Genomic DNA, 57,528 nt, shown 5'->3' with positions numbered 1-57,528 from the left:
AAAGCGGACCTGGTATACCCAGCAAGCCTTCGGAAAACTAGACAAACTTGTAATCTTGGTGTCCGTCCTACTACTAGCCCTCAGCCTTCTTCTTTTCGTTGTCAATAAAGGACGCTTTTATAATCCTTGGGCCTAGGCTAAAGGTGGAAAACTAGCCAGGTTTGGATTGAGAGGATCAATCGGTGCAAGAAAAAATAAATTTTAAATTTTATAAGGAATTAGTTTTTCCTATTTTTTGTGGTCTAGGGGCTTTCGTTTTGCTCTTGGCTTTGTCACAGACAGATGAAGTCGGGGGGAGAATGACCCTGATTTTAATCATCTTGCTAATGGCGATGAGCGGTCTCTTTACTTGCCTTGCTATAGTCAATAGGGAAAAGAGTTTGCGACGCTGTCAAGAACTTTATTCTCACTTTCCAGAGCTGGAAAAGGATCTTCAACTGATTTATAGCGACTCTCGTTATGCGCGTGAAAGCTTATCTCTCTATCTCTACAAGGATGCCATCATACGGGTGGATGCTTATTTCCAATTTCTCATGCTTTCTGATTTAGTTGATGTGACCATTAAGATTGAGGAAGTGCAAGAAACAAAGTATGCAAAAGTTCATCACCTGTATCTGTATTACAATCCAATGAGTTCTAACAAAGATATTCGTCTGGCTTTTGGACCTTATACGGATCAAAAATATATTGACTTATTACAGTTTTTAGATGTGATAAATCAAGTTGCTCCTTGGATTCGAATCTATAATGAGGCTGTGGAAAAATAATATGGTTTAACAAACATAAAAAATCAGGCAAGTATGGCCTGATTTTTCTTTTTATAATGGTCTTTTATTTGGCATACCGGCCTTGCGGGGGTATTTGTTGGGAGTTTCTTTCTTCTTTTCCACCACCGTAATAAAGCGAGGGTCACCGTTTGGTAGGGCATAGCTGAGGTTGTCTTGGACCTTGCTAAAGAGGAGGTTCAAGGCATTTTTTGCTTCCTCTAGCTCCTCGGGGGCGTTGGAAGCCTTGAGCGCCAGAAGTTTGCCCCCTACTTTTAGGTAGGGAATGGTCAATTCAGACAGGACCTGCATGCGAGCGACTGCACGGGCAGTGACTAGGTCAAATTTGGCCCGAAAAGCCTTGTCCTGAGCAAAGTCTTCTGCGCGGCCATGGTAGAAGTGAACCTTGTCCAGCGCCAGCTCCTCTGCCAGCAGTTTGAGGAAGTTGATGCGTTTATTGAGCGAGTCAATGATAGTCACATCCAGCTGAGGGCAGATGATTTTCATAGGGAGGCTGGGAAAGCCTGCACCTGCTCCGATGTCCAGAAGCTTAAGCTCTTGATTGTCAATCAGGCCTTGCAAAACGGGGGCAATTGAATCATAGAAATGCTTGAGATAGACCTCATTTTTCTCAGTGATAGCCGTCAGATTGATTTTTTCATTCCATTCGACCAAGAGTTCAAAATAACGCTCAAACTGGTCTTTCTGGCGGTCGGTCAGCTCGATTCCCTGCTGGGCTAAGAGCTGGTAAAATTCTTGCGGTGTCATAGTTTCATCCTTGTTTGTCAGTATTCATCCTATTATATCATAAAACGGTGCAAGGTGCTGCTACCTATCAGCTTCTTTCGTCCCCAAGGGTTAGATACAGACTTGCCCTGATTTCTAGAAAAATGAAGAAGTTTTTTCTAGATTTCTGACATTTTAGCGTTTGGATATTACTCAAGCTAAAGCTCTTTTACTAGATGACATGTCAAGAAAGACAGGTTGAGCTTTTTTTGTTATAATAGGTGCAATCAAATCATAAGGAGTATCTTTATTATGTCCATGTTTTTTATTATTATTGCAGTTGTGGCAGTTGTAGCTATTTTCGTGATTTCTGTTTACAATGGTCTTGTTAAAAGCCGTATGCAAACTCAAGAGGCTTGGAGTCAGATTGATGTCCAGCTCAAGCGCCGAAATGACCTGATTCCTAACCTGTTAGAGACGGTTAAAGGTTATGGAAAATATGAGAAATCAACCTTGGAAAATGTTACTCGATTGCGTAACCAAGTAGCTGCTGCCTCATCACCTGCCCAAGCTATGGAGGCTAGTGATGCCTTGACTCGTTCGATTTCTGGTATCTTTGCGGTTGCTGAGAATTACCCAGACCTTAAGGCAAATACAAACTACTTGAAACTTCAGGAAGAGTTGACAAATACAGAAAATAAGATTGCTTATTCTCGTCAGCTTTACAATTCAGTAACCGGCAACTACAATGTCAAAATGGAAACTTTCCCAAGCAATGTCATTGCAGGTATGTTTGGCTTTAAAGCAGCAGACTTCTTGAAGACACCAGAGGAAGAAAAGGCTGTTCCTAAAGTGGATTTTAGCGATTTGGGGTAGGTGACGACTATGTTGTTTGACCAAATTGCCAGCAATAAAAGGCGTACTTGGGTTCTCCTCGTCGCCTTCTTTGCTCTTTTAGCTTTGATTGGGGCTGCTGTCGGCTATCTTTGGCTCGATTCTCCCTTTGGTGGGATGGTCATTGCTTTCATCATCGGTGGTATTTATGCTGTCAGTATGATTTTTCAGTCTACAGAGATTGTCATGTCGATGAACGGTGCGAGGGAAGTTTCCGAGCAGGAAGCGCCTGAACTCTACCATGTTGTGCAGGATATGGCCATGGTGGCGCAGATTCCTATGCCTCGGGTCTACATCGTAGAAGATGCTTCACCCAATGCCTTTGCGACTGGCTCAAAGCCTGAGAATGCGGCTGTGGCTGCGACAACTGGATTGCTTGCCCTCATGAATCGTGAAGAGCTTGAAGGTGTAATGGGGCATGAAGTCAGTCACATTCGTAATTATGATATTCGTATTTCGACGATTGCAGTGGCGCTTACAAGTGCTGTCACGATGCTATCTAGCATGGCTGGGCGCATGATGTGGTTTGGCGGTGGCAGCCGTCGACGAAACGATCGGGATGATGACAATGGTCTAGGGATTATTTTGATGATTGTCTCTCTGCTGGCTCTTCTCTTGGCGCCGCTTGCTGCAACATTGGTGCAGTTGGCCATCTCTCGTCAACGTGAGTATCTGGCAGACGCTTCAAGTGTTGAGCTGACCCGCAATCCTAAGGGCATGATCAATGCCCTGCTGAAGTTAGACAATAGCCAGCCCATGGAGCACCATGTAGATGATGCCAGTGCAGCTCTCTACATCAATGATCCGAAGAAGAAGGGTGGCTTGCAAAAGCTCTTTTACACTCACCCACCAATTTCTGATCGGGTAGAAAGATTGAAAAATATGTAATAAGGAAGCCTAGGCTTCCTTATTTTTTGTTAAATTGTGACGATTTTTACTCTAGTTGTTTTTGAGGCTGAGCAGAAGGCAGACACCACCAAGCAGAGAGAAGACCAACCAAGCGCTTCCCATATTCCACAGACCAAGGCTGGTAAAAATCATGCTTCCTAGCGGAATGGAAAAGCTAAAAAGCATAGTGAGAAAGTTGGAGGTTTGGGCTAATACTTCTGGAGGAAGTTTACTCAGTAGCATGCTGTTGATTTTAGGATTGATTTTTCCAGAAATGTACATGAGAAAGGTCAGAAAGAAAATTCCCAAGAGAGCAGGAGCTTGGAGTAAATTGCTGATGCCTAAGAGGAGGAGAGCTAGCGAGCACCAAACGACGAGTCGCATCAGGGAGAGCTTGGAAAAATAATCATTTGAGAAGGCACTGGCAGAGATAATCCCAATCACTGTGCAGGACTCGATAATGAGCAGAGACTGGCTCAGGTTTAGTCCCCAAAATGGGTGATCCAATAAATAGAGATTGTAGAGTCCCATGATAGAGCCGGCCAGTGCGTTTAAGAGGAGGACTTGAAGCAGCACTAGCAGGAAGTTTCCGATTTTTTCTTGTTCAAAAATCATTTGGACATTCTGGTAAAGGTCTTTCATTTGTTTTTTGAAAGGAAGTTTTTGCTCTGCAACAGCAGGAGCATCATGGGTGAGTTTTTGGCGAATCAGATAAAGAGTGCTTGAGGAGAGTAAGAAGCAGAGGGCGTTGATGAGGGCGACCATAGCGAAATTCTGCTGGCTGATACTCAGTAACCAGACGCCCAAGGCTTGCCCAGCAAAATTTCCTAAAAAAGTAAGAAGTTGAGTGAAAGAGTAAGCTTCCATCAAATCTTTCTCTTCTATATTTTTCTGTAAGATAGGCATCTGTAGGCCACTGCGATAGTCGCTGATAATGTCGGAAAAGATATTGAGAAAGCAGACGGTAGCAAAGGCTAGGTAGGAGGCAGACTTGGTCAGGAGGGCGACCAAAATGAAGAGGAAGGCCTGCAAATAACCTAGATGAATAAGCCAGCGGGCCTTTTGAAGGGTTTTGTCAGCTTTCATCCCGACAAAGACTGTGAAAAAGGTAGGAACAAGAACGATAAAATTGGCAATACCAACGGCAAACTTGGGCTGGGGCATGCTAGAAGCAAATACGATAAAGACGATATTATAGATAGAAGAGCCTAGGATATTAAAGATCCGTGACAGACTGATAAAGGCAAATAGTCTATTTCGTAAAGCAAGTTTCATAATAAATCTCCTTTGGGGACGAATCAATTTCGGAATGTGAAGGAATTCCAACTCGCAATGCATTGGTAGTTATAATTATAGCAGAATATGGCATGCCCGCAAGGCCTTTTCCCTGACTGGTAGAAGCTGGTAAGCTAAGTGGTAGATTTCTAAAAGTGACTTGCAAAGGCTATAAGGTAGCCTATCAAAAGCTGATATATTCTTTTAGATTTTTTTTTATACATGAATGTGATATAATAGATAGGATATGACAAAAGAATTTCATCACATTACTGTACTTCTTCACGAAACGATTGACCAGCTTGATGTTCGACCAGATGGCATCTATGTTGATGCGACCTTGGGCGGAGCTGGGCATAGCGAGTATCTTTTGAGTAAGCTGGGAGACAAGGGACATTTGTATGCTTTTGACCAGGATCAAACTGCGATTGACAATGCCAAAAAACGTCTGGCTCCCTATATTGAGCGGGGCATGGTGACCTTTATCAAGGATAATTTCCGCAATCTAAAGACTCGTTTGAATGAAGTAGGGGTCGAGAAGATTGATGGAATTTGTTACGACTTGGGCGTATCTAGTCCGCAGCTGGATGAGCGGGAGCGCGGTTTTTCTTATAAGCAGGACGCACCGTTGGATATGCGGATGAATCAAGAAGCTAGCTTGACAGCTTACCAAGTTGTGAATCACTATCCTTATAAGGACCTAGTCCGTATTTTTTTCAAATATGGCGAAGATAAGTTTTCCAAGCAGATTGCCCGTAAGATCGAGCAAGCGAGAGAAATCAAGCCCATCGAAACGACGACAGAGCTGGCGGAGATTATCAAATCGGCCAAACCTGCTAAGGAACTGAAGAAAAAAGGTCATCCAGCTAAACAGATTTTTCAGGCCATTCGGATTGAAGTCAATGACGAGTTGGGGGCGGCCGATGAATCCATTCAGCAGGCTATTGACTTGTTGGCTGTAGGTGGTCGTATTTCAGTGATTACTTTTCATTCGCTGGAGGATCGCCTGACCAAGCAACTGTTTAAAGAAGCTTCAACCGTAGATGTTCCTAAAGGTTTACCCTTCATTCCAGATGATTTGCAGCCTAAGCTAGAGTTAGTTTCTCGCAAACCCATTTTACCAAGCAAAGAAGAATTAGAAGCCAATAATCGCGCCCATTCTGCGAAATTGCGCGTGGCTAGGAAGGTGCATGAGTAAGTTTCATGGCAGAAAGAAAGCAACACCCTATTCAAAAACGGATTCGGAAATTTTCTCGAGTCGAAAAAGCCTTCTATGGCTCCATTATTTTAACAGCGATTATCCTTGCAGTCAGTATTGTGTTTATGCAGACCAAGCTGCTGCAGGTCAATCATGATTTGACTGAAGTTAATGCTCAGATTGAGTCAGAGCAGGCTGAATTGGATAATATTAAGCAAGAAGTGAATGAATTGACACGTTATGAAAGGCTGTCCCAGTTGGCCAGCTCTCAGGATATGAAACTCCAAAAGGGAAATCGTAAGACAGTGAGTACAACCAATGAGTAATAGATTTTTAAAAAATATTCAGCGATATGCTTTAAAAAATAGACAGACACCCGAATACAATCGAAAAAGAGTGGGAAAAAGCATGAGTGCCTTAGCTGTCTTTCTTTTTTTCATTTTCTTAATTAATTTTGCGACGATTATCGGGACGGATCAGAAATTCGGTGTTAATTTGTCAAAAGGTGCCAAGCAAGTGCACCAAAAGACAGTCGTGGTCGCTGCCAAGCGAGGAACGATCTATGACCGCAACGGTGTCCCGATCGCTGAAGATGCAACGACCTATAACATTTATGCTGTTATTGATAAAAATTACAAATCCGCCGCTGGCAAGGTCCTCTATGTAGAAGAATCTCAGTATGAAAAGGTTGCTGAGATTCTTAATCAACATCTAGGAATAGATAAGGACTATGTTAAGCAGCAGCTTGCGCAAAAGGATTTAAAGCAGGTTTCTTTTGGTTCTCAAGGAAATGGGATCACCTATAGTACTATGAGCTCTATCCGACAAGCGATGGAGAAGGAAAAGATAGAGGGGATTGATTTCACAACCAGCCCTAACCGTAGCTATAGTAACGGTATCTTTGCTTCGCAATTTATCGGTCAGGCTCAGATGCAAGAGGATAAAGAAGGTAATAAAACTCTTGTGGGAACCTCAGGGATGGAGCAGTCGCTAGACCGTATCTTGGGCGGTCAGAATGGTCTGGTTACCTATGAAAAAGACAGCAAAGGAAACATCATCCCAGGTTCAGAGGAAATTTCTGTTAAGACAGAAGACGGCAAAGATGTGTATACAACTCTTTCTGCCCAGCTGCAGACCTACTTGGAAACGCGGATGGATGCCTTCCAAGAAAAAGCGAAGGGTAAATTTGTCAGTGCGACTTTGGTCAGTGCTAAGACAGGTGAAATTTTAGCAACGACCCACCGTCCGACTTATAATGCGGATACCAAAGATGGATTGAATGCTGAGCATTTGAAAACTTGGAATAACTTCCTTTACCAGACGCAGTATGAGCCTGGATCAACGATGAAAGTTATGACTCTAGCCTCAGCGATTGATAATGGATCCTTTAATCCAACCGGAACATTCGATAACTCGGAATATAAGATTGCAGATGCTACCATCCGCGACTGGGATGTAAACATGGGGTTATCAACAGGACAAGTCCTGACCTATGCTCAAGGTTTTATATACTCTAGTAATGTTGGGATGACACGTATTGAGCAAGACATGGGAGATGCCAAGTGGATAGACTATCTATCAAAATTCAAATTTGGCTTACCGACTCGTTTTGGGATGGGATATGAAGAATATGGTGCCTTGCCTACAGACAATGCTGTAACCATTGCTATGAGTTCCTTTGGACAAGGAATTGGGGTAACCCAAGTGCAGATGTTACGTGCCTTTTCGGCTATTTCAAATGATGGTGTTATGTTAGAGCCGAAATTTATCTCTGCTATTTATGATTCACGAACGGGTAGTGCCCGCAAATCCCAGCCAGAAATCGTTGGTCATCCAGTTTCAGGAAAAGCAGCGAAAACGACTCGGGACTATATGATTCAGGTTGGAACGGTCCCTTATTATGGAACACTGAATATCGGCGGAGAACCGGTTATCAAGGTTTCTGGGCAAGATGTGGCCGTGAAATCCGGAACAGCCCAAATTGCGACAGCTAAGGGCTATTTGGAAGGGGAGAATAATAACATTTACTCCGTGGTAGCCATGACGCCGGCAGAAAGTCCAGATTTCATTATGTATGTCACTGTTCAGCAGCCTGAAGTTAAATTTTCACCACTTTTCTGGCAGGAAGTTGTCAATCCAGTCTTGGAAGAAGCTGTGGCACTTAAAGACAGCTTGAATCTGAGTGGTGATAGTCCTGCTTTGGAATTGGTTGAAAAAGAAACAACCTATAAAATGCCATCTATCGATGGTTTGACCAAACAACTGAAGTTAAAAAATCAAATTAGCCCAGGAGGCTTGGCTGATGAGCTTCGCCGCAATCTAGTACAGCCCGTTATTTTAGGAACAGGCAGTGAAATCAAGAAGATTTCTGTAAAAGAAGGGCAAGAACTAAAAGCCAATCAACAGATTTTGATTTTAAGTGATAACTTTGAAGATTTGCCAGATATGTATGGCTGGACCAAGGAAAATGTGGAGCAATTTGCTGAATGGCAAGGGCTGGAAGTCAATTTTAAAGGCAAAGGCTCAAAAGTTGTCAAACAGAAGGAAAAGGTCAATACAGACCTGAAAAAATTGAAAAAAATAACCGTTACATTGGGAGACTAGCATGTTAACAGCAATTATTGCAGGAATTCTGACCTTTATCCTAACGCTTGTTGGGATTCCTGCCTTTATCCGTTTTTATCACAAGGCTCATATATCAGGTCAGCAGATGCATGAGGATGTCAAGCAGCATCAGGCCAAGGCTGGAACGCCGACGATGGGGGGAACCGTCTTTTTGGTTGCTTCTGTTTTGGCTAGTTTCGTGATAGCTTTGTTTTCCCAACAACTGTCCAACGGCTTGATTATGATTCTCTTTATCTTGGTTCTTTACGGCATTGTTGGCTTTTTGGATGATTTCCTCAAGGTCTTCCGTAAGATCAACGAAGGACTGAATCCTAAACAGAAACTAGCTCTGCAGCTGGTAGGGGGAGTTATCTTTTACTTCTTCTACAATCAGCACGGGGCAGGAGACTCTCTCAATGTCTTTACGATTCCAGTGCAGCTAGGCTTCCTCTATATCTTCTTCGTCCTCTTTTGGCTGGTTGGTTTCTCCAACGCTGTCAATCTGACCGATGGAATTGATGGCTTGGCTAGTATCTCCGTTGCGATCAGCCTGGTGGCTTACGGAGTCATTGCCCTGGAGCAGAAACGCTTTGACCTTCTGATTGTCATTATCAGCATGATTGGTGGTTTGCTAGGCTTCTTTGTCTTTAACCATAAGCCGGCTAAAATCTTTATGGGGGACGTGGGAAGTCTTGCCTTGGGCGGTATGCTCGCAGCCCTCTCCATTGCCTTGCATCAAGAGTGGACCTTGCTCCTCATCGGAATCGTCTATGTCTTTGAAACGACTTCTGTTATGATGCAGGTAACTTACTTCAAACTGACGGGTGGCAAGCGGATTTTCCGTATGACGCCAGTCCATCACCACTTTGAGCTGGGTGGCCTTTCTGGGCATGGTCAGCCTTGGAGCGAATGGAAGGTTGACTTCTTCTTCTGGGGCGTAGGCCTCTTAGCTAGCTTGTTGACTTTGGCCATTCTATATTTGTGATATGAAGGTGGGTGTAAGCCCGCCTTTTCTTGTCCTGAGCCGAGCAGAAAAGATATTTTTCTGGTATAATAGATAAGATTAAGAGTAAACAGAGGAAAAAATGAAATTTACAGAATTTAACTTTAAAGATTATATTCAGGAAGCCCTCAAGGATCTGAACTTTGTGGAGGCGACAGAGGTTCAAGAAAAGCTGATTCCAGTGGTGTTATCTGGCCGAGACTTGGTTGGGGAGTCCAAAACAGGATCAGGCAAGACGCATACCTTCTTGCTGCCCATCTTCCAAGAGCTGGACGAAGAGGCTGACAGTGTCCAAGCAGTGATTACAGCACCCAGCCGAGAATTAGCAACTCAGATCTATCAGGCTGCCCGTCAGCTGGCTAGCTTTTCAGAGCAAGAGATTCGAGTGGCCAACTATGTCGGTGGGACTGACAAGGTTCGTCAGATTGGCAAGCTAGAGTCCAGCCAGCCCCATATCGTCATTGGAACGCCAGGGCGGATTTATGACTTGGTTGAGTCAGGTGATTTGGCTATCCACAAGGCTCATACCTTTGTTGTGGACGAGGCTGATATGACGCTTGATATGGGCTTTTTGGAGACGGTAGACCGGATTGCAGCTCGCTTGCCTAAAGACTTGCAGTTTTTAGTCTTCTCGGCTACCATTCCGCAAAAGCTCCAACCTTTCTTGAAAAAATACCTGTCTAATCCAGTCATGGAGCAGATTAAGACCAAGACAGTGATCGCCGATACCATTGATAACTGGCTCCTGTCAACTAAAGGGCGGGATAAGAATGCTCAGATTTATGAGATCAGTCAGATCCTCCAGCCTTATCTGGCGATGATTTTTGTCAATACCAAGACTCGGGCGGATGAATTGCAGGCCTATCTGACTGCGCAAGGGCTGAAAGTAGCTAAGATTCACGGTGACATCCCGCCGCGGGAGCGCAAGCGTATCATGAATCAGGTCAAGAATCTAGACTTTGAATACATTGTAGCGACGGACTTGGCGGCTCGGGGGATTGACATCGAGGGCGTTAGCCATGTCATCAATGATGCCATTCCGCAGGATTTGTCTTTCTTTGTCCACCGGGTTGGTCGGACGGGACGAAATGGCCTTCCCGGCACAGCCATTACCCTCTATCAACCGAGTGACGACTCAGATATTCGTGAGTTGGAAAAGTTGGGCATCAAGTTTACTCCTAAGATGATCAAAAACGGCGAATTTCAAGATACCTACGACCGAGATCGCCGTGCTAATCGGGAGAAGACCAAGGAGAAGCTGGACACAGAAATGATCGGTCTGGTCAAGAAGAAAAAGAAAAAAATCAAACCAGGCTATAAGAAGAAAATCCAATGGGCGGTTAATGAGAAGCGCCGCAAGACCAAGCGGGCTGAGAACCGCGCACGTGGTCGGGCAGAACGCAAGGCTAAGCGCCAGACTTTTTAGCCATAAATTCTTTCTATGGACGATATAGAAAAATTATATTTTAAAGACCAGTGAAACTATGATAGACTAGGATTACTGGTCTATTTTATTGTCATTTCCCATCTATCTATTAAAGGTTTAAAGATTACCTATTCTTGATGCCAAATAGTTTTCATCTGGGCCAAATTATGATAGAATAATGCATTATCGAGAAAGAGAAGTAATTAAAATGTTTACAACTTATATCCTAGCTGCAAACTGGTATGAAGAGCTTTTGAAGCTCCTGCCAGACGGCAAATTATTTAGTTTACGGGCTGTTTTTGATGCCATTCCAGCGATTCTAAAAACTTTACCTGTCACACTTTTGTTGACGCTGGGTGGGGCATTTTTCGGCATCATCTTGGCCATGATTTTCGCAGTGGTCAAGATTAACCGCACAAGAATTTTGTATCCTATTCAGGCTCTTTTTGTGAGCTTCCTTCGTGGGACACCCCTTTTGGTTCAGCTCATGTTGACTTATTTTGGGATTCCGCTCCTGTTGAAAGCCATCAATCAAAAGTATGGGACGGCTTTTAATATCAATGCTATTCCTGCCTCAGTCTTTGCAATTATTGCCTTTGCTTTCAATGAAGCAGCCTATGCCAGTGAGACGATTCGGGCAGCCATTCTTTCGGTAGATCCGGGTGAGATCGAAGCAGCTCGTAGTCTGGGAATGACCAATCGCCAAGTCTATCTGCGGGTCATCATTCCAAATGCAGCAGTTGTGGCAACACCGACTCTGATTAACTCCCTCATCGGCTTGACCAAGGGAACATCTCTGGCCTTTAGTGCGGGCGTCGTAGAAGTCTTTGCCAAGGCTCAGGCTATCGGTGGGTCGGATTATCGTTATTTTGAGCGCTTCATTTCCGTTTCCATTATTTACTGGATTGTCAATATCGTGATTGAGCAAATCGGTCGTGCGATTGAAAAAGCTATGGATATCAAGGCGCCAGCCAAGCTGGAAAAAATGGAGCAAGCGCAAGGAGGTAGGATTTGATGATTAAAATTTCCCAGTTAAGTAAGGAATTTTCTGGCCAAAAGGTCTTGGATAATCTAAGTTTGGAAATTCAAAAAGGCGAAGTCATTGCTCTAATAGGCTCCTCAGGTGCTGGTAAATCAACCTTCCTGCGCAGTCTTAATTATCTGGAACGGCCAGACAGCGGAAGGATTGAAATTGATAACTTCAAGGTGGATTTTTCAACTATTTCACCAGATGAAATCTTGACTCTGCGTCGAAAATTGGCCATGGTTTTCCAACAGTTCAATTTATTTTCCCGTCGAACGGCTCTGGAAAATGTCAAGGAAGGTCTGCTGGTAGTTAAAAACTTGTCTGACCAAGAGGCGACTAAAATTGCCAAGGAAGAGTTGGCAAAGGTGGGCTTGTCTGATCGTGAGAATCATTATCCCAAGCATTTATCAGGCGGTCAAAAACAGCGGGTGGCTTTAGCGCGGGCCTTAGCCATGAAGCCAGATGTTCTTTTGCTAGATGAGCCGACCTCAGCCCTTGACCCAGAGCTAGTCGGTGAGGTAGAGAAATCCATTGCTGACGCTGCCAAAGCAGGACAAACCATGATTCTGGTCAGCCATGATATATCTTTTGTTTCTCAGGTAGCAGATCGAGTACTTTTCTTGGATAAGGGCCATATTATCGAGTCAGGTAGTCCAGAGGAGATTATCAATCATCCCAAGGAAGCGAGAACCAAAGAATTCTTTGCTAGTTACAAACGGACTTATATTTGATATAATAGAAAAAGTGAAAGCTCAGTTGGCTAGACCAGCTGGGTTTGTTTTCGACTAGAACCTTTTTAAGGCAACTGATTATTTAGGAGCTGACATGTTAATTAAAATTTTTTCTCTCTATATCCAAAGTCTCATTTATACGACGATTCTGGTAGGACTTGCCGATGGTTTGTGGCTTTTATTGCAGCGGCTCGGTCGCAAGGATCGAACTCTTGCGGTAGGTCAAAGCCAAATTTACGATCTTCTTTTGATTACAATTATGACGATTCCAATCTTGTCTTTTGCGATTTTTGGCTTACTGGTTGTTCTCAAAGCTTAAATACTTGTAAAAGATGCGCTAGTCTGTTAGAATAACAGTAGTTACAACAAAGAGAAAGGAAAAAGATGATGTACGATACAATGATTATTGGAGCTGGTCCTGCGGGAATGACAGCAGCCCTCTATGCAGCTAGAAGCAATTTAAAAGTGGCCTTGCTTGAACGCGGAATTTACGGCGGCCAGATGAATAATACTGCGGAGATTGAAAATTATCCCGGTTATGCTCGTATCAGCGGACCAGAGCTGGCTGAAAAGATGTTTGAGCCCCTAGAAAATCTAGGCGTAGAGCATTTGTTTGGTCAAGTTGAAAAAATTGAAGACCATGGCGACTATAAGAAAATCATTACTGAGGATGAAGTATTTGAGACCAAGACAGTGATTTTGGCTTCTGGCGCCAACCATCGTCATCTAGGAGTTCCTGGTGAGGAAGAATACAATAGTCGCGGCGTTTCCTACTGTGCGGTCTGCGACGGTGCCTTTTTCCGTGATGAAGATCTCTTAGTGGTTGGAGGCGGCGATTCTGCCGTTGAGGAAGCGATTTTCCTCACGCGCTTTGCAAAGTCTGTGACCATTGTTCACCGTCGTGACCAATTGCGGGCGCAAAAGCTCTTGCAGGAGCGGGCCTTTGCCAATGAAAAAATCAGCTTTATCTGGGATTCCGTTGTAAAAGAAATCAAAGGAGACGACCGTAGGGTAACCAGTGTGGTTTTTGAAAATGTAAAAACGGGACAAATCAGCGAGTCAGACTTTGGCGGCGTCTTTGTTTATGTCGGCCTAGATCCTGTTAGCGACTTTGTCAAAGATCTGGGTATTTGCGATGAAGCTGGCTGGATTGTGACGGATCAACATATGAAAACGGCTATTGCTGGCATTTATGCCATTGGTGATGTCCGTCAGAAAGATCTTCGCCAAATCACCACAGCTGTTGGAGACGGAGCAGTAGCAGGCCAAGAAGTTTATAAATACATCACAGAAAATTAAAGAGGAAGAGGATGGGAATAAGATCAAGAATGATTGATTTTTTGGTCCAGTTCTTTCTACTATGGGGCTAATTTTAAATTGTAGTGGATTGAAGAGAAGTCATAATATGGAGAAGATCAACTTGGTCTTCTCTTTTTTATTGCTAAATTGTAAATATCATGCAAGAAAAAAACTCATAGAACCTCAATTAGTGTGAACGGTAAGTCATCAGACTAACAGTTCCACTGGGAGATTCTATGAGTTTTTATCGTCGCACACTTCCCCAATAATATTTCCATCTTGTTTTTTCAAGGTATTTTTTGAATGCGATCAATTCGTTAGACTTATTCTTGAGCACCTCGTCACATACAAAAGGATATAACTTAAATGCCAAATAACTGATTTGGTCCCCCTTCTGTAGACCTTTGGCACTAGTTAGGAGCTCTTCCCGTAACTTTGAGCTAATGATGATACTATCGTTATTATAGATCCTGTCAATCTGTTGGTAGTATTCATCTCTCTTCTTGCGATTTTTAGTAAATATCATAACCAAGATCTCCTTACAAGTTTAAATATATAATTAGCCAGATAAAAACAAGAAAACTAGAAAGTGGAGCTCACAATCCTTGGATCGTATCATCCCAAAATGGGTCACATAAAAATGGTATTGCCCTAGCAGATTTGTAGAGCTTTCTGCACTTCATAAGGCAGGGGTGAACATTTGATTTTATGTCATTATAGCAAATATTTCTTTACTTATCAATTTTAAATGTGTAATCGCCAACCAAATTTTGACAATAGGAGCAATAGACCTATAGTGTTTAAAGAGCATAATCTGCCAGCCATTCACTGCTATCAAAAGCTAGTATAAACGAAGGAAAAAACGTTTTTAAGCTCCACAAGAAGATTTTTAAGAATTGATCTGGATGGAGTGGATTGCGGATTAGGACAGTGCTTCGCTCAATGGCTTGAAGTTTGTTTACTAAGCGCTAGTTTCTGCTTCTGCAATTTGCATTTTAAAAAATTCTTTTTTAGTGGTATAATAAGGGTAATATCTTAAAGAAAAGAGTTCATTTATGACAAATTATGCCGTTATTTTGGCTGCGGGTAAGGGTACTCGCATGAAATCAGATTTACCAAAGGTCTTGCACAAGGTGGCAGGAATTTCTATGCTAGAGCACGTTTTCCGCAGTGTTAGCGCGATTGAGCCTGAGAAGACTGTTACTGTTATCGGGCACAAAGCGGAGCTGGTTGAGCAAGTCTTGGCAGATCAGACCGAGTTTGTCCGTCAGACCGAGCAGCTGGGAACTGGTCATGCGGTCATGATGGCTGAGCCTGTTTTGGAAAATTTAACTGGCCAAACCTTAGTTATTGCTGGCGATACTCCCCTGATTACGGGAGAAAGCCTGAAAAACCTGATTGATTTTCATATCAATCACAAGAATGTTGCGACAATCCTGACTGCTGAAGCGGACAATCCTTTTGGCTATGGCCGGATCGTGCGCAATCAGCACGGAGAAGTCATCAAAATTGTCGAGCAGAAGGATGCTTCTGACTTTGAGCAGCAAATCAAGGAAATCAATACAGGGACTTATGTCTTTGACAATGCTCGTCTCTTTGAGGCTCTCAAAAATATCAATACCAACAATGCGCAGGGAGAATACTATATCACAGATGTGATTGGAATTTTCCGTGAAAATGGGGAAAAAGTCGGTGCTTATACGCTGAAAGACTTTGATGAAAGCCTCGGTGTCAACGACCGTGTGGCCTTGGCGACAGCTGAAAGCATTATGCGCCGCCGGATTAACCAGCAGCACATGATTAACGGTGTCAGCTTTGTCAATCCTCATGCGACCTATATTGATGTAGATGTAGAAATCGCACCAGAAGTGCAAATCGAAGCCAACGTGACTCTGAAAGGTCAAACCAAGATTGGGGCAGAGACGATTCTGACCAATGGGACTTATATTGTAGACTCAGAAATTGGTCAGCGAGCGGTTATTACAAACTCGATGATTGAAGAGTCTAGATTGGCAGATGGAGTGACGGTTGGGCCTTACGCTCACATTCGTCCAGGTTCTAGTTTGGCCAAGAATGTCCATGTCGGAAACTTTGTAGAAGTTAAAGGATCGTCAATTGGCGAAAATACCAAGGCTGGTCATTTGACCTACATTGGAAACTCTGAAGTTGGTGCTAATGTCAACTTTGGTGCGGGTACGATTACAGTCAACTATGATGGTCAGAAGAAGTACAAGACTATCATTGGCGACAATGTCTTTGTTGGTTCCAACTCGACCATTATTGCTCCAGTTGAGCTGGGTGATAACTCACTGGTCGGTGCGGGTTCTACTATTACGAAGGACGTACCAGCAGATGCCATTGCTCTGGGACGTGGCCGTCAGATTAACAAGGAAGATTATGCTAAGCGGCTTCCTCATCATCCTCAAAATAAGTAGGTTCAGTCATGGAATTTGAAGAAAAGACCGTCCAACGGACGGAAATTTATCAGGGGCCAATTTTTAAAGTGGTTCAGGACCAAGTAGAGTTGCCAGAGGGTAAAGGTCAAGCCCAACGGGATTTGATTTTTCATAATGGTGCGGTGGCTGTGATTGCTATCACTCCGGAAAATAAGATGATTTTAGTCAAGCAGTACCGTAAGGCGATTGAAGCGACTTCTTACGAGATTCCAGCTGGCAAGATGGAGCTAGGAGAGAATGCTGATCCCCAAGCAGCGGCCCTCCGAGAATTAGAAGAAGAGACGGGCTACACTGGGCAGTTGGAGTTAGTCTATGATTTCTACTCTGCCATCGGTTTTTGCAATGAAAAAATCAAGCTCTACAGCGCCACCCATTTAACAAAGGTCGAAAACCCTCGTCCCCAAGACGAGGATGAAACATTGGAACTTTTTGAAGTTAGTCTGGAAGAGGCGGAGCAGTTGCTGCAAAACGGTGACATCTGCGATGCCAAGACCATCATGGCTCTTCAGTACTGGCAACAAAAAAATCTGAATAAATAGGAACGTAGATCAATGGGAAAAGCTTTATTAACAGATGAAATCATTGAGCGGGCCAATCGTGGAGAACATATTGATGGTCCCTTGCTGATGGACGATGAAGAAACTAAGGTCATTTCTATTGCTAGAAAAGGAACTTTTGGCTATGCTGCTCCACGGCGAGCTGTCAATCAGGATACTCTGCAGATTGAAGTTGAACCGACAGTTATCAAAAGTCGTCGAATCGAAAATCAAAAACGAAGTATTTTTCAGGCTAAGTTAAACAAAATCCTGTTCTGGATTGTGCTTCTTTTGATTGGTTTAATTGCGGCCATTATTTGGCTATGATAAAGAAGGGGAGTGACGGAAACGAGAAAATGAAACTCTGCTTCCTCTCCCTCTTTTTAATGTAAAAAGGAAAGAATGAATCATGAAAATCGGAATTATCGCGGCTATGCCTGAGGAGTTGAAGTTGCTGGTAGAGCATCTAGAGATGGCTGAGAAACACCAGCGCCTAGGGCATGTTTATTATATTGGTCGGATTGGCCATCATGAGGTTGTCCTGGTGGAAAGTGGAATCGGCAAAGTCATGTCAGCCATGAGTGTAGCTGTTTTAGCCAATGACTTTGAGGTGACGGCGGTCATCAATACGGGTTCCGCTGGAGCAGTAGCTTCGGGCTTAGAAATTGGAGATGTAGTGGTGGCAGATCGTTTGGTCTACCATGATGTGGATGTGACAGCTTTTGGCTATGACTACGGTCAAATGGCACGGCAACCCCTCTACTATGAAGCCAGTCGCTACTTGGTTGAGGAGATGAAAGCCGTGCTGGAAAAGACCCAGCAGACGAGCCGAGTTGGCTTGATTGCGACGGGAGATAGTTTTATCGCTGGACAGGATAAGATTGACCAAATTAAGGAGCATTTTCCTGATGTTTTGGCAGTTGAGATGGAGGGAGCAGCAGTTGCTCAAGCCGCTCATTCTCTTGGTTTGCCTTTTATGGTCATTCGTGCGATGAGCGATACAGCCAGCCATGATGCCAATATCACTTTTGATGAATTTATCCTGGAAGCAGGAAAGCGCTCAGCTGAAACTCTCATTCAATTATTGAATAACTTAGAATAAAAAAAGACTTCAGAATGATTGTTCATTCTGAAGTCTTTTCGTTTAGGATAAATTTATTTGACGATAGGCTGTTTGTTAGAGTCTAAGGTAAAACCTTCTCCTAAGATTTCATGGGCCTCTGTAATGGTTGTAAAGGCAAATGGATCGATGTCATTGATGAGTTTCTTCATTTGCTGCATTTCGTTACGAGAGACAACACAATAAACGATTTGCAAATCCCGCTTGCTATAGAAGCCCTGTCCTTGCAGATAGGTGACCCCTCTTCCAAGTTTTTCATTGATGGCTTCAGCTAGTTCTATTGGTTTGCTGGTGACAATCAGGAAGCCTTTGCCAGCGAAGCCACCTTCAGCAATCAAGTCAATAACACGAGAGGTGATAAAGACAAACATGAGTGTATAAGAAACCATGCGCAGATCTTTAAAGACTAAAAGAACCAGAGAAATCACGATAAAGTCCACTGTCAGCATGAGGCGGCCCATGGAGATGCTGGTATATTTATTGAAGATACGAGCTACGATATCAGTACCACCAGTCGTTCCTCCAGCATTGAAAATGATGCCTAGACCAACTCCAAGAATAATTCCCGTTCCAAGGCAGGCTAGTAAGACATCGCCATCCAAGGAAGAGAAGAAATAGTCTTGTAAATGTTTGGAAGCAGGTAGCAACTCGAATAGTTTCAGCCAAGCTGATACAGAGAAAGTCCCTAAAATACTAAGGTAAAGGGTGCGATTTCCCAGTAATTTCCAAGCGAGAATAAAGAGTGGAATATTGATGACCAAATTGGTGGTTGATACAGGAATCTTGAAGAGGTAGTAGACAATCAAGGTGATCCCCGTTGCTCCACCCTCATATAAGTGAAAAGGAATCACCAAATAATGAATCCCAAAAGAAAAAATTCCAGCCCCCAGAATGATGGCCAGTATATTTTTAAATTTAAACATCAGACACTCCTAAGAATTTTCTGACTCTATTTTATCAAAAGTTTTCATTTTTGAAAATAATATGAAATAGTTTTCGAGAAATTCTTCTATGGGCTTTTGGGATAATTTTTGGTACAATAAAGCATAGACTAAAATAGGAATTTCTGTATCCATTGGCAGAATGAATGTAAAAGGAAAACGATGAAAAAAGGTGTTTTTATATCGCTAGAAGGGCCAGAAGGTGCTGGGAAAACCAGTGTTTTAGAGGCTTTGCTTCCTCAGCTGAAAGAGATGGGCTGTGAGTTGCTAACGACGAGAGAGCCTGGCGGTGTGGCTATTTCTGAGAAAATCCGCGAGGTGATTTTGGATAAGGGGCACACAGCCATGGATGCTAAGACGGAGTTGCTGCTTTATATTGCCAGCCGACGTCAACATTTGGCGGAGAAAGTTCTGCCTGCCCTAGGGCAAGGGACATGGGTCTTGCAAGATCGGTTTATTGATAGCTCGGTGGCTTATCAAGGCTATGGACGGGGCTTGGCAGTTGACGATGTGGAATGGCTTAACCAGTTTGCGACTGATGGACTCAAGCCAGATTTGACCCTTTATTTCGATATTGATGTCAAGGAAGGTCTGGCTCGCATTGCTAGAGACCAGGAGCGTGAAGTCAATCGTTTGGATCTGGAAGGTCTCGACTTGCACGAGCGCGTGCGCCAAGGCTATCTGACTATTTTAGAAAAGGAACCAGAACGTGTCGTCAAGATAGATGCTAGTCAGCCGCTGGAGCAAGTCGTGGCCGACAGTTTGGCAGTTATCAAAGAGCGTTTTATCAAAGAAAAATGACAGTAGAAGAATTACGTCAGGCCCAGCCTCAGCTTACAGAAACTTTTCAGCAAATCTTAGAATCAGGGCGGCTCAATCATGCTTATTTATTTTCAGGGAATTTTTCCAGTTTTGTCATGGCATTGACCTTGTCCCAGAGTCTCTTTTGTGAAAATCGTCAGGGAGTTTGGCCCTGTGGTACTTGCCGGGCTTGTCGCTTGATTGAGAGTGAGGACTTTTCGGATGTGACGATTGTGCGACCGGTGAATGGCATTATCAAAACGGAGCGCATTCGCGAGCTGGTGAGAAGTTTTTCCCAGAGCGGTATGGAGGGCAACAGACAGGTCTTTATCATCTGTGATGCAGATAAGATGCACGTCAATGCCGCTAATTCCCTCCTCAAAGTCATCGAAGAGCCCCAAAGTGAGATTTACATCTTTCTTTTGACAGCCGATGAGCATCTGATTTTGCCTACCATCAAGAGTCGAACGCAGATTTTTCACTTTCGGAAGAATCAGGTAGCTCTCCAGCACCAGCTGGAAGAGGCTGGCTTAATCAAAAGTCAGGCTGAGTTGCTGGCTGCATATAGCCAGACCCAGGAAGAGGCCGATCAGTTGGTTTCCAACAAGTCTTTCTTTGAGCTGGTCAGTGAGAGTCAGAGATTTGTTAAGGCTGCCTTGACCAATGAGAATCAGGCTTATCTCCAAGTGGCCAAGCTAGCTAAACTGGCTGAGGACAAGGATAAACAGGAGCAGATCTTTAAAATTTTGGAGGTCTTGCTAGCCAAGGAACTTGGAAACGAGGCAGGTCGCAAGAAACTGGAAGATCTCTTAGAAGCAAAGAAGATGTGGCGAGCCAATGTGTCTTTTCAAAATGCTCTGGAATACATGATTTTAAAAGCCAGTGCCCAAGCAAGATAGGAGCAGATAATGAATAAAAAAGAACTATTTGATGCCTTGGATGATTTTTCTCAGACGCTTTTAGTGACCCTTGCTGAGGTAGAGGCCATCAAGAAAAATCTCAAGAGTGTCGTAGAGGAAAATATCGTCCTCCAGCTAGAAAATGACAAGCTGAGAGAGCGACTAGGTGAGGTAGAGCAAGCAGCACCGGTTAAAATCAATAAAAATCGGGACAATCTTCGCAAACTGTATTACGATGGTTTTCATGTGTGTACAGATTTCTATGGTCAACGCCGAGAAAACGATGCAGAGTGCATGTTCTGCGATGAGTTGTTATTCAGGGAGTAGAAATGCAGATTCAGAAGAGTTTTAAGGGACAGTCGCCTTACGGCAAACTGTATTTGGTGGCGACTCCCATTGGAAATATGGACGACATGAGCATGCGTATGGTCAATACCCTTAAGGAAGTGGATGTCATTGCGGCTGAAGATACTAGAAATACGGGCCTTTTGCTCAAACACTTTGGGATTGAGACGCGGCAGATCAGCTTTCATGAGCACAATGCTCAGGAAAAGATACCGGTCTTGCTGGACTTGCTCAAGTCAGGTCAAAATCTAGCCCAGGTTTCCGATGCAGGCTTGCCTAGTATTTCGGATCCGGGTCATGATTTGGTCAAGGCGGCTATTGCTGAGGACATTGCTGTAGTAACGGTTCCGGGCCCTAGCGCCGGGATTTCCGCTCTGATTGCCAGTGGTTTAGCGCCTCAGCCTCATATTTTTTATGGTTTCTTGCCTCGTAAGTCTGGGCAGCAGAAGGAATTTTTCGAGAGTAAAAAGACTTATCCAGAGACACAGATCTTTTACGAGTCTCCCCACAGGGTCAAGGCTACGCTGGAAAATATGCTGGAAGTCTACGGCGACCGCTCGGTTGTCTTGGTTCGGGAATTAACCAAAATCTATGAAGAATACCAACGAGGCAGGATTTCTGAGTTGGTAGGCTATTTGGCGGAGAATGCACTCAAGGGCGAGTGCCTCTTGATTGTGGCTGGTGCAAGTCTGGAGAAGGAAGACAAAGCGGATGCGGATCTCTTGGCTGAAATTGACAGCTTGGTCCAATCCGGTAGCAAGAAAAATCAGGCCATCAAGGAAGTGGCCAAAAAATACGGGCGTAATAAAAGTCAGCTCTATGCCCTTTATCATGAAGAAGACAGAAACTAGTCCTATTCGACTAGTTTTTTGTTCAAAATCCTCCTTTTGTTCGGGAATTTCCCCAAAAGAAAAATATCTTTGAAAGAATTATAGAAATTTTCTGAACATTGTGATATGATAGACAAAATACATTTTTGGAGGTAGGATATGACCATTTACAATTTTTCTGCTGGACCGGCAGTATTGCCCAAGGAAGTCTTGAAAAAAGCTCAGGCTGAGTTTTTAGACTATGCCCAAAGTGGCATGAGCGTGATGGAGCTGTCCCACCGATCCAAAGAATTTGACGATATTATCAAAGAAGCTGAGAGCTTGCTGCGTGAGCTCATGGCTATTCCGGACAATTACCGCGTGCTCTTCCTGCAGGGGGGAGCTTCTACCCAGTTTAGCATGATTCCCCTTAATCTAGCCCAAGGCGGCAAGGCCTATTACCTAGTGGCTGGTTCTTGGGGCAAGAAAGCCTACACAGAAGCTGTCAAGCTGGCTAAGACCGTGCCTTTTGAGCCTATTCTCTTGGCTTCGTCAGAGGATTTAAATTACACGGAAATTCCTTCTTTTGATGAAAAGGAGATTGATCCGCAGGCGGCTTATGTACATCTGACAACCAATAATACTATTGAAGGAACGGCTATCTACGACCTGCCTGCGACCAATGGCGTGCCGATTGTGGCGGATATGTCTTCTAATATCCTTGCTGCCCAGTATCGGGTAGAGGATTTTGGTTTGATTTATGCTGGGGCTCAGAAGAATATCGGACCTGCCGGCGTGACAGTTGTCATCATTCGTGAGGATTTGCTCAATGATGAGCCAGTTCTATCTAGCATGTTGGACTACCGTATTCAGGCGGACAATGGCTCTCTTTACAATACACCACCAACTTTCGCCATCTATATGGCCAAGCTGGTCTTTGAATGGGTCAAGGAGCTAGGTGGCGTAGCAGAAATGGAAAAGCTCAACCGTGAAAAATCTGGCCTTTTGTACGACTTCATTGAGCAGTCAGACTTTTACCGCAATCCAGTCCGTTATAAGGAGCAACGCTCAGTAGCCAATATTCCCTTTGTGTCTCCTAGCCCAGAGCTGGATGCTAAATTTAACAAAGAGGCTGCAGCAGCGGGATTCAAGAATATCAAGGGGCACCGCAGCGTAGGCGGCATGAGAGCTAGTCTCTACAATGCCTTTCCGCTCCAAGGTGTCAAGGACTTGATTGCCTTTATGCAGAAATTTGAAGAAGAAAATTCTTAAGAGAGGGAAACTATGGTCTTTAGTGTCAAAACCTTTAATAATATCAATCAAATCGGCCTTAAGGAGCTGGGCAATGCTTTTCAGATTGACGGAGATAAGTCGGACAATCCAGATGCTTATATCCTGCGCAGTCAAAACCTGCATGGACAGGAATTTCCAAGCAAGCTCAAAGCCATTGCGCGGGCTGGCGCAGGAACCAATAATATTCCTGTCGACCAAGCAACAGCGCAAGGAATTGTGGTCTTCAACACACCAGGAGCTAATGCCAATGCGGTGAAAGAAGCGGTCTTGGCTTCCATTCTCCTGTCTGCGCGTGACTATATCGCAGCTAACAGTTGGGCTAACGGCCTTTCTGGAGATGATGTTCCCAAGCAAGTGGAAGCTGGTAAGAAGCAGTTTGCTGGGACAGAGATTGCAGAGAAGACTTTGGGAGTTATTGGGTTAGGAGCTATCGGCGGCCGTATTGCTAACGATGCCTATCGTCTGGGGATGAACGTCCTGGGCTATGATCCTTATGTATCCATTGAAACGGCTTGGAATATCTCTAGCCATGTCAAACGGGTAGCAGACATTAAAGAAATCTTTGAGAAGAGTGATTATATCACTATCCACGTCCCTCTGACTGAGGATACACGCGCCACTTTTGATCAAGCGGCTTTTGGTCTCATGCAAAAGGGGACGACTCTCATCAACTTTGCCCGTGGCGAGTTGGTGGACAATGCTGCTCTTTTTGAAGCCATAGAAGCTGGTGTAGTCAAGCGCTATATCACAGACTTTGGTGTAGAAGAGCTGCTCCGTCATCCGCAGATTACTGTCTTTCCGCATCTGGGTGGCTCGACAGAGGAAGCTGAGCTCAACTGTGCCATTATGGCTGGGAAAACCATCCGACGCTTCATGGAAACGGGAGAGATTATCAACTCAGTGAATTTTCCTAATGTCCGTCAGGCACTCTCAGCGCCTTATCGGATTACCTTGATTAACAAAAATGTACCGAATATTGTAGCTCGGATTTCAACAGCGGTCAGTGATTTGAATATCAATATCGACAATATCATCAATCGTTCCAAGGGCGATTATGCTTATACCTTGCTGGATTTGGATGAGTCGGATGAAAGCAAGATTCAGGAGCTGGTTGATAAATTTGAAAATAGCGACAATATTGTGCGCGTGCGTTTAATTAAAAAATAATCAAAAAATAGAGGTGTTTCTTCATGGAATGCGTCTGTGCCTGCCGATGAGCCTTTCGCTTGTCGGCTTTTTCTGACGATCCTTGGCTTGACAAGAAGGAGCTAGCTGGGCTATCATAGGGACGGAGGAGAAACAATGTTACAATTTATTGAATACCCAAAATGCTCTACCTGCCGCAAGGCCAAGGCTGAGCTCAATCAATTAGGAGTGGACTTTGAAGCGGTGGATATTGTCAAGGAAACGCCTAGCCAAGATCAACTTTTGCAATGGATAACTCATTCAGATTTGGAGATTAAGTCTTTCTTTAATACCAGTGGTATCAAGTACCGAGAATTGGGGCTCAAGGATAAGGTCCCTCAGTTTTCTGCTGAGGAGGCAGCCGCACTCTTGGCGACCGATGGCATGCTGATGAAGCGACCACTGCTAGTCCAAGATGGTCGGATTGTGCAAGTTGGTTACCGAACAGAATACAAGGAATTAAACCTTTAATTAAAGATGGGAAATTTCCTGTCTTTTTATATTTTCCTGAAACTATTGAATTTGACTAATCCATAGAGGCGCAGTATTTGATATGATTTCTAAGAAAGTCCCAATCAAAATCCTATAAAAGTTCTTCTTTTTATGAGAAAATAGAGGAAAAGATTGGAGGGATGTTTATGGCAGAAATTTATCTAGCAGGCGGCTGTTTCTGGGGCTTGGAGGAATATTTTTCTAGGATTGAAGGCATTGAGGAAACGACAGTAGGCTATGCCAATGGGCAAGTGGAGTCCACTAACTACCAGCTCATTCACCAGACCGACCATGCGGAGACGGTGCACTTGATCTATGACGAAGAAAAAATCAGCCTGCGGGAAATTTTGCTCTACTATTTCCGAGTCATTGACCCCCTATCTATCAACAAACAGGGGAATGATATTGGCCGTCAGTATCGGACAGGTGTTTACTATGTCCGTGAGGAAGATCGCACCACTATCGAGCAGGTTTTCGCTGAGCAGGAGGAGCAATTAGGGCAAAACTTGGCTGTAGAGCTAGAGCCCTTGCGCCATTATATCTTGGCCGAGGAGTATCATCAGGACTATCTCAAGAAAAATCCGACGGGTTATTGCCATATCAATGTCAAGGATGCTGAGCAGCCCTTGGTAGATGCGGGCCATTATCCTAAACCTAGCCAGCAGCAACTCAAAGCAGTGCTAAGTGAGGAGCAGTATCAGGTGACTCAGCAGAGCGCAACGGAGCGCCCCTTCCATAATGCTTACAATAGCACTTTTGAGGCAGGGATTTATGTTGATGTGACAACTGGCGAGCCACTCTTTTTTGCGGCTGACAAGTTTGAATCTGGTTGTGGCTGGCCTAGTTTTGCTCGTCCTATCGCTCGCGAGGTTATCAAATATTATCAAGATTTGAGCCATGGCATGGAGCGAATCGAAGTACGGAGTCGCTCAGGAAATGCCCATTTGGGTCACGTCTTTACCGACGGTCCTCAAGAATTAGGTGGCTTGCGCTATTGCATCAACTCAGCATCTCTGCGATTTATTCCCAGAGAGCAAATGGAAGAGGAAGGCTACGGCTACCTGCTACCCTATATGGACTAATACTCATTTTTGTCGCTTGTCAACCTTTTCAAAATCTAGCTAAACTAGATAGCAAAAATCAGCTAATTTCCTCTTTTTAACGCTCCAAGCATTTATATATGTAAATACCATAGAAAAGTGTATAATGGTTAGGAAAAGATAAATGTTATGGAAGGAATGCAAAATGGAGAAATTGGATATTACTACAATGTCTGATTATAAAAAGGTAGAAGCTGTTATTCAATTACTAATCGATGGAGTTTTGACAAGCTATCGTGTGGCGACAGATGCCAACATCAGCAAAATGAGTATCTTGACACTGGTCAAAGGTAGCAGCAAGATTAAAAATATTACTTATCAAACAGCTATTGCTCTGATTAATTGGTACGAAGAAAATCATGAAAAATACGGTATTACTATTCAATAAGTAGCTGATTTTACTGGGAAATATATATAACTGGAATTCTATGAGTGCTTGCTTGTGGGATTCTTTTACTGAAGGAAAGAATGGTCTTTCCATTATTGCAGGAAAGGCAAAAATTTCATATAATGGAAATAAGAAAAATGAGCGTAGGAATGTCTGCTGGTTGTAGCAGCTCGCTAAATTTTTTATAAGGAGAACTCAATGTCACAATTATCTGTTAATGCCATTCGCTTTTTAGGAATTGACGCGATTGAAAAGTCTAAGTCAGGTCACCCTGGTGTCGTGATGGGCGCTGCGCCGATGGCTTACGACCTATTTACCAAACAGCTGCGTATCAATCCAGAAGAGCCAAATTGGATTAACCGCGATCGCTTCGTTCTATCTGCAGGACACGGCTCTATGTTGCTTTATGCCTTGCTTCATCTGTCTGGCTTTAAAGATGTCAGCATGGAGGAAATCAAAAACTTCCGCCAATGGGGCTCTAAGACACCAGGTCACCCAGAGTTTGGTCATACGGCTGGAGTTGATGCGACGACTGGACCATTGGGACAAGGGATTTCTACAGCGACTGGATTTGCTCAAGCAGAGCGTTTCTTGGCCGCTAAGTACAACCGTGAAGGCTATCCGATTTTCGACCATTACACTTACGTAATCTGTGGTGATGGCGATTTGATGGAGGGGGTTTCAGCTGAGGCGGCTTCTTACGCTGGTCTGCAAAAGCTGGACAAGCTGGTTGTCCTCTACGATTCAAATGATATCAACTTGGATGGGGAAACTAAGGATTCCTTTACAGAAGATGTTCGTGCCCGCTATGAAGCTTACGGCTGGCATACTGCCTTGGTAGAAGACGGAACAGACCTAGCTGCGATTGATGCAGCTATCAATGAAGCGAAAGCTTCTGGCAAGCCATCTTTGATTGAAGTTAAGACGGTTATCGGTTACGGTTCTCCAAACAAGCAAGGAACCAATGCAGTGCACGGTGCGCCTCTAGGAGCAGAAGAAGCAGAAGCTACTCGTAAAGCCTTGGGCTGGGACTATGCGTCATTTGAGATTCCTGAGGAAGTCTATGCTGACTACCGTACAAATGTAGCAGAGCGTGGTGCCGCAGCATACGATGCTTGGAAACAGCTAGTAGAGGACTACAAGCAAGCCTATCCAGAATTGGCGTCAGAAGTAGCGGCTATTATCGCTGGTCAGGATCCAGTAGAAATCAAACCAGAAGACTTCCCAGTGCTTGAAAACGGATTCTCTCAAGCGACCCGTAATTCCAGTCAGGATGCCCTCAATGCAGCAGCTAAGGTGCTTCCAACTTTCCTCGGTGGTTCTGCTGACTTGGCTCATTCCAATATGACCTACATCAAGGAGGATGGCCTGCAGGATGATGCCCACCGTCTCAACCGCAACATCCAGTTTGGTGTGCGCGAGTTTGCTATGGGAACTATTCTCAATGGTATGGCGCTTCATGGTGGTCTTCGCGTTTACGGCGGTACCTTCTTCGTCTTCTCAGACTATGTCAAGGCAGCTGTCCGTTTGTCTGCCCTTCAAGGCTTGCCAGTGACTTATGTCTTCACTCACGACTCAATTGCAGTTGGTGAAGATGGACCGACTCATGAGCCGATTGAGCATTTGGCTGGTCTGCGTGCTATTCCAAACCTGACTGTTCTTCGCCCAGCAGATGCGCGTGAAACTCAGGCAGCTTGGTACTTGGCTCTTAAGAGTCAATCCACTCCGACTGCTCTGGTCTTGACCCGTCAGAATCTGACAGTCGAAGAAGGAACAGACTTTGACAAGGTAGCTAAAGGAGCTTATGTGGTTTACGAAACAGGAGCAGATTTCGATACTATCTTGTTGGCTTCTGGTTCTGAGGTTAATTTGGCTGTTGCAGCTGCTAAAGCACTTGCAGCAGAAGGCGCTAAAATCCGCGTGGTCAGCGTGCCATCAACAGAGCTGTTTGACGCTCAAGATGCAGCCTACAAAGAAGAAATTCTACCAAATGCCGTTCGTCGCCGCGTAGCGATTGAGATGGCAGCTAGCCAGCCTTGGTACAAGTATGTCGGTCTGGACGGTGCAGTTATCGGAATCGACCAGTTTGGTGCCTCTGCTCCAGCAGGCAAGGTTCTGGAAGAATACGGCTTTACAGTTGATCATGTAGCAGAAGTTGTTAAAAATCTTAAATAAAAAGACTTAAGATCAGGATGCTAGTCATCCTGATTTTTTTGGAAATTATTTTCCTGCCTTGTCAAACGGGCCAAAATCTGCTATAGTAATTACGTAGATGAATTCCAAAGGAGAAGAGAAATGAATCCAACAATAATGATTATTTTTTTCGTTGTACTAGTGGGAATGATGTATTTCCAAGTACGGACACAGAAAAAGCAAGCTGAAAAACGGATGGAAAGCCTTAATAAACTGCAAAAAGGCTATGAAGTCATTACTATTGGTGGTCTTTACGGGACTGTTGATGAAGTTGATTCAGAGCGTAAGACAGTTGTCTTGGATGTAGACGGTGTTTTCTTGACATTTGAATTGGCAGCCATTAAGACTGTTTTGCCATTGACAGAAGGTATCCCAGCTGCTGCGGGAGTGGAAGGCGATATCGCTGTGTCTGATGAAGATACTGCTATTGAAGAATAGGATATAGGACAGTCGAGAGGCTGTCTTTTTTATTTTAAGGACATATTGTAAACTCATCTTTTACAATATTATAGTTGCACAACACTAGCGAAACCTGTCTGCATACACTACCAGCTATTCATCATCAGCTCTGATAGACGAAAAATCAGCTCTCCTGCCCACATTTAAAGGATTTATGATATAATGAAATGATAAAACTTTAAATAGGATAAAAAATATGTTTAGTTTTAAGAAAAAAGAAAAGCTCGATGAGGCCTTGCTTGTTCCCAAGCATATAGGCATTATCATGGATGGCAATGGTCGTTGGGCTAAAAAACGTATGCAGCCGCGCGTCTTTGGACATAAGGCAGGTATGGAAGCCTTGCAAGAAGTGACGATTGCAGCTAAGGAGATGGGTGTGCAGGTCTTGACAGTCTATGCCTTTTCAACGGAAAACTGGGCGCGACCAGAGAAAGAAGTGTCCTTCATTATGAATCTGCCGGTTGAGTTTTATGACCGCTATGTGCCAGAATTGCACAGAAATAATGTGAAGATTCAAATGATTGGTGACACGAAGCGACTTCCTAAAGCTACTTTTGAGGCCTTGGAGAAGGCTGAAGATCTGACTCGCTTGAATACAGGGCTGATTTTGAACTTCGCCCTGAACTACGGTGGACGAGCTGAAATCAATCAAGCAGTTCAGAAGCTTGCCCAAGATGTTTTAGATGCGAAAGTTCAGCCAGCAGATATTACAGAGGAAATGATTGGAGACTATCTCTACACTAGCAGTTTGCCTGCAAGTTTACGGGATCCTGACTTGGTTATTCGTACGAGTGGCGAGCTGCGCCTTAGCAATTTCTTGCCTTGGCAGACAGCATATAGCGAGTTGTATTTTACAGATATCCTTTGGCCGGATTTCGATGAGAAGGCTTTGAAGGATGCGGTTGTAGAGTATAATCGCCGCAATCGACGCTTCGGCGGTGTATAAAGGAGGGAGAAAAAGATGAGTTTAGATTTACAAAGACGTCTTCTTTTTGGAGGAATTGCTCTAGCTATTTTTATTCCTCTAGTGAAGATGGGAGGGATTCCCTTCCAGATCAGCGTTGGTCTTCTAGCTATGCTAGCAGTGCATGAATTGCTTAAGATGAAGGGGCTTCCGACAGCGACCTTAGAAGGCGGATTGGCTATGCTAGCAGCTTTTGTCTTGACCCTGCCACTTGAGAACTACCTTAAATTTTTACCTGTGGATGGCAATGTGATGGCTTATGGCTTGGTCGTTTTCGTCTTGCTAGGAGCGACTGTTTTAGGTTCCTCTTATAGCTTTGAGGATGCGGCTTATCCGATTGCTTCTAGTTTTTATGTTGGTTTAGGTTTTAATGCTTTGATCGATGCCCGTTTGGTGAATGTGGACAAGGTTTTGCTGGCCCTCTTTATCGTCTGGGCGACAGACAGTGGAGCCTACCTGGTTGGTACCCGCTACGGACGGAGAAAATTATTGCCAAAGATATCGCCAAATAAAACCATTGAAGGCAGTTTAGGAGGCATTATCTCAGCGGTGCTGGTTTCTGCGATTTTTATGTCTGTCCGTCCACAAGTTGCCACTCCGTATAGCTTTGTGACCATGCTGCTCTTGACTGTTGTCTTTAGTATTGCTGGCCAATTTGGAGACTTGGTAGAGAGCGCCATTAAGCGTCACTTTGGTGTGAAAGACTCAGGGAAATTTATTCCTGGACATGGCGGTGTTTTAGATCGCTTTGATAGCTTGCTTTTTGTCTTTCCACTGATGCACCTCTTTGGCCTGTTCTAAGGAGTTTGGTGGCCAAGCAGCTTAAAGCCTTCTTGGCTTAATGAACAATCTTAAGAGAAAGATTAGACTTATGCAGATTATTACATTTATTATTATTTTTGGGATCATTGTGGTGGTTCATGAATTTGGACATTTCTACTTTGCCAAAAAATCAGGCATTCTAGTTCGTGAGTTTGCCATTGGGATGGGCCCGAAAATCTTTGCTCATATTGGCAAGGATGGAACAGCTTATACGATTCGGATTCTACCGTTAGGTGGCTATGTCCGCATGGCTGGCTGGGGCGAGGATTCGACAGAAATCAAAACAGGTACGCCAGCTAGTCTGACCTTGAATGAAGATGGAAAAGTCGTCCGTATCAATCTGTCTGGCAAGAAAATTGATCAGACGGCTCTGCCTATGAATGTAACCAGTTTTGATTTTGAAGAAAAACTGGAGATTACAGGGCTGGTCTTGGATGAGACAAAGACTTATTCTGTTGATCACGATGCGACCATTGTTGAGGAGGACGGAACGGAAGTTCGGATTGCTCCGCTGGATGTCCAGTATCAAAATGCGACTATCTGGGGACGCCTCATCACCAATTTTGCTGGTCCTATGAACAACTTTATTCTGAGTATTATTGTGTACTCGCTCCTGGCCTTTATGCAGGGAGGAGCAGTGGACTACTACAGCAACCATGTTCGAGTTGTTCCTCAAGGAGTGGTGGCTAAGGCTGGTCTAAAAGACAATGACCAGATCGTTCAGATTAATGAATACAAGGTTTCCAACTGGGATGAATTGACAGATTCTGTCCAGAAGGCAACCCATAACCAAGGAAAAAATCCAGAAGTAACGATTACCTATGAACGAGACGGGAAGACTCAAAAAGTGACGGTCCAACCAGAAGAAGATGGTGGACGCTATTATATCGGTGTGACCAATGCTGTCAAGACGGGCTTTTTCGATAAGCTTCTGTCAGGTGTGACAGATACTTGGTACACAGCAACTCGTATCTTAACGGCCTTGAAGGATATCATCTTCCACTTTAGTTTGAACAAGTTGGGTGGTCCGGTAGCGATCTACAAAGCGAGTTCGCAAGCCGCGGAGCTTGGACTTCCAGCTATCCTGTCCCTGATGGCCATGTTGTCCATCAATATCGGAATCTTTAACTTGATCCCCATTCCGGCCTTGGATGGTGGAAAAATCTTGATCAATTTGATCGAGCTGGTTCGTCGGAAACCACTCAAGCAGGAGGTAGAGACCTACTTAACCCTTGCTGGAGTGGCGGTCATGGTTATCTTGATGATTGCCGTTACTTGGAACGATATTATGAAATTATTTTTGAAATAGAAAAGGAATGAATCTGAATGAAACAAAGTAAAATGCTTATTCCAACACTTCGCGAAATGCCAAGTGATGCGCAGGTCATCAGCCACGCTTTGATGCTTCGTGCTGGTTATGTTCGTCAAGTATCAGCAGGTGTTTATTCATATCTGCCATTGGCTAACCGTGTGATCGAAAAAGCTAAGAAGATCATGCGCCAAGAATTTGATAAGATTGGTGCGGTTGAGATGTTGGCTCCAGCCCTTCTCAGTGCTGACCTTTGGCGTGAATCTGGCCGTTATGAAACCTACGGTGAAGACTTGTATAAATTGAAAAATCGTGAGAAGTCAGACTTTATCCTAGGTCCAACTCACGAAGAAACGTTCACAGCAATTGTCCGTGATTCTGTCAAGTCTTACAAGCAATTGCCACTGAACTTGTACCAAATCCAGCCTAAGTACCGTGACGAAAAACGTCCACGGAACGGCCTTCTTCGTACGCGTGAATTCATCATGAAAGATGGTTATAGTTTCCACGCTAACTACGATAGTTTGGATGTAACTTATGATGAGTACAAATCAGCCTATGAGAAAATCTTCACTCGCAGCGAGCTAGATTTCAAAGCCATTATCGGTGACGGTGGTGCCATGGGTGGTAAGGACAGCCAAGAATTTATGGCAATCACACCTGCTCGTACAGATCTTGACCGTTGGGTCGTTTTGGATAAGTCAGTTGCCTCGTTTGATGAAATTCCTGCAGAAGTACAAGAAGAAATCAAGGCAGAATTGCTTAAATGGATGGTTTCTGGGGAAGATACCATTGCCTACTCTAGCGAGTCTAGCTATGCAGCCAACCTAGAAATGGCAACCAATGCTTACAAACCAAACAAAAAAGTAGTGACTGAAGCAGAGTTGGTGCGTGTAGAAACTCCTGACTGCAAGACCATTGATGAGGTAGCAGCTTTCCTACAAGTTGATACAGAAGAAACAATTAAGACCTTGGTTTACATGGCTGATGAAAAGCCTGTCGTAGCGCTCCTTGTCGGCAATGACCAACTCAACGAAGTTAAGCTGAAAAATCATCTGGGAGCTGATTTCTTTGAAGTCGCTAGTGAAGAGGATGTTCGTCAGATCTTGGGCGCAGGCTTTGGCTCACTAGGCCCAGTCAATCTGCCAGAAGATGTGACCATTATCGCAGACCGTAGAGTCCAAGACCTTTCTAATGCTGTGGCAGGAGCCAATGAAGATGGCTACCACTTGACTGGTGTTAATCCAGGCCGTGACTTTAGCCCTGAGTATGTGGATATCCGCGAAGTTCGCGAAGGTGAAGTGTCTCCAGATGGCCAAGGTATCCTTAAGTTTGCTCGTGGGATTGAGATTGGGCATATCTTTAAATTGGGAACACGCTACTCTGACAGCATGAATGCCAATGTCTTGGATGAAAATGGTCGAGCAGTGCCGATGATTATGGGCTGCTACGGTATCGGTGTCAGCCGTCTCCTCTCTGCTGTTATGGAGCAACACGCTCGTCTCTTTGTCAATAAAACTCCTAAGGGTGAATTCCGCTATGCTTGGGGCATCAACTTCCCGAAAGAGCTGGCACCATTTGACGTTCACCTGATTCCGGTCAATGTCAAGGACGAGGAAGCCTTGGCTCTAACTGACCAAATCGAGGCTAACTTGCTAAGTGCTGGTTATGAGGTCTTGGTGGATGATCGCAATGAGCGTGCGGGTGTCAAGTTCAGCGACAGCGATTTGATTGGTCTTCCAATCCGTGTGACAGTTGGCAAGAAAGCCGCAGAAGGCATCGTCGAAGTCAAGATTAAAGCTACGGGCGATACCATTGAAGTCCACGCCGATAATCTGCTAGAAACTCTGTCTATTTTGACAAAATAAAACAAGAGTTTAGGACAAAAGTCCTAGCCTCTCAATTGTCTTTGGATTGTCGAGCAAGACGCAGTGGTTGAGTGGGCTCTACTAAGCTGATTTCATCAGCTTTTACAGCCCTACTCAACTGTGCGGAGGTGGGACGACGAAATCGAATTCTAACGAATTTCAGATTTCTGTCCCACTCTCTTTCTTTTGCTTATTGGCCTTGAAAATGCTATAGTAGGGAAAATGGATTGGAGGATCGAAACATGGGATTATTCAGTGGTTTATTGGGCAATGCCTCTCAGAAGGATATTGAAAAAACAGAAAGAGAATTGGAGAATATTCTGACGCTAGCAGAAAATGTGGAGTTGGCTTTCAGCCTCATTCGTGACTTGATTGTCTTTACAGATAAGCGTTTGATCTTGGTGGACAAGCAGGGAGTGACAGGCAAGAAAACGGCTTATAAGTCTTATCCTTATCGATCCATTTCTCGCTTTTCAGTGGAAACGGCTGGCCACTTTGACCTAGACGCTGAGCTGAAAATCTGGGTTTCGAGTGCTGAGGAACCAGCCGAAACCTTAACTTTCCGAAGTGATAAAAGTGTCATTGCTATCCAAAAAGCGCTGGCAGAAGCAGTATTGAGATAAAAAGCGGTTTCAACCGCTTTTTTTGCAAACAAAAACTAACCATAGCTTTTTAGCTCGGTTAGTTCATAAATAGAGATTGACGGTCTGGAATACTTTCTATCTAGTTGTCTTCACTAGGGAAAGATTCACCAAAATGCAGCTCAGAGTATGGAGTTTCAAAATGACCTCCGTCATAAGTTACCTTGACTGAAGTTATTCCAAAGTCAACGATTATTGGTTTTGCAGCAGTTATAAAGACATAGTGATTAGCGTTTTGTTTTATATCATAGACTTTTACTGCTCCGTAAATGGAATCGGAAGAATAGATATCTCCATTTTTAGTCGATTTGCTTATTTCAATGGTCTTCTTAGTAGGAGAGTAGGATAAATTATAGGCTTCTTTTTTTCCGATGCCTTGTGTAATAAAAGTTTCGTTGTCATCACTTTTAGCTTGAAAGTGAATAAAATTTTTATCAAAACTTTGCTGAGCGTTGTTCATGACGAGAAATGCATTTACTCCCCATGCAGCTAAGCCCAAAATAAGAAGAGAAGCGATACCAATAAAAACAGTTTTTTTAGTTAAGCGCATAAAAACTCCTTGAAAATCATGCTATTGGAGAAATGAAAGCCAATAGCTTGCTCTAAAAAATATTCCCTAAGTTTTTTCTTGCTGGCGAACTAAGGACTTGGCTAGCAAGACAGGATAGTTTCTAAAGTGAAAGAAATCAGTCAGAAAAGATTTCATTCTTCTGTGAATCCTTGAGATAGCAGAAAAGCAAAGAAATCTTCGGGCTTTTCCTTAATCTTTTTGAATAGGTTATCTTTAGTTGTTTCCCCTAAAGCAGCCATGACTTGTTGTTCTTTTGCTTTGCTGAGATCAAAGTGGGCAACTTGTGCAACGGTTTTTTTGTCCTCTGAAACTTTGACTTCAAGTGTGACTCCATCTAACTTGCTGAATTTATCATAAATGTCACCAGTTTTTAATTCTTCTTGATAAATGTTGATGATTTCTTCAGGACTCTTACTTTGCTCGTCCTCTTGAGTCGGTTTCGTAGCCATAAAATCGAAGGCTCGAATCCTATCTTTTTGATAATAAGCGACAATTTTATTATTGTATCCGTTAGGCATGTTGTAAGCAAAAGTCTTGGTTTTTACTTTCTCTTCTTTTTTTGGCTTGCTTTGGCTCTGACTTTGGTTGGGTTTGTTTTCGTGCTTAGTTTGCTTAGGCATGCTGCAGGCAGTCAAAGCCAGCAGACAGGCGCTAGCTAGTAAAATTTTCTTCACAGTTAAGACTCCTTTTGATAAATGTTTTTTCTATTATATCATAACTTAGTTTTAATATAAGAAAATATATAAATATATAGGCACAACCAACTTTGCCCTACTCTTTTTCTATCGAAAAAAGTGCTGATTTATGGTAAAATAGGGTCACTACTGTACGAGGAAATGTCATGTCAAACAAGTTTGAAATTTTAATGCATCAGCTGGATATGCCACTGGAAATGAGAAATTCAGAGGCCTTTTTGAATGCAGAAATTGAGAAGGTTCTGGTCCATAAGGTCAGTCGGGTCTGGGAGTTTCATTTTTCTTTTGCGAATATCCTGCCCATTGAGATTTTTCGGGAATTACAGAAGCGCTTAGCACAAGAGTTTTCAAAGACAGGCAATAAAGCTATTTTTGAAATTCACTGTCAGGCTCCCCAAGTGTCGGATGAGCTCTTGCAGGCTTATTACCAGCTGGCCTTTGAGGAGGGGCCTTGTGCCAGCCATGGCTTTAAGAGTCTGTATCAGGATTTACAGGTTCATTTGGATGGGGACAAGCTGCTGATTGAGGGGGCTTCGACTATTGATACGGAGCATTTTCGTAAGAATCACCTGCCAAATCTCAGTCGCCAGTTGGTAAAATACGGCTTTCCTCAGTTGACCTGCCAGGTTCAGCACAGCGATGAGCTGACCCAGCAGCAAGCGGAGAATTTCCAAGCAGAGAATGACAAGATTGTCCAGGCGGCCAATGAAGAAGCACTAAAAGCCATGGAATCCCTGCAGCAGATGGCGCCACCGCCAGAGGAAAAGCCAGTCTATGACTTCCAAGCTCGCAAGGCTGCGGTTAAACCAAATCTGGACAAGGCAGAGATTACTCCTATGATCGAAGTTCAGACTGAGGAAAACCGTCTGGTCTTCGAGGGAATGGTCTTTGACTTAGAGCAGAAGGTCACGCGGACCGGCCGGGTCTTGCTCAATTTCAAGATGACAGACTATACTTCTAGCTTTTCCTTACAGAAATGGATGAAAAACGAAGAAGAAGCCAAGAAGTTTGACATGATTAAAAAAGGCGCCTGGCTGCGCGTGCGGGGAAATGTGGAGATGAACAATTTCACCCGCGATCTGACGATGAATGTGCAGGATGTGCAGGAAGTTACCCACTACGAGCGCAAGGACCTCATGCCTGAGGGGCAGAAGCGGGTTGAATTTCACGCCCATACCAATATGTCTACGATGGACGCCCTGCCTGAGGTAGAGGAAATCGTTGCAACGGCAGCCAAGTGGGGCCACAAGGCTGTCGCCATTACTGACCATGGCAATGTGCAAAGCTTTCCCCATGGTTACAAGGCTGCAAAGAAAGCTGGTATCCAGCTGATTTACGGCATGGAGGCCAATATTGTAGAAGACAGGGTGCCCATCGTCTACAATGAAGTGGACATGGAGCTGAGTGATGCGACCTATGTAGTCTTTGACGTGGAAACAACAGGGCTTTCAGCGGTCTACAATGACTTGATTCAAGTTGCGGCCAGCAAGATGCACAAGGGCAATATCATCGCTGAGTTTGATGAGTTTATCAATCCTGGGCATCCTCTGTCGGCCTTTACGACGGACTTGACCGGGATTACAGATGAGCATGTCCGCAATGCAAAGCCACTTGAGCAAGTGCTGAAAGAGTTTCAGGAATTTTGCCAGGACAGTGTCCTCGTTGCCCATAATGCTACCTTTGACGTGGGCTTTATGAATGTCAACTATGAGCGTCATGGCCTGCCGAAAATTACCCAGCCGGTCATTGACACGCTGGAATTTGCCCGCAATCTCTATCCAGAGTACAAGCGTCATGGTTTGGGGCCTTTGACCAAGCGTTTCCAGATTGCTCTGGAGCATCATCACATGGCCAACTATGACGCGGAAGCGACAGGCCGCCTTCTCTTTATCTTTATCAAGGATGTGGCTGAGAAGCATGGTGTGACTAATCTTAAGGATTTGAATACGGATCTGGTCGATGAGAATTCTTACAAGAAAGCTCGGGTCAAACATGCGACCATTTATGTGAAAAATCAGACGGGGCTCAAGAATATTTTCAAGTTAGTCAGTCTGTCCAATACCAAGTATTTTGAAGGCGTCCCACGGATTCCACGGACCGTGCTGGATGCCCATCGTGAAGGCCTGATTCTGGGATCAGCCTGTTCAGAAGGCGAAGTCTATGACGCCGTTGTCTCTCAGGGGGTGGATGCGGCTGTCGAAGTAGCCAAGTATTATGACTTTATCGAGGTTATGCCGCCGGCTATCTATGAGCCACTGATTGCCAAGGAGCAGATCAAGGACCAGGAAGAACTGCAGACCATAATTCGCAATCTGATTGAGGTCGGAGATCGCTTGGGCAAGCCTGTCCTTGCGACGGGGAACGTCCACTATATCGAGCCGGAAGAAGAGATCTACCGTGAGATTATCGTACGGAGTCTCGGTCAGGGAGCTATGATTAACCGGACCATTGGTCACGGTGAAAATGCCCAGCCGGCTCCGCTTCCTAAGGCTCACTTCCGAACCACCAATGAGATGCTGGACGAATTTGCATTCTTGGGTGAGGAGTTGGCTAAGAAGCTAGTCATCACCAATCCGAATCAGCTGGCGGAGACCTTTGAGCCGGTCGAGGTAGTCAAGGGCGACCTCTATACGCCTTTCATTGAAAAGGCCGAGGAGACAGTTGCCGAGCTGACCTATCAAAAGGCCTTTGAGATTTATGGCAATCCGCTGCCAGATATCGTGGACTTGCGGATCGAAAAAGAGCTGACTTCTATCTTGGGGAATGGTTTTGCCGTGATTTATCTGGCTTCGCAGATGTTGGTGCAACGCTCCAACGAGCGTGGCTATTTGGTAGGTTCACGGGGGTCTGTCGGATCCAGCTTTGTTGCGACCATGATTGGGATTACCGAAGTTAATCCTCTGTCACCCCACTATGTCTGTGGCAAATGCCAATACAGCGAGTTTATCACGGATGGATCTTATGGTTCTGGCTTTGATATGCCGGATAAGGACTGTCCAGAGTGTGGTCACAAGCTGAGCAAGAATGGTCAGGATATTCCTTTTGAGACCTTCCTTGGATTTGACGGGGACAAGGTGCCCGATATTGACTTGAACTTCTCCGGAGAGGATCAGCCGAGCGCCCACTTGGACGTGCGGGACATCTTTGGTGAGGAGTATGCCTTTCGGGCTGGAACCGTTGGAACCGTTGCGGCTAAGACGGCTTATGGCTTTGTCAAAGGCTACGAGCGCGACTACGGGAAGTTCTACCGGGACGCCGAAGTTGAGCGGCTGGCGCAGGGAGCTGCTGGAGTTAAGCGGACGACTGGACAACACCCGGGCGGAATCGTTGTAATCCCTAACTACATGGATGTTTATGACTTTACACCGGTCCAATATCCAGCTGACGATGTGACGGCCGAGTGGCAGACCACCCACTTCAACTTCCATGATATTGATGAAAATGTTCTCAAGCTAGACGTTCTGGGACACGATGATCCGACCATGATTCGGAAGCTTCAGGACTTGTCTGGCATTGATCCAAATGACATTCCTATGGATGATGCTGGCGTCATGGCTCTCTTTTCTGGGACAGATATTCTGGGTGTGACTGAGGAGCAAATCGGCACGCCGACTGGTATGCTGGGAATTCCGGAGTTTGGAACCAATTTTGTACGGGGCATGGTTGACGAGACCCATCCGACCACCTTTGCTGAGCTCTTACAGCTATCTGGTCTCTCTCATGGTACGGACGTTTGGCTGGGTAATGCTCAGGACTTGATCAAGCAAGGGATTGCTGACTTGTCCACCGTTATCGGCTGTCGGGACGACATCATGGTTTACCTCATGCACAAAGGCTTGGATCCTAAGATGGCCTTTACGATCATGGAGCGCGTGCGGAAGGGCCTTTGGCTGAAGATTTCTGAAGAAGAGCGCAATGGCTACATCGCAGCTATGAAGGAAAACAATGTGCCAGAATGGTACATCGAGTCCTGTGGAAAGATCAAGTACATGTTTCCCAAGGCCCATGCGGCAGCCTATGTTATGATGGCCCTGCGGGTGGCCTATTTCAAGGTGCATCATCCGATTTATTACTACTGTGCCTACTTCTCTATCCGGGCTAAAGCCTTTGATATCAAGACTATGAGTGGTGGCCTTGATGCCGTCAAACGCCGGATGAGCGAAATCGCTGAAAAGCGCAAGAACAACGAAGCTTCCAATGTAGAAATTGACCTTTATACGACTCTGGAAATCGTCAATGAAATGCTGGAGCGGGGCTTCAAATTCGGCAAGCTAGACCTCTACAAGAGCCATGCGACCGAATTTCTCATCGAAGGAGATACCCTTATCCCGCCTTTCTCTACCATGGACGGTCTGGGTGATAACGTTGCCCGCCAATTAGTTAGAGCGCGGGAAGAAGGTGAATTCCTTTCTAAGACGGAGCTCCGCAAGCGTGGCGGTCTCTCTAGCACCCTAGTCGAAAAAATGGACGACATGGGCATCCTGGGCAATATGCCCGAGGATAACCAGTTGAGTTTGTTTGATGAGTTTTTCTAAAATAATATAGAAAGAGGTTTTTATGAAACTTACCATTTCCGCTCAGGATAAGCCTGCGCAAAAGGTGTTTGATTACCAGCTGGATCTTGATCCAGATACAATTTTGAAAATGACCGCTTTGATTTGCGGTACGGTGGCAGCGGTTAGCCTGCTATCCCTGTTTAAAGAGAAGTAACAAAAGAAAAGGAGAAGCAGCATGGTTCTGCCAAATTTTAAAGAAAACTTAGAAAAATACGCTAAACTATTGGTTGCCAATGGTATTAATGTGCAGCTGGGTCACACGGTGGCGCTCAATATTGATGTGGAGCAGCGTGAGCTGGCACATTTGATTGTCAAGGAGGCCTATGCTCTAGGTGCGCATGAGGTTATCGTCCAGTGGACAGATGATGTCATCAACCGTGAGAAATTCCTCCACGCGCCGATGGAGCGTTTGGACAATGTGCCAGAATACAAGATTGCTGAGATGAACTATCTCTTGGAGAACAAGGCCAGCCGTCTTGGTGTCCGTTCTTCTGACCCAGGTGCCTTGAACGGAGTGGACGCTGACAAGCTTTCAGCTTCTGCTAAAGCGATGGGACTTGCTATGAAGCCAATGCGCATCGCAACTCAATCCAACAAGGTTAGCTGGACAGTAGCGGCCGCTGCTGGACTTGAGTGGGCTAAAAAAGTCTTTCCAAATGCTGCAAGCGATGAAGAAGCAGTCGATCTCCTTTGGGACCAAATCTTCAAAACTTGCCGTGTTTACGAAGAAGACCCCGTGAAGGCTTGGGAAGAACACGCTGCTATCCTTAAGAGCAAGGCAGAAATGCTCAATAGAGAGCAATTTTCAGCCCTTCACTACACAGCGCCAGGAACAGATTTGACACTTGGTTTGCCAAAGAACCACGTTTGGGAATCAGCTGGTGCTGTCAATGCACAGGGCGAAGGATTCTTGCCAAATATGCCGACAGAGGAAGTCTTTACTGCGCCTGACTTCCGTCGTGCAGATGGCTATGTCACTTCTACAAAACCGCTTAGCTATAACGGAAATATCATCGAAGGCATTAAAGTAACCTTTAAAGACGGACAAATCGTAGACATCACTGCCGAGAAGGGTGATCAGGTCATGAAAGACCTTGTCTTTGAAAATGCTGGTGCGCGTGCCTTGGGTGAATGTGCCTTGGTACCAGATCCAAGCCCGATTTCTCAGTCAGGTATTACCTTCTTTAACACCCTTTTCGATGAAAATGCTTCTAACCACTTGGCTATCGGTGCAGCTTATGCAACTAGCGTCGTTGGTGGAGCAGAGATGAGCGAAGAAGAGCTTGAAGCTGCGGGCCTCAACCGTTCAGATGTTCACGTGGACTTTATGATTGGCTCTAACCAGATGAATATTGAAGGTATTCGTGAAGATGGTAGCCGTGTGCCAATCTTCCGCAATGGAGACTGGGCAATCTAAGATTTTAAGTTGTTTTGATGGGCACTTTTAATCGGGCAGCTCCCACCTGCTTCTTGAAAAGTATTCTTAGAAACATAGAAAGAAGGATCCTATATGATTGGTAGTATGTTTGTCGGTTTTATTATTGGTCTCATGGCTGGGGCTATTACCAGCCGCGGGGAGCGTATGGGCTGTATCGGAAAAATCCTCTTGGGCTGGTTTGGTTCATGGCTTGGGCAATTGCTTTTTGGCCACTGGGGACCGATGCTAGCGGACACAGCCATTCTTCCCTCAGTCTTGGGTGCTGTGATCCTCTTGGCTCTTTTCTGGGAACGAGGAACCTAGAATAGTGTAAAAGAAATACCTAGACGTGAAAACGTCTAGGTATTTTTGATTGCAATATATGGTCGTTTATTCCAGTACCAGCATGCCATCTTTCACTGCAAATGGGTCTTTTTCATTGATACGGTCGTAAAACATGATGCCGTTGATATGGTCAATCTCGTGTTGAACCACGATAGAATTGTAGCCTTTGAGTTTGATGCGGTGTTTTTGACCGTCCTTGTCAAAGTAATCCACGGTCACTCGTGCATGACGCACAACATAGCCTGGTACCTCTCGGTCAACGGATAGGCAGCCTTCTCCATCAGCCAGAGCAGCATCTTGCACAGAGTGGGCAACAACTTTAGGATTGTACATGACCTGAGCTAGGGAGTAGGCTTCTTTAGGCGGATTTCCTTCTTCGTCCTCCAGATTTGGCACTAGCACAGCGATAATCCGCTTAGAAATATCCAGCTGAGGCGCTGCTAGACCAACTCCGCCACGGAGCCCCATTTTTTCAGCCATGACAGGATCTTGAGAATGTTTCAGAAACTGCATCATTTTCTCACCTAAAATGATTTCCTGATCAGATAGGGGAAAGCTGACTTCCTCAGCCACTGCGCGCAAGGTAGGATTTCCCTCGCGAATAATATCGCTCATATCGATCAAATGAGCTGCTTTGGTTAATTTGTCCATAACCGATTTTTTTTCACTAACAGACATGATTCTCTCCTTTTTCTTTCTTTCATCATAACACAAATCCTGCCAGAAATAAAGAAAGGGTTTGTCCTTTTGTCAGAGGAGAAATTTTTCGAAAGAATACTCTTTTTAATGGCTGAATTTTTAAGAAAAGATGATTGCGTCTTTTTCTAAAAAGCTGTATGATAGAATGAGTGTGATTTTTAAAGGAAAATAGAATGAAAAAGTTTATGGAAAAAGTGAGTATTCTCTCACTTTCTTTGGTGTTAACGACCTCCTTTTCGATTTCCAGTGCCCAATCGGCTATGTTTGCTTATTATAAAGACTTGCCAGAAAGCTGGATAGAATTGCTGGTTTCTTTGCCATCGGCTGGGATTATGCTCATGCTAGTTTTAAATGGCTTAGTGGAGAAATATTTATCGGAACGAAAGATGATTGTGACAGGGCTCTTGATTTTCGCTCTTTGCGGCTTTGTTCCTCTCGTGAATAAGGAATATTGGGTGATTTTTGCCTCGCGCCTGATCTTTGGTATGGGAGTTGGTTTGCTCAATGCTAAGGCCATTTCGATTATCAGCGAACGTTATGAGGGCAAGGAACGGATTCAGACCTTAGGTCTGCGTGGATCGGCTGAGGTTGTCGGGACAGCCCTCTTGACGCTTGGAGTAAGCCAGTTGCTTCGCTTTGGCTGGGAAATTTCTTTCTTGGTCTATGCGTCGGGGTTGATCGTTCTAGCCCTATATCTGCTCTTTGTGCCTTATGGCAAGGAGGAAAAGCATCATGAGGCTCATCAGGGAGGCAAGGGCTTGACAGTTGCACAGTGGTTTTTGACAATCGGCCTAGCCCTGGTAGCAGCAGTGATTGTCTTGACGAATGTGGTCATTAACGTGCGCGTGCCAGGACTGGTTGAAAAGTCTGGTATGGGCAGTGTTCAGACGGCAGGCTTGATTCTTTCAAGCATGCAGTTGATTGGTATTGCCGCAGGCTTGTCTTTTGCACCTCTTCTTCATTATTTCAAGGAAAATTTATTGACGGTTGCAGGAGTGGCCTTTGGCCTTACTGCGATCATGATTGGTTTAGTACCCAATCTCTTGCTCTTGAGTGTGGTTACCGTCGCTTCTGGCTTTGTTTATAGTGTCAGTCTGACAGCGATTTTCCATATTCTTTCAGAGAGAATCCCTAGCAAATCCTTGAATCAAGCAACTTCGATTGTGATTTTAGGCTGTAGTGCCGGAGCGACTGCTACAACCTTTTTCTTGTCTTTGATTAGTCAATTTTCAAGCCAAGCTTCCTTTATTTTTGGCGTTTTGGGAAGTCTGATGGTTTTAATGGCAGTGCTGGCGTTTGGGATTCTCAAGAAAAAGTCTGCTTAGGAGAAGATATGCGTCTGGATAAATTTTTAGTGGAAAGTGGACTTGGCTCGCGCAGTCAAGTCAAGCAACTATTGAAAAAAGGTCAAGTCTGGGTCAATGGGACAGCGGTCACGTCGGCCAAGACACAGATTGATGAGCGGTCGGATCAGATTGTGGTGAATGGTCAGACCTTGGTTTATGAAAAATTTGTCTACTATCTCTTAAATAAACCTAAGGGTGTCATTTCCGCGACTGAAGATGACCGCCATAAAACCGTTTTAGATTTATTAGACGATACTGCCCGCCAAAAAGAAGTCTTTCCTGTGGGGCGGTTAGATGTGGATACGCATGGCCTTCTGCTTTTGACCAATAATGGTCAGCTATCGCATGCTATGCTGTCTCCCAAGCGCCATGTAGCTAAGGTTTATCAGGCCCAGGTTGCCGGTCTGATGGATCAGGCAGATGTTGAGCGTTTTGCTCAAGGAATCGAACTCAAAGATTTCACTTGTCAGCCTGCCCAGCTCGAAATTATCGAAAGAAATGAAGGAGCACAGACCAGTCTGGTTCGTATCACGCTCTCAGAAGGTAAGTTTCATCAGGTGAAGCGAATGGTTCTAGCTTGTGGGAAGGAAGTCACCGACCTTCAGCGTTTGTCTATGGGACCTCTGCAGCTAGATCCAAGTCTGGAACTGGGGCAATGGCGACGCTTGACTAAAGAAGAAATGCAGAGCTTGGAAATTTTTCAAGTTGAACTATAGAAAGCTAGGAAAGTGGAGCAATGTATTGCTTCACTTTTTTGCTTTATTTGACAGTTAAGCCTTGATATGATAAGATTTAGGTAACTATATCTAGAAAAAGTTTCAGAGGAAATTATGGCAATTGAAAAGACAGTCAGCGAGCTGGCCGAGATTTTAGGAGTCAGCCGTCAGGCAATCAATAATCGTGTAAAGGCTCTGCCGCCAGAAGATACAGAAAAAAATGAAAAAGGGGTCACAGTCGTGACCCGCAGTGGCCTGATTAAGCTAGAAGAAATTTATAAAAAGACCATTTTTGAAGATGAGCCAGTCAGCGAAGAAGTCAAACAGCGCGAGTTGATGGAAATCTTAGTGGATGAAAAAAATGCTGAGATTTTGCGCCTTTATGAGCAACTCAAGGCTAAAGATAACCAGCTGGCTAAGAAAGACGAACAACTCCGTGTCAAGGACGTGCAGATTGCTGAAAAAGATAAGCAGCTAGACCAGCAGCAGCAGTTGACAGCCAAGGCTATGAGCGAGCGGGAAACCCTTCTTTTGGAGCTGGATGAAGCCAAGGAGAAGGTGCAAAAGCAGGAAAATAAAGGATTTTTCGCCCGTTTATTTGGTAAATAAGAAAGAAAATCTCAGTTGAAAAGCTGGGATTTATTTTTCAAAGAAAGAGTAGAGATAAGGCGGATAAACTGCCAAACGCAGATTTTCAGGAGCCATTCAGTCTTCGTTACAGTTTGCCTTTCCCTTTTTCGCACAAATTTCTGAAAGAAGAATAAGATGAAACCCGAAAAACTTAGCTTTAAGCGCTTTTATCATAATTTAGACAAGATCCTAGTTCTCTTTTTCATGATCTTTATGATGATGGAGTATGCTTGGATTCCCTTTAATTCCTACGCAGCAGAATACCTGCTCAAACAGACAGGATATCTTTTTTTGTCTTACAACAATGTCTGGGCAGTCCTCAGCTCTAATTGGCTGGTCGGTCTAGGTTTTCTAGTCCTCGTTGTGGTCAATCTCTTTGTAGCCTATTTCCAGAGCGGCATGATTTTCATGGGGATTCGCAACCTTTTGGATAAAGAAAATCGACCAGTATTCGCTTTTCTTGGAAAAACATTTACGGATAGTTTTGCTATTGTCAAGAAGGCTGGCCCAGGGAAAATGCTCTTTATCGTACTTTATATGGGCTTTCTTTTTCCTTTTTTGCGTCAAATTTTGAAAATTTACTATCTCAATAAAATTTTGGTTCCGGATTTTATTGTCACCTATTTGGCAAATAATATTGTGTTCGCTGTTTTCATGGGACTTCTTGTGGTTGGCATGCTTCTAGTGGCAGTGCGACTAATGTTTGCCCTACCACAGCTCTTTTTTGAGCACGCAACAGTTCCTCAGGCAATTCGCTTTAGTCTGGCTAAGACTAAGAACCGCCTTTTCTTTTACACTAGGCATCTTTTTTGGATTATTATCAAAAGCTTTCTGCTTTATACTTTTCTCTCAGCTCCAGCTATACTGGGACAGCGATACGCGAGCACTCAACCAAATGAGGTTGTCCTCTTTAGCGGTATTGTAGCTTTTGTCCTGATTAAGTTTGCCTACTATGCTATGTTGTCCTATTTCCTTCTCAAATTTGTCTCCTTCCTGACAGATCGTACCTTAAATGACTATCCAACGAAAAGAGGCCTGTCTCTAATGCGTTGGTTTGTTCTGACTATTGCCAGCTCAAGCTTCGCATTAGAAGGCTATGTCTATCTAAATTTCCCTTTGGAGAACGTTCCGATTACGATTTCCCATAGAGGGGTTTCAAGGGAAAATGGAATCCAAAATACCGTAGAAGCGCTAGAAAAAACAGCCTTGCTCAAGCCTGACCTAGTAGAAATGGATGTGCAGGAAACCAAGGATGGGCAATTTGTCATGATGCATGATGCAAACCTGAAGCAGTTGGCAGGTCTTGATGTCCAACCTCAAGACTTAACCTTGGCCGAATTAACTTCACTAGAGATTTCAGAAAATGGCTATCGGGCTAAGATTTCTAGCTTTGATGATTACTTTACTCGTGCCAATCAACTCGGCCAGCGCCTCTTGATAGAAATCAAGACCAGCAAGAAAGACTCCAAGAATATGATGGAGCGATTCTTGAGCAAGTATGGTGCCAAAATCAAGGTTTATCAACACCAGATTCAGTCTTTGGACTACCAAGTCATCGATCAGGTTGTCAAATATGACTCCTCTATCCCCAGTTTCTTTATCCTGCCTTATAATACAATCTTTCCACGAACTAAGGCTTCTGGCTACACCATGGAGTATTCAACCTTGGATGAAAATTTTGTCAATAAACTCTGGCAATCCGACAAACGTCTCTATGACTGGACCATTAATGATGAGGATAGTATCGTCAAATCTTTTCGCTTAGGAGTGGATGGGATGATTACAGATGATTTGGAGTTAGTTCAAAGTTCCATTAAAGAACTCAAGGATGATCCGGACTATACTACCCTTCTATTAAATAAGTCTATAGACTTGCTAAGTTTTTCTTAGAATAGCAGTGGAAAATGAACACGAGTAATAGAGTAGAGTTATTGCATGTCTACCATAATATTCAGAAAATTTAGTTTACTTTTTTACTTTCTTGTGCTATAATCCTAAGTAAATCTAAAAAACAAAATTGGAGAATTCGTATGAAAAAAAGCAAAGTATTAGCTTTAGCTGGGGTTAGCCTTCTTTCAGTAGGCGTTTTAGCTGCTTGTTCTGGTTCATCAAAAGGAAACAGCGCAGCAAAAGCTTATAACTATGTCTATGTTGCTGACCCAGAAACATTGGATTATGTGACATCTGGTAAAGCTTCAACAGTTGACCTCGTGACAAACGGTGTAGACGGTTTGTTGGAAAATGACCAATATGGTAATTTTGTACCGTCTATTGCAGAGTCTTGGACTGTTTCTAAAGATGGTTTGACTTATACCTATAAAATTCGTAAAGATGCTAAATGGTATACTTCAGAAGGTGAAGAATACGGCGATGTGACAGCTCAGGACTTCGTGACTGGTCTCAAGCATGCTGCCGACAAGAAATCTGAAGCTCTATACCTTGTTCAACAATCTGTAAAAGGCTTGGATGACTATGTGACTGGTAAGACAACTGACTTCTCTACTGTCGGTGTCAAAGCAGTTGATGACCACACTCTCCAATATACTCTGAACCAACCTGAACCACAGTGGAATTCAAAGACAACTTCACAAGTTCTTTGGCCAGTTAACGCAGATTTCCTTAAGAAACAAGGGGACAAATTCGGTCAATCTACTGACCCATCTTCTATCCTTTACAATGGACCATTCTTGATGAAGTCTATCACTGCTAAGTCTGCTGTTGAGTATCAAAAGAATGAAAACTACTGGGATAAAGAAAATGTCCATATTGACACAATTAAGTTGTCTTACTTTGATGGACAAGACCAAGATGCCCTTGCTCGTAACTTTAAAGACGGCGCTTACACAGTAGCTCGTCTCTACCCTACAAGCTCAAACTATGCTGGAGTAGAAAAAGACTTTAAAGACAACATCTACTTTACTGCACCAGCTGCTACTGTAAATGTGATGAGTATCAACCTTGACCGCCAAGGTTACAATCACACAAGTAAAACAACAGATGCCCAAAAGTCTGCTACTAAGAAAGCGATTCTGAACAAAGACTTCCGTCAAGCCTTGAACTTTGCTATCGACCGTAAGTCTTATTCAGCACAAGTTAATGGTGAAGAAGGTGCTCCTTACGCTGTTCGCAATACTTTTGTACCGCCAACCTTTGTTCAAGCCGGTGATAAGTCTTTTGGCGATCTAGTCGAAGAAAAAGTGGCTACATTGGGCGACGAATGGAAAGGTGTTAAACTTGAGGATGGTCAAGACGGACTCTATAATGCTGAGAAGGCAAAAGCAGAGTTTGCAAAAGCAAAAGCAGCCTTACAAGCAGAGGGAGTTGAATTCCCAATCCATCTAGATCTTCCAGTTTCTCAAACATCGAAACCATTGATCAACCGTGCTCAATCCCTTAAGCAATCTGTTGAAAAGGCTTTGGGATCTGAAAATGTGGTGGTAGATATCCAACAAATGTCAGAAGATGATCTCTTCAATATTACTTACTACGCACCAAATGCTGCCGCTGAAGATTGGGATATTTCAATCCTCGTTAGCTGGGGTCCTGACTATCAAGATCCATCAACATACACAGACATTCTGAAAACTTCAGCAGCTGAAACAACAAAAACCTACCTTGGCTTTGAAGGAGCAGATAATGCTGCAGCTAAGCAAGTTGGTTTAGATGAATATGACCGCTTGGTAGATGAAGCTGGTAAAGAAACTTCAGATGTTGCTACTCGTTACGAAAAATATGCAGCGGCTCAAGCTTGGTTAACAGATAACTCTATTATTGTTCCATTGATGGCAAACCAAGGAGCAGCACCATTTATCTCACGTATCGAGCCATTCTCAGGCGCTTATGCTCAAACTGGTAATAAGACAAGTTCTACTTACTTCAAACGTATTAAAGTGAAAGATGAAGTAGTAACGAAGAAAGACTACGAAGCAGCTCGTAAGAAATGGCTGAAAGAAAAAGAAGAGTCAAATGCGAAAGCACAAAAAGATCTCGAAAGTCATGTAGAATAAATCGTTCACTAGAACTTTCTCTAATAACGAGAGAAAGTTCTTTTGAAATTTAAAGGAAACGATAAATGAAGAAATACATTTTTATGCGTATTTTACGCTCAATTGTGTCGATTTTCTTGGTAACGACCTTGACCTATACCATTATTTATACAATGGTTCCGAGAAGATTGATTTTCAAACAAGACCCGAACTATAATAAGATAGCCACAACCGAAGATAAAAAGACAAACTATGAAAATACAGTCTATGAGCGGATGGGTTATATTGACTATTATGATACAAAAGAGTTGCAGGAAAAAGCCAAGAAGGAAAATAAATCTGTGACTACTGAGGCAACCGATGAGAATAAAAAGATCTACGAAGCCTATGTTGAAAAACTTGGCAAAGGTTGGAAATTGTATCAATTCAAAGAAAGCAAAGAATTCTATGCTGTTCGTGAAGTTCCAGTTTACGAGCGTGTACTTGAGTTCTATGCTAATCTGATTCAGATTGATCATCCAAATGTGATTCAAGATGAGGAAAATCCAGATCTTAAGCGCTATATCCGTATCGAAAATGACCCTGCCATTGGTTGGTCAGTCGTAGGTTCTGGTACTCGTCATAAATATCTTCTATATTTTAATGGCCAATTCCCATTTGTTCACCAAAACTTTGTTAGTTTGAACCTAGGAAATTCTTATCCTACTTATGCGAATACGCCTGTATTGCAAGTTATTTCGCAAGGACAAGGTCAAACAAAATCATCAGAAGTTCAATTCCCAACAGGTAAGAAAACTTCTGCTGTAGATATTTACTCTCGTACCTACAAGACTCCAAGTAAGGCAGACTCTCAAGATATTGCTAAATATGGCAAGGGAGATGCTTACACTGCAACCAAGAATAACTATCAAAACCCATCGATGATTGTCAGTTCATCTATTATTGGTCTGATTGGTGTGGCGCTTTCTTATTTGATTGCTGTTCCGCTTGGTTCTTATATGGCTCGTTTGAAAAATACATGGTTTGATAGTATTTCAACAGGTGCCTTGACCTTTATGATGTCATTGCCAACCATCGCTCTTGTTTATATTGTTCGTTTGGCTGGTTCAGCTGTTGGACTTCCAGATTCCTTCCCAATTTTGGGAGCAGGCGACTGGCGTTCCTATGTTTTGCCATCTCTGATTCTTGGACTTTTGAGCGCACCTGTGACAGCTGTCTGGATTCGTCGTTATATGATTGACTTACAATCCCAAGACTTTGTTCGCTTTGCTCGTGCCAAAGGTCTTTCTGAGAAAGAAATTTCGAACAAGCACATTTTCAAGAATGCGATGGTGCCGTTGGTATCTAGTATTCCAACTTCTATCGTTGGTGTTATTGCAGGTGCGACCCTGACAGAAACTGTTTTTGCCTTTCCTGGTATGGGTAAAATGCTGATTGATTCTGTTAAGTCATCAAATAACTCAATGGTGGTTGGTCTTGTATTTATTTTCACCTGTCTTTCAATTTTTGCCCTCTTAGTTGGTGATATCTTGATGACAATGCTTGATCCACGTATTAAATTAACATCTAAAGGAGGTAAATAATGGCTACAATTGATAAAAGTAAATTCCAATTTGTCAAACGTGACGATTTTGCCTCTGAAACGATTGATGCTCCAGCTTATTCATACTGGCGCTCTGTTATGCGTCAATTCTTGAAAAAGAAATCAACGACGATCATGTTAGGAATTCTGGTTGCCATCGTTTTGATGAGTTTCATTTATCCCATGTTCTCGAAATTTGATTTCAATGATGTCAGCAAGGTAAATGACTTTAGTATGCGTTATATCAAACCAAACGCTGAACACTGGTTTGGTACAGACAGTAATGGTAAATCTTTGTTTGATGGTGTTTGGTTTGGTGCGCGGAATTCTATCTTGATTTCCATTATTGCAACACTCATTAACCTGATTATCGGAATTATTATTGGTGCACTCTGGGGAATTTCCAAGTCAGTTGACCGTGTCATGATAGAAGTCTACAATATTATTTCAAATATTCCTTCCCTCTTGATTGTCATTGTCCTGACCTACTCTATTGGTGCCGGTTTCTGGAACTTAATCTTCGCTATGACTATCACTGGCTGGGTCGGGATTGCTTATACAATTCGTATTCAGATTTTGCGTTACCGTGATTTGGAGTATAATCTGGCATCACGTACCTTGGGAACACCGACGTATAAGATTGTGACCAAGAATATCATGCCTCAGTTGGTATCTGTTATTGTGACGACAACTTCTCAAATGCTTCCAAACTTTATCTCTTACGAGGCTTTCCTGTCCTTCTTTGGACTTGGTCTTCCTGTAACAGTACCAAGTTTGGGACGCTTGATTTCCGACTATTCACAAAACGTAACTACCAACGCTTACCTTTTCTGGATTCCATTGACAACCTTGATCTTGGTATCCCTGTCCTTCTTCGTAGTTGGTCAAAACTTAGCCGATGCAAGTGATCCACGGACACATAGATAGGAGTAAATATGACAAAAAATAAAAATGTAATATTGACTGCTCGCGATATTGTCGTGGAATTTGACGTTCGTGACAGAGTATTGACTGCCATTCGAGGCGTTTCCCTTGACCTAGTTGAAGGTGAAGTTCTAGCTCTGGTTGGAGAATCTGGCTCTGGTAAATCTGTTTTGACAAAAACATTTACTGGAATGTTGGAAGAAAATGGCCGTGTAGCTCAAGGAACGATTGATTACCGAGGAACTGATTTGACGGCCCTAAAGAGCAATAAGGACTGGGAACCCATTCGTGGTGCTAAAATTGCGACTATTTTCCAAGATCCGATGACTAGTCTAGATCCGATTAATACAATCGGAAGTCAAATTACCGAAGTAATCGTCAAACACCAAGGAAAAACAAGTAAAGAAGCCAAAGAAATGGCAATTGACTACATGACAAAAGTAGGAATTCCAGACGCTGAAAAACGTTTTGAAGAGTATCCCTTCCAATATTCTGGTGGGATGCGCCAACGGATTGTTATCGCGATCGCCTTAGCTTGTCGTCCAGATATTCTGATCTGTGATGAGCCAACAACGGCCCTCGATGTGACGATTCAAGCCCAAATTATTGACTTGCTCAAGTCATTACAGGCAGAATACCATTTCACAACTGTCTTTATCACCCACGACCTTGGTGTTGTAGCAAGTATTGCTGATAAAGTGGCGGTTATGTATGCTGGCGAAATCGTTGAATATGGAACAGTTGAAGAAATCTTCTACGATCCAAAGCATCCGTATACATGGAGCCTGCTGTCTAGCTTGCCGCAGCTAGCTGAAGCAAATGGTGAACTCTACTCGATTCCAGGTACACCACCATCGCTATATACTAGCATTAAAGGGGATGCTTTTGCGCTTCGTTCGGACTATGCAATGGCTATCGATTTCGAAGAAAAAGCTCCTGCCTTTCAGGTTTCCGATACGCACTGGGCTAAGACTTGGCTCTTGCACGAAGATGCACCGAGAGTTGAGAAGCCAGCTATTATCGAAAATCTTCATGATAAAATTCGTTCAAAAATGGGCTTCAATCACTTAGAAGCTTAGGAGGAAGGAAATGACTGAAAAATTAGTTGAAATTAAAGATTTAGAAATTTCCTTCGGCGAAGGAAGTAAGAAATTTGTAGCTGTAAAAAATGCAAATTTCTTTATCAATAAAGGAGAAACTTTTTCCCTAGTAGGTGAATCTGGTTCTGGTAAGACAACTATCGGCCGTGCTATCATTGGCTTGAACGATACCAGTGCAGGGGACATCTTATACGAAGGTAAAAAGATCAACGGGAAGCAATCTAAAGCTGATGAGGCTGAATTGATTCGTAAGATTCAGATGATTTTCCAAGACCCAGCTGCCAGCTTGAATGAGCGTGCGACGGTTGACTATATTATTTCAGAAGGTCTTTATAACTATCATCTTTTTGAAAATGAAGAAGACCGTCAGCAAAAAGTTAAGAATATCATTCGTGAAGTTGGTCTCTTGGCTGAACATTTGACACGCTATCCTCACGAATTTTCTGGTGGTCAACGTCAGCGGATTGGGATTGCTCGTGCCTTGGTGATGGAGCCAGATTTCGTCATTGCGGATGAGCCAATCTCTGCCTTGGACGTATCTGTTCGTGCGCAAGTCTTGAACCTTTTGAAAAAATTCCAAAAAGAACTTGGCTTGACCTATCTCTTTATCGCCCATGACCTATCGGTAGTTCGCTTTATTTCAGATCGAATCGCTGTTATTTATAAAGGGGTTATCGTCGAGGTGGCAGAGACAGAAGAGTTGTTTAACAACCCAATCCACCCGTATACGCAGTCCCTTTTGTCTGCTGTGCCGATTCCAGACCCAATTCTGGAGCGCAAAAAGGTATTAAAGGTTTACGATCCAGAGCAGCATGACTACTCAGTGGATCAACCTAGCATGGTTGAGATCCGGCCTGGCCACTATGTCTGGGCTAATCAGGCAGAAGCTGACCGCTATAAAAAAGAATATAAATAAAAAAGAAGCTGTAGAAGCATGGAATTGAATGTTTCACAGCTTTTTTATTGTTCTTTCAGCAAATTTGCGGAAAGATAGCGCAATCGATTGCACACAGAAAAATCACTCTTTTCTAGCTATTATTCTACAAAATATAGGAAAAATGCAAAAATATTTTATATAAAAGCCTTTACAAAATAAAAAATAGTGGTATAATAATACTATACAATGCAAACGATTTCATCAAGGGGTGGTTTGTGTAAAATATAAGGAGGTCTGGATGATGAAAGATTCATTCAAAAACATTTTTAGCTTTGAATTTTGGCAAAAATTCGGTAAAGCTTTGATGGTGGTTATTGCGGTTATGCCCGCAGCAGGTTTGATGATCAGTATTGGTAAGTCAATTCCGATGATCAACCCTGAACTAGGTTTTCTAGTGACTACTGGTGGCGTTTTAGAACAAATTGGTTGGGGGATTATCGGAAACCTGCATATCCTCTTTGCTCTCGCTATTGGAGGTAGCTGGGCGAAAGAACGTGCTGGTGGTGCCTTTGCGGCAGGTTTATCCTTCATTTTGATTAACCGTATCACTGGGGTTATGTTCGGTGTATCAGGCGATATGCTGAAAGATCCTAAAGCAGTGGTTAGCACTCTCTTAGGAGGAAGCATCAAGGTTTCTGATTACTTTATCAGTGTCCTTGAGTCTCCTGCTTTGAATATGGGGGTTTTCGTCGGAATTATCGCTGGTTTTGTCGGAGCAACAGCTTATAACAAATACTACAACTTCCGTAAATTGCCAGATGCTTTGTCATTCTTCAATGGTAAGCGTTTTGTACCGTTCGTTGTTATCTTGCGTTCAGTAATTGTAGCAATTGTTTTGTCATTTGTATGGCCAGTCGTTCAAACAGGTATCAACAACTTTGGTATTTGGATTGCTAACTCACAAGATACTGCTCCAATCTTGGCACCGTTCTTGTACGGTACTTTGGAACGTCTCTTGCTTCCATTCGGTTTGCACCACATGTTGACGATCCCAATGAACTACACACAACTTGGTGGTACTTATGAAGTATTGACTGGTGCTGCTAAAGGTACTCAAGTATTTGGTCAAGATCCACTCTGGTTGGCTTGGGTAAATGACTTGGTTGGTACTAAGACAGCTGATCCTACTGCTTACCAAAACTTGCTTGATACAGTTCACCCAGCTCGTTTCAAAGTTGGACAAATGATCGGTTCATTTGGTATCCTTATGGGTGTTGCCGCAGCTATTTACCGCAATGTTGATGCTGACAAGAAACATCAATACAAAGGTATGATGATTGCGACTGCTTTGGCAACCTTCTTGACAGGGGTTACTGAACCAATCGAATACATGTTCATGTTCGTGGCAACTCCACTTTACTTGATTTACTCATTTGTACAAGGTGCTGCCTTTGCTATGGCGGACATTGTTAACCTTCGTGTGCACTCATTCGGGTCTATCGAATTCTTGACTCGTACTCCAATGGCTATCAATGCTGGTTTGGGTATGGATATCATTAACTTTATCTGGGTAACAGTTCTCTTTGCAGTAATCATGTACTTCATTGCGAACTTTATGATTCAAAAATTCAACTATGCAACTCCAGGACGTAACGGTAACTATGAAACAGCTGAAGGTTCAGAAACTGCTTCATCAGAACAAGCTGGTGCAAAAGTAGCTGCTTCTTCTCAAGCAGTGAATATCATTAATTTGCTAGGTGGCCGTGCTAATATCGTTGATGTTGATGCATGTATGACTCGTCTCCGTGTAACTGTTAAGGACGCAACAAAAGTTGGTTCTGAAGAAGAATGGAAAGCTGAAGGCGCTATGGGCTTGGTTATGAAAGGTCAAGGCGTTCAAGCAATCTACGGACCAAAAGCTGACGTTCTTAAATCTGATATTCAAGACTTGTTGGATTCAGGAGAAGTGATTCCTGAAACTTTGCCAAGTCAAAAAGCTGAGTCTGCAGCTGCAACAGTTAGCTACAAAGGCGTAACAGAAGCAATCGAAACAGTTGCTGAAGGTGAAGTTATCAAGTTGGAAGATGTGAAAGATCCAGTTTTCTCACAAAAAATGATGGGTGACGGATTTGCAGTTGAACCAGCAAATGGCAAAATCTACTCTCCAGTAGCTGGTAAAGTGACAAGCGTCTTCCCTACAAAACATGCTCTTGGTCTCTTGACTGAAGCTGGTCTTGAAGTTCTTGTTCATATCGGTTTGGATACTGTTAGCCTTGAAGGCAAACCTTTTGAAGTACATGTAGCAGAAGGTCAAACTGTTGCTGCAGGTGATCTATTGGTAACGGCAGATTTGGCGGCTATTAAAGAAGCAGGTCGTGAAACAACCACTATCGTTGTCTTCACAAATGCTCCAGCAATCAAATCAGTAGCAGTTGAGAAATTCGGTAAAGTCGCTCCTAAGACAGTTGTGGCTAAAGTAGAATTGTAAGATAGAAAAGAGAAATCATGGCAAAATTCCTGACTTTAAATACTCATAGTTGGATGGAAGAAGAGCAAGAAAGCAAGCTAAATCAGCTAGCAGAGCGGATTCTTCAAGAAAAATATGATGTCATTTGCCTGCAGGAAGTCAATCAATTAGTGGAGTCTGAACAGGTTGTTCAGGCTCCCTTCTATTATGCGGTAGATGGCGCCATTCCGATTCACCAGGACCACTATGCCCTGCGTCTGGTTGAGAAACTAGCTGAGGCAGGTCTGGACTATTACTGGTCTTGGGCTTATAACCATATTGGGTTTGATATTTATAATGAAGGGGTTGCAATTCTGTCCAGAAAGCCCCTGAAGGCAAGAGAACTCTTGGTGTCTGATGTCAATGATCCAAGTGACTACCATACGCGTAAAGTCTTACTGGCAGAAACAGAGCTTGATGGTCAACTCATCACGGTTGCTTCTTGTCACTTGTCTTGGTGGGATAAAGGTTTCCAAGGAGAGTGGGCAAAGTTTGAATCTGAGCTTTTGCAAGCTGAGACTCCGCTAGTTCTCATGGGTGATTTTAACAATCCCGTTGATTACGAAGGCTATCAGCACATTATCCAAAGTCCGCTTGCTCTTCAGGATAGCCACAAGGTGGCCGATCAAACGATTGGAGCAGCAACGGTTGAAGGTGATATTGCTGGATGGGCAGGAAACAAAGACGCTCTAAAAATTGATTATATCTTTACAAGTAAAGATTTCAATATTGAAACATCTGCTGTTGTGTTTGATGGTCAACGTGGTCCAGTCGTTAGTGACCATTTTGGCTTGGAAGCTCAAGTCCATTTCTAAGTTTATCTGAACAATAGAAATAAACTAAAAATCGCTTTAAATGTTTGTTTTGCTTAAACAGCATTTGAAGCGATTTTTTGCTTTTTAGAGGAAAAGTGCAGAGAAGTCTAGAACCAAGAAGTTCTGCTGGTTAAGATAGGATAATCTTGCTATTTCATGCCTCAGACGGAGGTTTTTTTGCTTAATTTTGTTACAATAGACATGTAAGGAAGGGAATAGCTATGTGGAAAGTTCAATTATTCATCTTTGTTGAAGCGATTCTATTATCAATGGCGCTGGTTACCATGCTGGCTGCCGATTTTTCGCG

Annotated in this window: 54 protein-coding genes and 1 pseudogene (1 of these 55 only partly in view); 49 read left to right on the top strand and 6 right to left on the bottom strand. The window is 43.6% G+C overall.

Annotation, left to right across the window (positions count from 1 at the left end):
* On the top strand, positions 1-136 hold the end of the coding sequence (locus O3644_RS08755; RefSeq protein ID WP_048764998.1) for an energy-coupling factor transporter transmembrane protein EcfT. It extends 701 nt beyond the left edge of the window; only the last 136 of its 837 coding nucleotides appear in the window; the start codon falls outside the window, past its left edge; it ends in the stop codon at positions 134-136.
* A 163-nt stretch (positions 137-299) separates the two neighbouring features.
* Positions 300-767, top strand: coding sequence for a hypothetical protein (locus O3644_RS08750; protein WP_239665871.1), 468 nt, complete (start codon positions 300-302; stop codon positions 765-767).
* Positions 768-818: 51 nt separating this feature from the next.
* Here the strand turns inward: O3644_RS08750 and rsmG are convergent, their stop codons facing one another.
* Positions 819-1,532 carry a 16S rRNA (guanine(527)-N(7))-methyltransferase RsmG gene (rsmG, locus tag O3644_RS08745; protein ID WP_048764991.1) on the bottom strand — a complete coding sequence of 238 codons (714 nt, stop codon included), beginning with the start codon at positions 1,530-1,532 and terminating at the stop codon, positions 819-821.
* A gap of 276 nt (positions 1,533-1,808) precedes the next feature.
* On the opposite strand from rsmG, the gene O3644_RS08740 reads away from it, so the two are divergent.
* Both O3644_RS08740 and htpX read left to right on the top strand, forming a co-directional pair.
* On the top strand, positions 1,809-2,366 hold the full coding sequence (locus tag O3644_RS08740; RefSeq protein ID WP_048765037.1) for a LemA family protein: 558 nt from the start codon (positions 1,809-1,811) through the stop codon (positions 2,364-2,366).
* Between the two features lie 9 nt (positions 2,367-2,375).
* Complete coding sequence (gene htpX, locus O3644_RS08735; RefSeq protein ID WP_048764988.1) at positions 2,376-3,272, top strand: zinc metalloprotease HtpX; 897 nt, start codon at positions 2,376-2,378, stop codon at positions 3,270-3,272.
* 51 nt (positions 3,273-3,323) lie between these two features.
* Here htpX and O3644_RS08730 read toward each other — a convergent pair whose 3' ends face one another.
* Positions 3,324-4,547, bottom strand: coding sequence for a hypothetical protein (locus tag O3644_RS08730; protein WP_048764985.1), 1,224 nt, complete (start codon positions 4,545-4,547; stop codon positions 3,324-3,326).
* A gap of 247 nt (positions 4,548-4,794) precedes the next feature.
* Here O3644_RS08730 and rsmH point away from each other — a divergent pair, with 247 nt between their 5' ends.
* The 13 genes from rsmH (at position 4,795) to O3644_RS08665 (ending at position 17,929) form a co-directional block, all read left to right on the top strand.
* The gene (gene rsmH, locus O3644_RS08725; protein WP_371595508.1) at positions 4,795-5,745 is read left to right on the top strand and encodes a 16S rRNA (cytosine(1402)-N(4))-methyltransferase RsmH; all 951 of its coding nucleotides are present in this window, start codon (positions 4,795-4,797) and stop codon (positions 5,743-5,745) included.
* A 5-nt stretch (positions 5,746-5,750) separates the two neighbouring features.
* Positions 5,751-6,071 (top strand): cell division protein FtsL, encoded by a 321-nt coding sequence (gene ftsL, locus O3644_RS08720; protein ID WP_005591835.1) that lies wholly within the window; start codon positions 5,751-5,753, stop codon positions 6,069-6,071.
* Positions 6,064-8,349 carry a penicillin-binding protein PBP2X gene (pbp2X, locus tag O3644_RS08715; RefSeq protein ID WP_371595506.1) on the top strand — a complete coding sequence of 762 codons (2,286 nt, stop codon included), beginning with the start codon at positions 6,064-6,066 and terminating at the stop codon, positions 8,347-8,349. The genes ftsL and pbp2X overlap by 8 nt, the downstream gene beginning before the upstream one ends.
* Position 8,350: 1 nt before the next feature.
* A complete protein-coding gene (mraY, locus tag O3644_RS08710; RefSeq protein WP_371595505.1) occupies positions 8,351-9,334 on the top strand; it encodes a phospho-N-acetylmuramoyl-pentapeptide-transferase in 984 nt (327 codons plus the stop codon).
* A 100-nt stretch (positions 9,335-9,434) separates the two neighbouring features.
* Positions 9,435-10,778, top strand: a complete 1,344-nt coding sequence (locus O3644_RS08705) for a DEAD/DEAH box helicase (protein WP_371595504.1) — start codon at positions 9,435-9,437, stop codon at positions 10,776-10,778.
* A 208-nt stretch (positions 10,779-10,986) separates the two neighbouring features.
* On the top strand, positions 10,987-11,793 hold the full coding sequence (locus O3644_RS08700) for an amino acid ABC transporter permease (protein ID WP_048764975.1): 807 nt from the start codon (positions 10,987-10,989) through the stop codon (positions 11,791-11,793).
* Positions 11,793-12,536: an amino acid ABC transporter ATP-binding protein gene (locus O3644_RS08695; protein ID WP_048764972.1), complete on the top strand. Its 744-nt coding sequence runs from the start codon at positions 11,793-11,795 to the stop codon at positions 12,534-12,536. Before O3644_RS08700 ends, O3644_RS08695 begins: the two co-directional genes overlap by 1 nt.
* A 94-nt stretch (positions 12,537-12,630) precedes the next feature.
* Positions 12,631-12,855: a DUF4059 family protein gene (locus O3644_RS08690; RefSeq protein ID WP_045500825.1), complete on the top strand. Its 225-nt coding sequence runs from the start codon at positions 12,631-12,633 to the stop codon at positions 12,853-12,855.
* 68 nt (positions 12,856-12,923) lie between these two features.
* Complete coding sequence (trxB, locus tag O3644_RS08685; protein WP_371595510.1) at positions 12,924-13,835, top strand: thioredoxin-disulfide reductase; 912 nt, start codon at positions 12,924-12,926, stop codon at positions 13,833-13,835.
* Between the two features lie 1,055 nt (positions 13,836-14,890).
* Positions 14,891-16,270, top strand: coding sequence for a bifunctional UDP-N-acetylglucosamine diphosphorylase/glucosamine-1-phosphate N-acetyltransferase GlmU (gene glmU / locus O3644_RS08680; protein ID WP_371595503.1), 1,380 nt, complete (start codon positions 14,891-14,893; stop codon positions 16,268-16,270).
* An 8-nt stretch (positions 16,271-16,278) separates the two neighbouring features.
* A complete protein-coding gene (locus O3644_RS08675; RefSeq protein WP_048764958.1) occupies positions 16,279-16,830 on the top strand; it encodes an NUDIX hydrolase in 552 nt (183 codons plus the stop codon).
* Positions 16,831-16,842: 12 nt separating this feature from the next.
* A complete protein-coding gene (gene macP, locus O3644_RS08670) occupies positions 16,843-17,154 on the top strand; it encodes a cell wall synthase accessory phosphoprotein MacP (RefSeq protein ID WP_005591846.1) in 312 nt (103 codons plus the stop codon).
* Between the two features lie 82 nt (positions 17,155-17,236).
* On the top strand, positions 17,237-17,929 hold the full coding sequence (locus O3644_RS08665) for a 5'-methylthioadenosine/adenosylhomocysteine nucleosidase (RefSeq protein WP_048764954.1): 693 nt from the start codon (positions 17,237-17,239) through the stop codon (positions 17,927-17,929).
* Positions 17,930-17,982: 53 nt separating this feature from the next.
* On the opposite strand, the gene O3644_RS08660 is transcribed toward O3644_RS08665, so the two are convergent.
* Entirely contained in the window at positions 17,983-18,870 is an 888-nt protein-coding gene (locus tag O3644_RS08660) for a YitT family protein (protein ID WP_048764952.1), read from the bottom strand.
* 180 nt (positions 18,871-19,050) lie between these two features.
* On the opposite strand from O3644_RS08660, the gene tmk reads away from it, so the two are divergent.
* The 16 genes from tmk (at position 19,051) to O3644_RS08580 (ending at position 34,438) form a co-directional block, all read left to right on the top strand.
* A complete protein-coding gene (tmk, locus tag O3644_RS08655) occupies positions 19,051-19,689 on the top strand; it encodes a dTMP kinase (protein WP_048764949.1) in 639 nt (212 codons plus the stop codon).
* Entirely contained in the window at positions 19,686-20,588 is a 903-nt protein-coding gene (locus O3644_RS08650; protein WP_048764945.1) for a DNA polymerase III subunit delta', read from the top strand. The genes tmk and O3644_RS08650 overlap by 4 nt, the downstream gene beginning before the upstream one ends.
* Positions 20,589-20,597: 9 nt before the next feature.
* Positions 20,598-20,915 (top strand): DNA replication initiation control protein YabA, encoded by a 318-nt coding sequence (gene yabA / locus O3644_RS08645; protein ID WP_005591852.1) that lies wholly within the window; start codon positions 20,598-20,600, stop codon positions 20,913-20,915.
* A gap of 2 nt (positions 20,916-20,917) precedes the next feature.
* The gene (gene rsmI, locus O3644_RS08640) at positions 20,918-21,784 is read left to right on the top strand and encodes a 16S rRNA (cytidine(1402)-2'-O)-methyltransferase (protein ID WP_048764940.1); all 867 of its coding nucleotides are present in this window, start codon (positions 20,918-20,920) and stop codon (positions 21,782-21,784) included.
* A gap of 138 nt (positions 21,785-21,922) precedes the next feature.
* Positions 21,923-23,014, top strand: coding sequence for a 3-phosphoserine/phosphohydroxythreonine transaminase (serC, locus tag O3644_RS08635; RefSeq protein WP_048764937.1), 1,092 nt, complete (start codon positions 21,923-21,925; stop codon positions 23,012-23,014).
* 12 nt (positions 23,015-23,026) lie between these two features.
* A complete protein-coding gene (locus O3644_RS08630) occupies positions 23,027-24,202 on the top strand; it encodes a 3-phosphoglycerate dehydrogenase family protein (protein ID WP_002913082.1) in 1,176 nt (391 codons plus the stop codon).
* Between the two features lie 135 nt (positions 24,203-24,337).
* Positions 24,338-24,691 carry an arsenate reductase family protein gene (locus tag O3644_RS08625; RefSeq protein ID WP_371595502.1) on the top strand — a complete coding sequence of 118 codons (354 nt, stop codon included), beginning with the start codon at positions 24,338-24,340 and terminating at the stop codon, positions 24,689-24,691.
* 167 nt (positions 24,692-24,858) lie between these two features.
* A complete protein-coding gene (msrB, locus tag O3644_RS08620; RefSeq protein WP_371595501.1) occupies positions 24,859-25,794 on the top strand; it encodes a peptide-methionine (R)-S-oxide reductase MsrB in 936 nt (311 codons plus the stop codon).
* Between the two features lie 163 nt (positions 25,795-25,957).
* Positions 25,958-26,200, top strand: coding sequence for a hypothetical protein (locus O3644_RS08615; protein ID WP_005592291.1), 243 nt, complete (start codon positions 25,958-25,960; stop codon positions 26,198-26,200).
* 198 nt (positions 26,201-26,398) lie between these two features.
* Positions 26,399-28,375: a transketolase gene (tkt, locus tag O3644_RS08610; protein WP_371595500.1), complete on the top strand. Its 1,977-nt coding sequence runs from the start codon at positions 26,399-26,401 to the stop codon at positions 28,373-28,375.
* 120 nt (positions 28,376-28,495) lie between these two features.
* Entirely contained in the window at positions 28,496-28,831 is a 336-nt protein-coding gene (gene yajC / locus O3644_RS08605) for a preprotein translocase subunit YajC (RefSeq protein ID WP_371595499.1), read from the top strand.
* 217 nt (positions 28,832-29,048) lie between these two features.
* Positions 29,049-29,798 (top strand): isoprenyl transferase, encoded by a 750-nt coding sequence (locus O3644_RS08600; RefSeq protein ID WP_125390281.1) that lies wholly within the window; start codon positions 29,049-29,051, stop codon positions 29,796-29,798.
* Between the two features lie 15 nt (positions 29,799-29,813).
* Positions 29,814-30,617 carry a phosphatidate cytidylyltransferase gene (locus O3644_RS08595; protein WP_045500860.1) on the top strand — a complete coding sequence of 268 codons (804 nt, stop codon included), beginning with the start codon at positions 29,814-29,816 and terminating at the stop codon, positions 30,615-30,617.
* Between the two features lie 70 nt (positions 30,618-30,687).
* On the top strand, positions 30,688-31,947 hold the full coding sequence (gene rseP / locus O3644_RS08590) for an RIP metalloprotease RseP (protein ID WP_048764923.1): 1,260 nt from the start codon (positions 30,688-30,690) through the stop codon (positions 31,945-31,947).
* 17 nt (positions 31,948-31,964) lie between these two features.
* Entirely contained in the window at positions 31,965-33,815 is a 1,851-nt protein-coding gene (locus O3644_RS08585; protein ID WP_371595498.1) for a proline--tRNA ligase, read from the top strand.
* A gap of 242 nt (positions 33,816-34,057) precedes the next feature.
* Positions 34,058-34,438 (top strand): PH domain-containing protein, encoded by a 381-nt coding sequence (locus O3644_RS08580; RefSeq protein WP_048764500.1) that lies wholly within the window; start codon positions 34,058-34,060, stop codon positions 34,436-34,438.
* 100 nt (positions 34,439-34,538) lie between these two features.
* On the opposite strand, the gene O3644_RS08575 is transcribed toward O3644_RS08580, so the two are convergent.
* Positions 34,539-35,006, bottom strand: coding sequence for a hypothetical protein (locus O3644_RS08575; RefSeq protein ID WP_048764502.1), 468 nt, complete (start codon positions 35,004-35,006; stop codon positions 34,539-34,541).
* A 152-nt stretch (positions 35,007-35,158) separates the two neighbouring features.
* Positions 35,159-35,701, bottom strand: a complete 543-nt coding sequence (locus O3644_RS08570) for a hypothetical protein (protein ID WP_048764504.1) — start codon at positions 35,699-35,701, stop codon at positions 35,159-35,161.
* 167 nt (positions 35,702-35,868) lie between these two features.
* Between O3644_RS08570 and O3644_RS08565 the strand changes: the two genes are divergently transcribed.
* The 4 genes from O3644_RS08565 to O3644_RS08550 all read left to right on the top strand — a co-directional run bounded on the left by O3644_RS08565 (position 35,869) and on the right by O3644_RS08550 (position 42,019).
* Positions 35,869-40,257 carry a PolC-type DNA polymerase III gene (locus O3644_RS08565; RefSeq protein WP_371595497.1) on the top strand — a complete coding sequence of 1,463 codons (4,389 nt, stop codon included), beginning with the start codon at positions 35,869-35,871 and terminating at the stop codon, positions 40,255-40,257.
* A 22-nt stretch (positions 40,258-40,279) separates the two neighbouring features.
* Positions 40,280-40,432, top strand: a complete 153-nt coding sequence (locus O3644_RS08560; RefSeq protein ID WP_000778898.1) for a hypothetical protein — start codon at positions 40,280-40,282, stop codon at positions 40,430-40,432.
* 21 nt (positions 40,433-40,453) lie between these two features.
* Positions 40,454-41,695, top strand: coding sequence for an aminopeptidase (locus O3644_RS08555; RefSeq protein ID WP_371595496.1), 1,242 nt, complete (start codon positions 40,454-40,456; stop codon positions 41,693-41,695).
* A gap of 93 nt (positions 41,696-41,788) precedes the next feature.
* On the top strand, positions 41,789-42,019 hold the full coding sequence (locus O3644_RS08550; RefSeq protein ID WP_125383345.1) for a GlsB/YeaQ/YmgE family stress response membrane protein: 231 nt from the start codon (positions 41,789-41,791) through the stop codon (positions 42,017-42,019).
* Positions 42,020-42,085: 66 nt separating this feature from the next.
* On the opposite strand, the gene def is transcribed toward O3644_RS08550, so the two are convergent.
* Positions 42,086-42,718: a peptide deformylase gene (gene def / locus O3644_RS08545; protein WP_005591873.1), complete on the bottom strand. Its 633-nt coding sequence runs from the start codon at positions 42,716-42,718 to the stop codon at positions 42,086-42,088.
* 194 nt (positions 42,719-42,912) lie between these two features.
* On the opposite strand from def, the gene O3644_RS08540 reads away from it, so the two are divergent.
* From O3644_RS08540 to O3644_RS08485, 12 genes and pseudogenes are all read left to right on the top strand, one after another.
* Positions 42,913-44,064, top strand: a complete 1,152-nt coding sequence (locus O3644_RS08540; protein ID WP_371595495.1) for an MFS transporter — start codon at positions 42,913-42,915, stop codon at positions 44,062-44,064.
* An 8-nt stretch (positions 44,065-44,072) separates the two neighbouring features.
* Positions 44,073-44,801 carry a pseudouridine synthase gene (locus tag O3644_RS08535; protein ID WP_371595494.1) on the top strand — a complete coding sequence of 243 codons (729 nt, stop codon included), beginning with the start codon at positions 44,073-44,075 and terminating at the stop codon, positions 44,799-44,801.
* A gap of 114 nt (positions 44,802-44,915) precedes the next feature.
* Entirely contained in the window at positions 44,916-45,410 is a 495-nt protein-coding gene (locus O3644_RS08530; protein ID WP_005591876.1) for a DUF536 domain-containing protein, read from the top strand.
* Between the two features lie 156 nt (positions 45,411-45,566).
* A complete protein-coding gene (locus tag O3644_RS08525) occupies positions 45,567-47,321 on the top strand; it encodes a glycerophosphoryl diester phosphodiesterase membrane domain-containing protein (RefSeq protein ID WP_371595493.1) in 1,755 nt (584 codons plus the stop codon).
* Positions 47,322-47,461: 140 nt separating this feature from the next.
* Positions 47,462-49,438, top strand: coding sequence for a peptide ABC transporter substrate-binding protein (locus tag O3644_RS08520; RefSeq protein WP_048764522.1), 1,977 nt, complete (start codon positions 47,462-47,464; stop codon positions 49,436-49,438).
* A gap of 65 nt (positions 49,439-49,503) precedes the next feature.
* Positions 49,504-51,000, top strand: coding sequence for an ABC transporter permease (locus tag O3644_RS08515; RefSeq protein ID WP_371595492.1), 1,497 nt, complete (start codon positions 49,504-49,506; stop codon positions 50,998-51,000).
* The gene (oppC, locus tag O3644_RS08510) at positions 51,000-51,926 is read left to right on the top strand and encodes an oligopeptide ABC transporter permease OppC (RefSeq protein WP_371595491.1); all 927 of its coding nucleotides are present in this window, start codon (positions 51,000-51,002) and stop codon (positions 51,924-51,926) included. Before O3644_RS08515 ends, oppC begins: the two co-directional genes overlap by 1 nt.
* Positions 51,927-51,934: 8 nt before the next feature.
* Positions 51,935-53,002, top strand: coding sequence for an ABC transporter ATP-binding protein (locus O3644_RS08505; protein WP_125388163.1), 1,068 nt, complete (start codon positions 51,935-51,937; stop codon positions 53,000-53,002).
* Positions 53,003-53,012: 10 nt separating this feature from the next.
* Positions 53,013-53,939 (top strand): ATP-binding cassette domain-containing protein, encoded by a 927-nt coding sequence (locus O3644_RS08500; protein ID WP_125383367.1) that lies wholly within the window; start codon positions 53,013-53,015, stop codon positions 53,937-53,939.
* Positions 53,940-54,198: 259 nt separating this feature from the next.
* Positions 54,199-56,388, top strand: a complete 2,190-nt coding sequence (locus O3644_RS08495; RefSeq protein ID WP_048764532.1) for a PTS transporter subunit IIBC — start codon at positions 54,199-54,201, stop codon at positions 56,386-56,388.
* A 17-nt stretch (positions 56,389-56,405) separates the two neighbouring features.
* Positions 56,406-57,221, top strand: a complete 816-nt coding sequence (locus O3644_RS08490; RefSeq protein ID WP_371595490.1) for an endonuclease/exonuclease/phosphatase family protein — start codon at positions 56,406-56,408, stop codon at positions 57,219-57,221.
* 221 nt (positions 57,222-57,442) lie between these two features.
* A pseudogene (locus O3644_RS08485) lies at positions 57,443-57,528 on the top strand (transporter); the annotation flags it as partial.

Origin of the sequence: Streptococcus sp. 27098_8_113, from assembly GCF_041432545.1 — a bacterium.
Lineage (GTDB): Bacteria > Bacillota > Bacilli > Lactobacillales > Streptococcaceae > Streptococcus.
Note: the sequence above shows the minus strand (reverse complement) of the source record. Positions and strands in the feature narration are given on the sequence as shown.

Excerpts from the sequence above, each read along its gene's own strand:
- O3644_RS08750 (WP_239665871.1), top strand. The coding sequence starts at position 300 with ATGACCCTGATTTTAATCATCTTGCTAATGGCGATGAGCGGTCTCTTT.
- rsmG (WP_048764991.1), bottom strand. The coding sequence starts at position 1,532 with ATGACACCGCAAGAATTTTACCAGCTCTTAGCCCAGCAGGGAATCGAG.
- O3644_RS08740 (WP_048765037.1), top strand. The coding sequence starts at position 1,809 with ATGTTTTTTATTATTATTGCAGTTGTGGCAGTTGTAGCTATTTTCGTG.
- htpX (WP_048764988.1), top strand. The coding sequence starts at position 2,376 with ATGTTGTTTGACCAAATTGCCAGCAATAAAAGGCGTACTTGGGTTCTC.
- O3644_RS08730 (WP_048764985.1), bottom strand. The coding sequence starts at position 4,547 with ATGAAACTTGCTTTACGAAATAGACTATTTGCCTTTATCAGTCTGTCA.
- rsmH (WP_371595508.1), top strand. The coding sequence starts at position 4,795 with ATGACAAAAGAATTTCATCACATTACTGTACTTCTTCACGAAACGATT.
- ftsL (WP_005591835.1), top strand. The coding sequence starts at position 5,751 with ATGGCAGAAAGAAAGCAACACCCTATTCAAAAACGGATTCGGAAATTT.
- pbp2X (WP_371595506.1), top strand. The coding sequence starts at position 6,064 with ATGAGTAATAGATTTTTAAAAAATATTCAGCGATATGCTTTAAAAAAT.
- mraY (WP_371595505.1), top strand. The coding sequence starts at position 8,351 with ATGTTAACAGCAATTATTGCAGGAATTCTGACCTTTATCCTAACGCTT.
- O3644_RS08705 (WP_371595504.1), top strand. The coding sequence starts at position 9,435 with ATGAAATTTACAGAATTTAACTTTAAAGATTATATTCAGGAAGCCCTC.
- O3644_RS08700 (WP_048764975.1), top strand. The coding sequence starts at position 10,987 with ATGTTTACAACTTATATCCTAGCTGCAAACTGGTATGAAGAGCTTTTG.
- O3644_RS08695 (WP_048764972.1), top strand. The coding sequence starts at position 11,793 with ATGATTAAAATTTCCCAGTTAAGTAAGGAATTTTCTGGCCAAAAGGTC.
- O3644_RS08690 (WP_045500825.1), top strand. The coding sequence starts at position 12,631 with ATGTTAATTAAAATTTTTTCTCTCTATATCCAAAGTCTCATTTATACG.
- trxB (WP_371595510.1), top strand. The coding sequence starts at position 12,924 with ATGTACGATACAATGATTATTGGAGCTGGTCCTGCGGGAATGACAGCA.
- glmU (WP_371595503.1), top strand. The coding sequence starts at position 14,891 with ATGACAAATTATGCCGTTATTTTGGCTGCGGGTAAGGGTACTCGCATG.
- O3644_RS08675 (WP_048764958.1), top strand. The coding sequence starts at position 16,279 with ATGGAATTTGAAGAAAAGACCGTCCAACGGACGGAAATTTATCAGGGG.
- macP (WP_005591846.1), top strand. The coding sequence starts at position 16,843 with ATGGGAAAAGCTTTATTAACAGATGAAATCATTGAGCGGGCCAATCGT.
- O3644_RS08665 (WP_048764954.1), top strand. The coding sequence starts at position 17,237 with ATGAAAATCGGAATTATCGCGGCTATGCCTGAGGAGTTGAAGTTGCTG.
- O3644_RS08660 (WP_048764952.1), bottom strand. The coding sequence starts at position 18,870 with ATGTTTAAATTTAAAAATATACTGGCCATCATTCTGGGGGCTGGAATT.
- tmk (WP_048764949.1), top strand. The coding sequence starts at position 19,051 with ATGAAAAAAGGTGTTTTTATATCGCTAGAAGGGCCAGAAGGTGCTGGG.
- O3644_RS08650 (WP_048764945.1), top strand. The coding sequence starts at position 19,686 with ATGACAGTAGAAGAATTACGTCAGGCCCAGCCTCAGCTTACAGAAACT.
- yabA (WP_005591852.1), top strand. The coding sequence starts at position 20,598 with ATGAATAAAAAAGAACTATTTGATGCCTTGGATGATTTTTCTCAGACG.
- rsmI (WP_048764940.1), top strand. The coding sequence starts at position 20,918 with ATGCAGATTCAGAAGAGTTTTAAGGGACAGTCGCCTTACGGCAAACTG.
- serC (WP_048764937.1), top strand. The coding sequence starts at position 21,923 with ATGACCATTTACAATTTTTCTGCTGGACCGGCAGTATTGCCCAAGGAA.
- O3644_RS08630 (WP_002913082.1), top strand. The coding sequence starts at position 23,027 with ATGGTCTTTAGTGTCAAAACCTTTAATAATATCAATCAAATCGGCCTT.
- O3644_RS08625 (WP_371595502.1), top strand. The coding sequence starts at position 24,338 with ATGTTACAATTTATTGAATACCCAAAATGCTCTACCTGCCGCAAGGCC.
- msrB (WP_371595501.1), top strand. The coding sequence starts at position 24,859 with ATGGCAGAAATTTATCTAGCAGGCGGCTGTTTCTGGGGCTTGGAGGAA.
- O3644_RS08615 (WP_005592291.1), top strand. The coding sequence starts at position 25,958 with ATGGAGAAATTGGATATTACTACAATGTCTGATTATAAAAAGGTAGAA.
- tkt (WP_371595500.1), top strand. The coding sequence starts at position 26,399 with ATGTCACAATTATCTGTTAATGCCATTCGCTTTTTAGGAATTGACGCG.
- yajC (WP_371595499.1), top strand. The coding sequence starts at position 28,496 with ATGAATCCAACAATAATGATTATTTTTTTCGTTGTACTAGTGGGAATG.
- O3644_RS08600 (WP_125390281.1), top strand. The coding sequence starts at position 29,049 with ATGTTTAGTTTTAAGAAAAAAGAAAAGCTCGATGAGGCCTTGCTTGTT.
- O3644_RS08595 (WP_045500860.1), top strand. The coding sequence starts at position 29,814 with ATGAGTTTAGATTTACAAAGACGTCTTCTTTTTGGAGGAATTGCTCTA.
- rseP (WP_048764923.1), top strand. The coding sequence starts at position 30,688 with ATGCAGATTATTACATTTATTATTATTTTTGGGATCATTGTGGTGGTT.
- O3644_RS08585 (WP_371595498.1), top strand. The coding sequence starts at position 31,965 with ATGAAACAAAGTAAAATGCTTATTCCAACACTTCGCGAAATGCCAAGT.
- O3644_RS08580 (WP_048764500.1), top strand. The coding sequence starts at position 34,058 with ATGGGATTATTCAGTGGTTTATTGGGCAATGCCTCTCAGAAGGATATT.
- O3644_RS08575 (WP_048764502.1), bottom strand. The coding sequence starts at position 35,006 with ATGCGCTTAACTAAAAAAACTGTTTTTATTGGTATCGCTTCTCTTCTT.
- O3644_RS08565 (WP_371595497.1), top strand. The coding sequence starts at position 35,869 with ATGTCAAACAAGTTTGAAATTTTAATGCATCAGCTGGATATGCCACTG.
- O3644_RS08560 (WP_000778898.1), top strand. The coding sequence starts at position 40,280 with ATGAAACTTACCATTTCCGCTCAGGATAAGCCTGCGCAAAAGGTGTTT.
- O3644_RS08555 (WP_371595496.1), top strand. The coding sequence starts at position 40,454 with ATGGTTCTGCCAAATTTTAAAGAAAACTTAGAAAAATACGCTAAACTA.
- O3644_RS08550 (WP_125383345.1), top strand. The coding sequence starts at position 41,789 with ATGATTGGTAGTATGTTTGTCGGTTTTATTATTGGTCTCATGGCTGGG.
- def (WP_005591873.1), bottom strand. The coding sequence starts at position 42,718 with ATGTCTGTTAGTGAAAAAAAATCGGTTATGGACAAATTAACCAAAGCA.
- O3644_RS08540 (WP_371595495.1), top strand. The coding sequence starts at position 42,913 with ATGAAAAAGTTTATGGAAAAAGTGAGTATTCTCTCACTTTCTTTGGTG.
- O3644_RS08535 (WP_371595494.1), top strand. The coding sequence starts at position 44,073 with ATGCGTCTGGATAAATTTTTAGTGGAAAGTGGACTTGGCTCGCGCAGT.
- O3644_RS08530 (WP_005591876.1), top strand. The coding sequence starts at position 44,916 with ATGGCAATTGAAAAGACAGTCAGCGAGCTGGCCGAGATTTTAGGAGTC.
- O3644_RS08525 (WP_371595493.1), top strand. The coding sequence starts at position 45,567 with ATGAAACCCGAAAAACTTAGCTTTAAGCGCTTTTATCATAATTTAGAC.
- O3644_RS08520 (WP_048764522.1), top strand. The coding sequence starts at position 47,462 with ATGAAAAAAAGCAAAGTATTAGCTTTAGCTGGGGTTAGCCTTCTTTCA.
- O3644_RS08515 (WP_371595492.1), top strand. The coding sequence starts at position 49,504 with ATGAAGAAATACATTTTTATGCGTATTTTACGCTCAATTGTGTCGATT.
- oppC (WP_371595491.1), top strand. The coding sequence starts at position 51,000 with ATGGCTACAATTGATAAAAGTAAATTCCAATTTGTCAAACGTGACGAT.
- O3644_RS08505 (WP_125388163.1), top strand. The coding sequence starts at position 51,935 with ATGACAAAAAATAAAAATGTAATATTGACTGCTCGCGATATTGTCGTG.
- O3644_RS08500 (WP_125383367.1), top strand. The coding sequence starts at position 53,013 with ATGACTGAAAAATTAGTTGAAATTAAAGATTTAGAAATTTCCTTCGGC.
- O3644_RS08495 (WP_048764532.1), top strand. The coding sequence starts at position 54,199 with ATGATGAAAGATTCATTCAAAAACATTTTTAGCTTTGAATTTTGGCAA.
- O3644_RS08490 (WP_371595490.1), top strand. The coding sequence starts at position 56,406 with ATGGCAAAATTCCTGACTTTAAATACTCATAGTTGGATGGAAGAAGAG.